The sequence below is a fragment of the Clavibacter sp. CT19 genome (assembly GCF_027858075.1).
GTDB lineage: Bacteria > Actinomycetota > Actinomycetes > Actinomycetales > Microbacteriaceae > Clavibacter > Clavibacter tessellarius_A.
This window is the reverse complement of the sequence record NZ_JAQHYR010000013.1, coordinates 1-54,700: the sequence shown is the minus strand read 5'-3', so window position 1 is coordinate 54,700 and position 54,700 is coordinate 1. Positions and strand designations below refer to the sequence as shown.

55 protein-coding genes, 1 tRNA gene and 1 pseudogene are annotated in these 54,700 nt (G+C 72.5%); 25 read left to right on the top strand and 32 right to left on the bottom strand.

Annotation, left to right across the window (positions count from 1 at the left end; translation table 11 throughout):
• The first annotated feature begins 160 nt into the window (after positions 1-160).
• Positions 161-1,270: a VIT1/CCC1 transporter family protein gene (locus tag PED38_RS15070; RefSeq protein ID WP_063071006.1), complete on the top strand. Its 1,110-nt coding sequence runs from the start codon at positions 161-163 to the stop codon at positions 1,268-1,270.
• A gap of 106 nt (positions 1,271-1,376) precedes the next feature.
• Positions 1,377-2,045 carry a HEAT repeat domain-containing protein gene (locus PED38_RS15065; RefSeq protein ID WP_270981843.1) on the top strand — a complete coding sequence of 223 codons (669 nt, stop codon included), beginning with the start codon at positions 1,377-1,379 and terminating at the stop codon, positions 2,043-2,045.
• Here PED38_RS15065 and PED38_RS15060 read toward each other — a convergent pair.
• Positions 2,042-2,956 (bottom strand): alpha/beta fold hydrolase, encoded by a 915-nt coding sequence (locus PED38_RS15060; protein ID WP_270981842.1) that lies wholly within the window; start codon positions 2,954-2,956, stop codon positions 2,042-2,044. The two genes, PED38_RS15065 and PED38_RS15060, sit on opposite strands and share 4 nt — an antisense overlap.
• Positions 2,957-3,104: 148 nt before the next feature.
• On the opposite strand from PED38_RS15060, the gene ectB reads away from it, so the two are divergent.
• Together ectB and PED38_RS15050 are read left to right on the top strand one after the other, a co-directional pair.
• A complete protein-coding gene (gene ectB, locus PED38_RS15055; protein WP_270981841.1) occupies positions 3,105-4,439 on the top strand; it encodes a diaminobutyrate--2-oxoglutarate transaminase in 1,335 nt (444 codons plus the stop codon).
• Between the two features lie 255 nt (positions 4,440-4,694).
• Positions 4,695-5,114 carry a hypothetical protein gene (locus tag PED38_RS15050; RefSeq protein ID WP_063071003.1) on the top strand — a complete coding sequence of 140 codons (420 nt, stop codon included), beginning with the start codon at positions 4,695-4,697 and terminating at the stop codon, positions 5,112-5,114.
• Between the two features lie 15 nt (positions 5,115-5,129).
• Here PED38_RS15050 and PED38_RS15045 read toward each other — a convergent pair whose 3' ends face one another.
• Positions 5,130-5,795, bottom strand: coding sequence for a response regulator transcription factor (locus PED38_RS15045; protein ID WP_270981839.1), 666 nt, complete (start codon positions 5,793-5,795; stop codon positions 5,130-5,132).
• Complete coding sequence (locus PED38_RS15040) at positions 5,792-7,699, bottom strand: sensor histidine kinase (RefSeq protein ID WP_270981838.1); 1,908 nt, start codon at positions 7,697-7,699, stop codon at positions 5,792-5,794. The genes PED38_RS15045 and PED38_RS15040 overlap by 4 nt, the downstream gene beginning before the upstream one ends.
• Before the next feature lie 159 nt (positions 7,700-7,858).
• Between PED38_RS15040 and PED38_RS15035 the strand changes: the two genes are divergently transcribed.
• The gene (locus PED38_RS15035) at positions 7,859-9,280 is read left to right on the top strand and encodes a CitMHS family transporter (protein WP_254654484.1); all 1,422 of its coding nucleotides are present in this window, start codon (positions 7,859-7,861) and stop codon (positions 9,278-9,280) included.
• A gap of 228 nt (positions 9,281-9,508) precedes the next feature.
• Here the strand turns inward: PED38_RS15035 and PED38_RS15030 are convergent, their stop codons facing one another.
• Both PED38_RS15030 and PED38_RS15025 read right to left on the bottom strand, forming a co-directional pair.
• Positions 9,509-10,969 carry a DUF2079 domain-containing protein gene (locus PED38_RS15030; protein ID WP_063071000.1) on the bottom strand — a complete coding sequence of 487 codons (1,461 nt, stop codon included), beginning with the start codon at positions 10,967-10,969 and terminating at the stop codon, positions 9,509-9,511.
• A gap of 78 nt (positions 10,970-11,047) precedes the next feature.
• The gene (locus PED38_RS15025; RefSeq protein ID WP_270981837.1) at positions 11,048-11,479 is read right to left on the bottom strand and encodes a DUF5997 family protein; all 432 of its coding nucleotides are present in this window, start codon (positions 11,477-11,479) and stop codon (positions 11,048-11,050) included.
• A gap of 102 nt (positions 11,480-11,581) precedes the next feature.
• Here PED38_RS15025 and PED38_RS15020 point away from each other — a divergent pair, with 102 nt between their 5' ends.
• Positions 11,582-12,622, top strand: coding sequence for a LysR family transcriptional regulator (locus tag PED38_RS15020; protein ID WP_270981836.1), 1,041 nt, complete (start codon positions 11,582-11,584; stop codon positions 12,620-12,622).
• Here PED38_RS15020 and PED38_RS15015 read toward each other — a convergent pair.
• On the bottom strand, positions 12,619-13,350 hold the full coding sequence (locus PED38_RS15015) for a hypothetical protein (RefSeq protein ID WP_063070997.1): 732 nt from the start codon (positions 13,348-13,350) through the stop codon (positions 12,619-12,621). The genes PED38_RS15020 and PED38_RS15015 overlap by 4 nt on opposite strands.
• Before the next feature lie 74 nt (positions 13,351-13,424).
• On the opposite strand from PED38_RS15015, the gene PED38_RS15010 reads away from it, so the two are divergent.
• Entirely contained in the window at positions 13,425-13,799 is a 375-nt protein-coding gene (locus PED38_RS15010) for a hypothetical protein (protein WP_270981835.1), read from the top strand.
• A gap of 28 nt (positions 13,800-13,827) precedes the next feature.
• Here the strand turns inward: PED38_RS15010 and PED38_RS15005 are convergent, their stop codons facing one another.
• Genes PED38_RS15005 through PED38_RS14985 form a run of 5 tightly spaced genes read right to left on the bottom strand, consistent with a single transcriptional unit; the run spans position 13,828 to position 19,144 of the window.
• The gene (locus PED38_RS15005; protein WP_063070996.1) at positions 13,828-14,724 is read right to left on the bottom strand and encodes a prenyltransferase; all 897 of its coding nucleotides are present in this window, start codon (positions 14,722-14,724) and stop codon (positions 13,828-13,830) included.
• On the bottom strand, positions 14,717-15,085 hold the full coding sequence (locus PED38_RS15000; RefSeq protein WP_270981833.1) for a lycopene cyclase domain-containing protein: 369 nt from the start codon (positions 15,083-15,085) through the stop codon (positions 14,717-14,719). The genes PED38_RS15005 and PED38_RS15000 overlap by 8 nt, the downstream gene beginning before the upstream one ends.
• Complete coding sequence (locus PED38_RS14995) at positions 15,082-15,426, bottom strand: lycopene cyclase domain-containing protein (RefSeq protein WP_063070994.1); 345 nt, start codon at positions 15,424-15,426, stop codon at positions 15,082-15,084. The genes PED38_RS15000 and PED38_RS14995 overlap by 4 nt, the downstream gene beginning before the upstream one ends.
• Positions 15,426-18,077, bottom strand: a complete 2,652-nt coding sequence (crtI, locus tag PED38_RS14990) for a phytoene desaturase family protein (RefSeq protein WP_270981832.1) — start codon at positions 18,075-18,077, stop codon at positions 15,426-15,428. The genes PED38_RS14995 and crtI overlap by 1 nt, the downstream gene beginning before the upstream one ends.
• Positions 18,074-19,144, bottom strand: coding sequence for a polyprenyl synthetase family protein (locus PED38_RS14985; RefSeq protein WP_270981831.1), 1,071 nt, complete (start codon positions 19,142-19,144; stop codon positions 18,074-18,076). The genes crtI and PED38_RS14985 overlap by 4 nt, the downstream gene beginning before the upstream one ends.
• A 44-nt stretch (positions 19,145-19,188) precedes the next feature.
• Between PED38_RS14985 and idi the strand changes: the two genes are divergently transcribed.
• On the top strand, positions 19,189-19,761 hold the full coding sequence (gene idi / locus PED38_RS14980; protein WP_270981830.1) for an isopentenyl-diphosphate Delta-isomerase: 573 nt from the start codon (positions 19,189-19,191) through the stop codon (positions 19,759-19,761).
• Between the two features lie 78 nt (positions 19,762-19,839).
• Here idi and PED38_RS14975 read toward each other — a convergent pair whose 3' ends face one another.
• The 3 genes from PED38_RS14975 to PED38_RS14965 all read right to left on the bottom strand — a co-directional run bounded on the left by PED38_RS14975 (position 19,840) and on the right by PED38_RS14965 (position 22,258).
• Positions 19,840-20,721 carry a patatin-like phospholipase family protein gene (locus PED38_RS14975; protein ID WP_270981829.1) on the bottom strand — a complete coding sequence of 294 codons (882 nt, stop codon included), beginning with the start codon at positions 20,719-20,721 and terminating at the stop codon, positions 19,840-19,842.
• Positions 20,722-20,834: 113 nt separating this feature from the next.
• Complete coding sequence (locus PED38_RS14970; RefSeq protein ID WP_270981828.1) at positions 20,835-21,605, bottom strand: hypothetical protein; 771 nt, start codon at positions 21,603-21,605, stop codon at positions 20,835-20,837.
• Complete coding sequence (locus PED38_RS14965) at positions 21,602-22,258, bottom strand: hypothetical protein (RefSeq protein ID WP_270981827.1); 657 nt, start codon at positions 22,256-22,258, stop codon at positions 21,602-21,604. The genes PED38_RS14970 and PED38_RS14965 overlap by 4 nt, the downstream gene beginning before the upstream one ends.
• A 502-nt stretch (positions 22,259-22,760) precedes the next feature.
• Here PED38_RS14965 and PED38_RS14960 point away from each other — a divergent pair.
• Positions 22,761-23,267, top strand: coding sequence for a DIP1984 family protein (locus tag PED38_RS14960; RefSeq protein ID WP_270981826.1), 507 nt, complete (start codon positions 22,761-22,763; stop codon positions 23,265-23,267).
• 273 nt (positions 23,268-23,540) lie between these two features.
• On the opposite strand, the gene PED38_RS14955 is transcribed toward PED38_RS14960, so the two are convergent.
• The 3 genes from PED38_RS14955 to ald form a co-directional block, all read right to left on the bottom strand.
• Entirely contained in the window at positions 23,541-24,248 is a 708-nt protein-coding gene (locus tag PED38_RS14955; RefSeq protein ID WP_270981825.1) for a hypothetical protein, read from the bottom strand.
• Between the two features lie 145 nt (positions 24,249-24,393).
• Positions 24,394-25,059, bottom strand: coding sequence for an MmpS family transport accessory protein (locus PED38_RS14950; RefSeq protein WP_270981824.1), 666 nt, complete (start codon positions 25,057-25,059; stop codon positions 24,394-24,396).
• 100 nt (positions 25,060-25,159) lie between these two features.
• Positions 25,160-26,278: an alanine dehydrogenase gene (gene ald / locus PED38_RS14945; RefSeq protein WP_270981823.1), complete on the bottom strand. Its 1,119-nt coding sequence runs from the start codon at positions 26,276-26,278 to the stop codon at positions 25,160-25,162.
• 164 nt (positions 26,279-26,442) lie between these two features.
• Here ald and PED38_RS14940 point away from each other — a divergent pair, with 164 nt between their 5' ends.
• Complete coding sequence (locus PED38_RS14940) at positions 26,443-26,937, top strand: Lrp/AsnC family transcriptional regulator (RefSeq protein WP_081234865.1); 495 nt, start codon at positions 26,443-26,445, stop codon at positions 26,935-26,937.
• A gap of 35 nt (positions 26,938-26,972) precedes the next feature.
• Here PED38_RS14940 and PED38_RS14935 read toward each other — a convergent pair whose 3' ends face one another.
• Positions 26,973-29,969, bottom strand: coding sequence for a DUF5695 domain-containing protein (locus PED38_RS14935; RefSeq protein WP_270981822.1), 2,997 nt, complete (start codon positions 29,967-29,969; stop codon positions 26,973-26,975).
• Between the two features lie 354 nt (positions 29,970-30,323).
• Positions 30,324-30,929 carry a dCTP deaminase gene (gene dcd / locus PED38_RS14930; protein ID WP_043583745.1) on the bottom strand — a complete coding sequence of 202 codons (606 nt, stop codon included), beginning with the start codon at positions 30,927-30,929 and terminating at the stop codon, positions 30,324-30,326.
• Positions 30,930-31,010: 81 nt separating this feature from the next.
• Here dcd and PED38_RS14925 point away from each other — a divergent pair.
• Positions 31,011-31,084 (top strand) — tRNA-Gly (locus tag PED38_RS14925).
• Between the two features lie 171 nt (positions 31,085-31,255).
• Here PED38_RS14925 and PED38_RS14920 read toward each other — a convergent pair.
• The 4 genes and pseudogenes from PED38_RS14920 to PED38_RS14905 all read right to left on the bottom strand — a co-directional run bounded on the left by PED38_RS14920 (position 31,256) and on the right by PED38_RS14905 (position 34,370).
• Positions 31,256-32,122, bottom strand: a complete 867-nt coding sequence (locus PED38_RS14920) for a hypothetical protein (protein ID WP_270981821.1) — start codon at positions 32,120-32,122, stop codon at positions 31,256-31,258.
• The gene (locus PED38_RS14915) at positions 32,115-33,473 is read right to left on the bottom strand and encodes a hypothetical protein (protein ID WP_270981820.1); all 1,359 of its coding nucleotides are present in this window, start codon (positions 33,471-33,473) and stop codon (positions 32,115-32,117) included. Before PED38_RS14915 ends, PED38_RS14920 begins: the two co-directional genes overlap by 8 nt.
• Positions 33,474-33,731: 258 nt before the next feature.
• A pseudogene (locus PED38_RS14910) lies at positions 33,732-34,070 on the bottom strand (FadR/GntR family transcriptional regulator); the annotation flags it as partial.
• 12 nt (positions 34,071-34,082) lie between these two features.
• Positions 34,083-34,370 (bottom strand): hypothetical protein, encoded by a 288-nt coding sequence (locus PED38_RS14905; protein WP_270981819.1) that lies wholly within the window; start codon positions 34,368-34,370, stop codon positions 34,083-34,085.
• A gap of 41 nt (positions 34,371-34,411) precedes the next feature.
• On the opposite strand from PED38_RS14905, the gene PED38_RS14900 reads away from it, so the two are divergent.
• The 3 genes from PED38_RS14900 (at position 34,412) to PED38_RS14890 (ending at position 36,770) form a co-directional block, all read left to right on the top strand.
• Positions 34,412-35,812 carry a GntP family permease gene (locus tag PED38_RS14900; protein ID WP_270981818.1) on the top strand — a complete coding sequence of 467 codons (1,401 nt, stop codon included), beginning with the start codon at positions 34,412-34,414 and terminating at the stop codon, positions 35,810-35,812.
• A gap of 248 nt (positions 35,813-36,060) precedes the next feature.
• Positions 36,061-36,507: a hypothetical protein gene (locus PED38_RS14895; protein WP_270981817.1), complete on the top strand. Its 447-nt coding sequence runs from the start codon at positions 36,061-36,063 to the stop codon at positions 36,505-36,507.
• Positions 36,504-36,770 (top strand): hypothetical protein, encoded by a 267-nt coding sequence (locus PED38_RS14890; RefSeq protein WP_063070984.1) that lies wholly within the window; start codon positions 36,504-36,506, stop codon positions 36,768-36,770. The genes PED38_RS14895 and PED38_RS14890 overlap by 4 nt, the downstream gene beginning before the upstream one ends.
• 65 nt (positions 36,771-36,835) lie before the next feature.
• On the opposite strand, the gene PED38_RS14885 is transcribed toward PED38_RS14890, so the two are convergent.
• A complete protein-coding gene (locus tag PED38_RS14885; protein WP_270981816.1) occupies positions 36,836-37,411 on the bottom strand; it encodes a pyridoxamine 5'-phosphate oxidase family protein in 576 nt (191 codons plus the stop codon).
• A 194-nt stretch (positions 37,412-37,605) separates the two neighbouring features.
• On the opposite strand from PED38_RS14885, the gene PED38_RS14880 reads away from it, so the two are divergent.
• Positions 37,606-38,421, top strand: coding sequence for a hypothetical protein (locus PED38_RS14880; protein WP_270981815.1), 816 nt, complete (start codon positions 37,606-37,608; stop codon positions 38,419-38,421).
• Positions 38,422-38,460: 39 nt separating this feature from the next.
• On the opposite strand, the gene PED38_RS14875 is transcribed toward PED38_RS14880, so the two are convergent.
• The 4 genes from PED38_RS14875 to PED38_RS14860 form a co-directional block, all read right to left on the bottom strand.
• Complete coding sequence (locus PED38_RS14875) at positions 38,461-38,907, bottom strand: DUF488 domain-containing protein (RefSeq protein WP_270981814.1); 447 nt, start codon at positions 38,905-38,907, stop codon at positions 38,461-38,463.
• Positions 38,908-38,980: 73 nt separating this feature from the next.
• Positions 38,981-39,787: a DNA-formamidopyrimidine glycosylase family protein gene (locus tag PED38_RS14870; RefSeq protein ID WP_270981813.1), complete on the bottom strand. Its 807-nt coding sequence runs from the start codon at positions 39,785-39,787 to the stop codon at positions 38,981-38,983.
• A gap of 33 nt (positions 39,788-39,820) precedes the next feature.
• Positions 39,821-40,924 (bottom strand): hypothetical protein, encoded by a 1,104-nt coding sequence (locus tag PED38_RS14865; protein WP_270981812.1) that lies wholly within the window; start codon positions 40,922-40,924, stop codon positions 39,821-39,823.
• A 212-nt stretch (positions 40,925-41,136) separates the two neighbouring features.
• Complete coding sequence (locus PED38_RS14860; protein ID WP_270981810.1) at positions 41,137-42,261, bottom strand: hypothetical protein; 1,125 nt, start codon at positions 42,259-42,261, stop codon at positions 41,137-41,139.
• A 217-nt stretch (positions 42,262-42,478) separates the two neighbouring features.
• Between PED38_RS14860 and PED38_RS14855 the strand changes: the two genes are divergently transcribed.
• The gene (locus PED38_RS14855) at positions 42,479-43,225 is read left to right on the top strand and encodes an SDR family oxidoreductase (RefSeq protein WP_063070977.1); all 747 of its coding nucleotides are present in this window, start codon (positions 42,479-42,481) and stop codon (positions 43,223-43,225) included.
• A gap of 5 nt (positions 43,226-43,230) precedes the next feature.
• On the opposite strand, the gene PED38_RS14850 is transcribed toward PED38_RS14855, so the two are convergent.
• Entirely contained in the window at positions 43,231-44,208 is a 978-nt protein-coding gene (locus tag PED38_RS14850; RefSeq protein WP_270981862.1) for a LacI family DNA-binding transcriptional regulator, read from the bottom strand.
• Between the two features lie 123 nt (positions 44,209-44,331).
• Here PED38_RS14850 and PED38_RS14845 point away from each other — a divergent pair, with 123 nt between their 5' ends.
• Together PED38_RS14845 and PED38_RS14840 are read left to right on the top strand one after the other, a co-directional pair.
• Positions 44,332-45,399 (top strand): Gfo/Idh/MocA family protein, encoded by a 1,068-nt coding sequence (locus PED38_RS14845; protein ID WP_270981809.1) that lies wholly within the window; start codon positions 44,332-44,334, stop codon positions 45,397-45,399.
• Positions 45,400-45,555: 156 nt separating this feature from the next.
• A complete protein-coding gene (locus PED38_RS14840; RefSeq protein ID WP_063070976.1) occupies positions 45,556-46,107 on the top strand; it encodes an NAD(P)H-dependent oxidoreductase in 552 nt (183 codons plus the stop codon).
• Between the two features lie 86 nt (positions 46,108-46,193).
• On the opposite strand, the gene PED38_RS14835 is transcribed toward PED38_RS14840, so the two are convergent.
• The 3 genes from PED38_RS14835 to PED38_RS14825 form a co-directional block, all read right to left on the bottom strand.
• Entirely contained in the window at positions 46,194-47,369 is a 1,176-nt protein-coding gene (locus tag PED38_RS14835) for a zinc-dependent alcohol dehydrogenase (RefSeq protein ID WP_270981808.1), read from the bottom strand.
• Positions 47,370-47,757: 388 nt separating this feature from the next.
• The gene (locus PED38_RS14830; RefSeq protein ID WP_063070974.1) at positions 47,758-48,084 is read right to left on the bottom strand and encodes a hypothetical protein; all 327 of its coding nucleotides are present in this window, start codon (positions 48,082-48,084) and stop codon (positions 47,758-47,760) included.
• A 162-nt stretch (positions 48,085-48,246) separates the two neighbouring features.
• Complete coding sequence (locus PED38_RS14825) at positions 48,247-48,570, bottom strand: DUF7882 family protein (protein ID WP_063070973.1); 324 nt, start codon at positions 48,568-48,570, stop codon at positions 48,247-48,249.
• A 322-nt stretch (positions 48,571-48,892) separates the two neighbouring features.
• Here PED38_RS14825 and PED38_RS14820 point away from each other — a divergent pair, with 322 nt between their 5' ends.
• From PED38_RS14820 to PED38_RS14790, 7 genes are all read left to right on the top strand, one after another.
• Entirely contained in the window at positions 48,893-49,777 is an 885-nt protein-coding gene (locus PED38_RS14820) for a manganese catalase family protein (RefSeq protein ID WP_270981807.1), read from the top strand.
• A 106-nt stretch (positions 49,778-49,883) separates the two neighbouring features.
• Positions 49,884-50,663, top strand: a complete 780-nt coding sequence (locus tag PED38_RS14815) for an MBL fold metallo-hydrolase (protein WP_063070971.1) — start codon at positions 49,884-49,886, stop codon at positions 50,661-50,663.
• Positions 50,660-51,397, top strand: coding sequence for a histidine phosphatase family protein (locus PED38_RS14810; protein WP_270981806.1), 738 nt, complete (start codon positions 50,660-50,662; stop codon positions 51,395-51,397). Before PED38_RS14815 ends, PED38_RS14810 begins: the two co-directional genes overlap by 4 nt.
• A complete protein-coding gene (locus tag PED38_RS14805) occupies positions 51,381-52,280 on the top strand; it encodes an NAD(P)H-hydrate dehydratase (RefSeq protein WP_063070969.1) in 900 nt (299 codons plus the stop codon). Before PED38_RS14810 ends, PED38_RS14805 begins: the two co-directional genes overlap by 17 nt.
• A gap of 92 nt (positions 52,281-52,372) precedes the next feature.
• Entirely contained in the window at positions 52,373-52,576 is a 204-nt protein-coding gene (locus tag PED38_RS14800; protein ID WP_063070968.1) for a hypothetical protein, read from the top strand.
• Positions 52,577-52,647: 71 nt separating this feature from the next.
• Positions 52,648-53,370, top strand: a complete 723-nt coding sequence (gene deoC, locus PED38_RS14795; RefSeq protein ID WP_270981805.1) for a deoxyribose-phosphate aldolase — start codon at positions 52,648-52,650, stop codon at positions 53,368-53,370.
• Positions 53,370-54,665, top strand: a complete 1,296-nt coding sequence (locus PED38_RS14790; protein WP_063070966.1) for a M18 family aminopeptidase — start codon at positions 53,370-53,372, stop codon at positions 54,663-54,665. Before deoC ends, PED38_RS14790 begins: the two co-directional genes overlap by 1 nt.
• Positions 54,666-54,700: the final 35 nt, after the last annotated feature.

Sequence of the window (54,700 nt, the reverse complement as noted above, 5' to 3'; positions counted from 1 at the left end):
GTCGACATGCTGGCCCCCGGGCCCGGTGCATCACCCGCCACCTGCACGTGCACGGCGGGCGGACGAGACCTTCGGCCAGACGAACGACAGGCGCACGCGCGCCGTCGCGTCGGCCGGAGCGCCCCACCCGGGTCCCGGCCGTCGCCCGACCGGAGGACCCATGCCCGCCATGCCCCCTGCCCGCACGCCCGATCCGACGCCCGCGCAGGTGCGCCGCTGGCGGCAGTACCTCGCCGACGAGCGCGCCGAGGCCGCCGTCTACCGCGACCTCGCCGGCCGCCGCACGGGCGAGGAGCGCGAGATCCTGCTCGCCCTCGCCGAGGCCGAGGGCCGGCACGCCGACCACTGGATCGAGCTGCTCGGCGACCGCGTCGGCAAGCCCGTGCGCGGCGACATCCGCACCCGGATCCTGGGCCTGCTCGCCCGCCGCTTCGGATCCGTCTTCGTGCTGGCCCTCGCGCAGCGCGCCGAGAGCCGCTCGCCGTACGCGGACGACGCCGACGCCACCGACGCCATGGCCGCCGACGAGCGCGTGCACGAGGAGGTCGTGCGCGGTCTCGCCACCCGCGGCCGGATGCGCCTCTCCGGCACCTTCCGCGCCGCCGTCTTCGGCGCGAACGACGGCCTCGTGAGCAACCTCGCGCTCGTCCTCGGCATCACGGCCACGGGCGTGCCGAACGCCGTGATCCTCGCGACCGGCCTCGCGGGACTCCTCGCCGGGGCGCTCTCGATGGGCGCGGGCGAGTTCGTGTCCGTGCGCTCCCAGCGCGAGCTGCTCGAGGCGTCCGCCCCGGATCCGGGCACGCGCGACGCCCTCCCCCACCTCGACGTCGACGCCAACGAGCTCGCCCTCGTCTACCGCGCCCGCGGCATGACGGAGGAGGAGGCGCTCGCGCACGCCGACGAGGTCCTCCGCGACCTCGCCGCCGAGACCCGGCCGATCCCGGTCAGCATCGCGGGCGTCACCGCGTCCGACGACGAGCACGAGAGCGTCGGCACAGCCTGGGGCGCGGCGCTGTCGAGCTTCTGCTTCTTCGCATCCGGCGCCGTGATCCCCGTGCTGCCGTACCTCTTCGGCCTCCAGGGGATCGCGGCGCTGGCCCTCGCGTGCGTGCTGGTCGCGATCGCGCTGTCCATCACGGGCGCGGTCACGGGCCTCCTCTCGGGCGGCCCGCCGCTGCGCCGCGCCGGCCGCCAGCTGCTCATCGGCTTCGGCGCGGCCGGGGCCACCTACCTGCTGGGGCTGCTCTTCAACACGCAGGCGGGCTGATCCGCCGTCCCGCCGCCCGCGTCGCCTGCCGCGCGCGTCGCCTCCCGCCCGCGTCGCCTCCCGCGCGCGTCGGGACGGCCCGGCCGCAGCCGATACGGTTGTCCGCATGGCTGACGGAGATGACCCCCGCCGTCGCGAGGACTCCCTCGCGACGCGCATGAGCGACGCGGTGTCGCGCACGAGCGAGCGGGAGGTCGCCCTGCGGGCGATGGGCCTGCTCGACGGCCTGTACGAGGGCGACGACTTCCTGCTGCTGGTCGGCGGACGGCACGCCCGCGGGATCCTCAACGGCGCCCCTCCCCTCTACTGGCCCGAGGCCTGGGGCGCCCGCGCGCTCCTCTACGCGTGGACCCCCGAGGCCGCGAAGGTCGTCGAGAAGAACCTCACGAACCGCGCCTGGCGCGTGCGCGAGGCATGCGCGAAGGTCGTCGCGACCCGGCAGCTGCCGCTCGTGCGCGCGCTGACCGTGCTCGTCACCGACGAGAACGCGCGCGTCCGCGGCGCCGCCCTCCGCGCGCTCGGCGCCGTCGGCTCCCCCGCCGACGAGGACGTCATCCGCCGCGCCCTCACCGATCCCGACACCTCCGTGCGCGTCGCCGCCCACGACGGCCTCGAGGCCCTCGCCGCTCGCCACGACCAGGTGCTGTCCGCCGCGGGGCGCCATGCGGCCGCCGCTGCTGCGGCGAGCACGGCGGTGCCGGATGCGGACGACGAGGACGACGACGAGGACGCGATGGACGACGCCGCGACCGACGCGGACGCCGAGCGCTCCTAGCCCCCCGGCTCGGGCTCCGGCTCCGGCCCCACCGCGGGATCCGCCGGCAGCGACGCGAGGAAGTCCTCCACGAGGCCGGCGAAGAGGTCCGGTCGCTCGATCTGCGGCATGTGCCCGCAGTCGGCGATGAGGCGCGTGCGCGCGTCGGGCAGCTCGCGCGCGACGGCCGTGAGGTGCGCGGGCGGGAGGATCCGGTCGCGGTCGCCCCACACCGCGAGCACCGGCAGGCCCGACGCCCGCACGCTCTCGACCAGCGGCCGCCGCCAGCGCGAGCTCACGCCGCGGACCGTGCCGAGGTCGCGCGCGATGCCGAGCATCGTCGCCGCGTGCACCGGCCGAGCCGAGAGCTCCTGCGCGTGCCGCACGCGCGCATCCGTCGTGAGCGCCGGGTCGTGGAAGATCGTGCGGGTCGAGCGCCGCGAGTTGCCGGGCGTGGGCCGCAGCAGCAGGGTGGCGAGCGGGTCGAAGGCGAGCATCCGGAGGCCGACCGTGACCTGCCGGCCGAAGCCCGCGCTGTCGGCGAGCACGAGCGCCCGCACGCGATCCGGGTGCCGCACCGCGAGCGTCATCGCGACGGCGCCGCCGAGCGAGTTGCCGACCACCGTCACGGGTCCGCGCACGCCCGCCGCGTCGAGGTAGGCGGGCAGGGCGTCGGCCAGCGCCTCGAGCGTCGTGGGGCCAGCGACCGGATCCGACCAGCCGAAGCCCGGCAGATCGAGGCTGTGCAGCGCGTGACCCTCGGAGAGCCGCGCGTGCTGCTCGTCCCAGTCCTCGAGGCTGCGGCCGATGCCGTGCAGGAGGAGCAGCGGATCCCCGGTGCCGGTCACGCGGTGCCGCACCTGCCGGCCGCCCACGTCGAGCATCGCGGTCCCCGGGGCCCGGAGCGGATCGACGTCCCCGGATGCGGCCATGTCGCGACCCTATCGAGATCCTCACGCCGCGGATTCCTGCGATGTCGGAAGGAGGTGCGACGATGGAGGGGCTGCGCATCGCAGCGTCTTCCCCGTCGCCCGGAGCCACGAGCCCCGCCCGACGCGCGGCGGTCCACGCAGGTCGCCGATGAGCATCAAGGAGCGACACGGCATGACGATCTTCGAGCAGATGGAGTCCGAGGTCCGGAGCTACAGCCGCGGCTGGCCGGTCGTGTTCGACCGCGCGGTGGGCAGCGAGATGTTCACGGCCGACGGCGACCGCTACCTCGACTTCTTCGCGGGCGCGGGCGCGCTCAACTACGGGCATAACAACCCGGCGCTCAAGCAGAAGCTGGTCGACTACATCCTCCGCGACGGCGTCACGCACTCCCTGGACATGTTCACGGAGGCCCGCCGCGACTTCCTGCAGACGTTCCAGGACGTCATCCTGCAGCCCCGCGGGCTCGACTACCGCATCATGTTCCCCGGCCCGGGCGGCGCCAACGCGGTCGAGGCCGCCATGAAGCTCGCGCGCAAGGTCACCGGCCGCACCACCATCGTGCACTTCACGAACTCGTTCCACGGCATGACCGAGGGCGCGCTCTCCGTCACCGGCAACGCGCTCAAGCGCGGCGGCGCCGGCCACCCGCTGCACCACGCCATCGCGGTGCCGTTCGACGGCTACCTCGGCGGCGAGACCGACAGCCTCGCGTACTTCGAGAAGCTCCTCGACGACTCGGGCTCGGGCGTCGACACGCCCGCCGGCGTCATCGTCGAGACCGTGCAGGGCGAGGGCGGAATCAACGTCGCTTCGGCCGAGTGGCTGCGGAAGCTGCGCGAGCTGACCACGCGCCACGGCATCGTGCTCATCGTCGACGACGTGCAGATGGGCTGCGGCCGCACGGGCGGGTTCTTCAGCTTCGAGGAGTCGGGCATCGTCCCCGACATCGTCACGCTCTCCAAGTCCATCGGCGGCTACGGCCTGCCCATGGCCCTCACGCTCCTCAAGCCCGAGCTCGACCAGTGGAAGCCGGGCGAGCACAACGGCACGTTCCGCGGCATCGCGCCCGCGTTCCTCACCGGCGCCGAGGCCATCCGCTTGTACTGGGCCGACGGCGAGCTCGAGGCGTCCACGCTCCGCAAGGGCGAGCGGATCCACGAGGTCTTCACCGAGATCGCCGCCTCGGCCGCGCCGGAGATGATGCTCAAGGTGCGCGGCCGCGGCCTCGCGCGGGGCATCGAGTTCCCCTCGGGCGACCTCGCCGGCGCCGTCTGCCGCGCGGCGTTCGAGCGCGGCATGCTCATGGAGACGAGCGGCGCCGGCGGCACGGTCATGAAGGTGCTGCCCGCGCTCACCATCACCGACGACGAGGTCGAGGAGGGGCTCGCCATCATCCGCGCGTCCGTCCGGGAGGTCCTCGGCTCCACGAGCGAGGAGCTCGCCGCCGACGAGGTCCCGCTGCCGGTGGCCGTCGGGAGCTGATCCGCTGAAGCGCAGTGCACCGCGTGTGACCGGTGGACGGCGCCGAGAGGGAGCTCATCGCTGACAGAAGTGTCGCCAATGCTCCTCGTAGCGTCGCTTATGCGCGACAAGTGTCACGAAGAGACGGATTCGGGAGCACATCACGAGCCTCTGTTCAGCCCACTGATTCTCCCCACGCGAGCTGCTGCAGACCGTCTTCTCCACGTATCCGCTCGCGCCTCGCACGACCGCCGGTCGCCACGAGAGGATGACCGCATGGGGATGACGACGATCGTGTTCGGTGCTGCAGACGACGAGGCGGCCGCGGCCGTCCTCGAGCTCGACGGGGAGCCGGAGGGGTACGACTGCTACCTGATGCCCGACGAGGTCTGGGAGCTCGAGGGGCTGATCCGCGGAGTCGCCGGCTCGGAGCTCCCGACGTACACCCAGGAGCCCATCGCGGAGACGGACGACTTCGCCGTCTTCGTGATGCCGCTCAGCTCGGGGCTCGCCGGCCTGCTGCGCGACGCCGTGCCCGCGCGACGCGACGAGCTCGCGGAGCGCTGGCAGGGCGTCTGCCCCCATGTGGGCGACTGGGCCTCGTACGAGGTGGAGGACACCCTCGAGATCCTCGCCCGCACGCTCGTCGAGATCCAGGGCGCGGGCCTCACGCCGTACATGTACGTCTGCCCCTGATCCGTCCCCGCCGCGTCAGCCGCGCGGCCGCAGGATCCGGTAGCGGTGCTCCGGGCGGCCCGTGGATCCGTAGTTGAGCTGCACGTCCACGACGCGGTCGCGCGCGAGGGCGCCGAGGTAGCGCTGCGCGGTGGCGCGGGAGACGCCCACCCGCTCCGCGATCTCCGGGGCGCTGAGCTCCGTGTCGGATGCGGCGAGGGCGTCGAGCACGGCCTGCTCGGTCGCCGGGCGCTCGCGCGCCGAGACCCGGCCGGGCCGCAGGGCGTGGATGGCGCGGTCGATGCCGACCTGGTCGAGCGGGCGGTCGCTCGCGAGCCCGGCAAGGAAGGCCGCGTAGGCCGCCAGGCGCGCGGTGAGCAGCTCCGGCGCGAACGGCTTCACGAGGTAGGAGACGGCGCCGCCGCGGAGGGCGCGGCGGACGGTGGCGGGATCGTCGGCGGCCGTGACGAGGATCACGTCGGGCTCGATGCGCCGCACCAGGTCGATGCCGCTGCCGTCGGGCAGGTACGCGTCGAGGAGCACGAGGTCGGGGCGCGACGTGTCGAGCACGGCGAGCGCCGCCCGCACGCTGCCCGCGGTGCCGACGGACCGGAACCCGGGCGCCTGCTCCACGATGCCCTCGTGCAGGCGGGCGATGCGGAAGTCGTCGTCGACGATGAGGACGGTGAGGTCGTCGGTCATGCGCGGGCTCCGTCGGGGGTGTGGGTGTCGGGGTCGGTGCCGGGGGTGGCGGGGAAGTGGGGATCGTCGGCCGGCGGATCCGCGTCGGGCGGCTCGACCACGCCCGCGAGGCGCGCGCAGAACACCGCGCCGGACTCGGCCTCGGCCTCGGACGGAGGGCCACCCGGGTCCGCGACCCACACGTCGCCGCCGTCGCGCCGGGCGATGTCGCGCACGAGCGGCAGCCCGAAGCCGAGTCCGTGCGCGGGATCCGCTCCGCCGGCCGCCGCGAGCGCCTCCGCGGCCCCGTCCACGTCGTCGGGGCGGCGCCGGAAGATCACCGTGGCGTCCGCCGACCCGAGCCCGTCGCCCGAGTCGGCGACCGCGAGGTGCAGGTCGGCGCCGTCGTCGAGCGCCTCCACCTCCACCCACCGGTCGGCCCGGGATCCGCGCACGGCCGCCTCAACCGCGTTGTCGACGAGGTTGCCGAGGACGGTCGTGACCTCCTCCGGCCGCACCAGGAACCCGCGGACGAGCGTGCCGGGCCCGACCCGCAGCGTCACGCCCCGCTCCTCGGCCTCCATCGCCTTCGCGCCGAGGAACGCCTGCAGGTACGGCTCGTCGACGAGCCCCGCGTCGACCGTCGGGAACGCCACGGGCCCCTGCTCGAGCACGCCCGCGAGGTAGCTGTCGGCCTCGTCCACCCGGCCGGTCGCGACGAGGCCGCGCACGACGTGGAGGCGGTTCGCGAACTCGTGCCGCTGCACCCGGAGCGCCGTGGACATCGCGGTGACGGCGGTGAGGCGGCGGCTCATCGCCTCGACGTCCGTCTCGTCGCGCAGCACCATCACGGTGCCGAGGTCGCGCCCGTCGCGGTCGACGCGGACCACGTCGACGAAGAGGAGCCGGTCGTCGACCACCGCGCGCAGCGACGCGGATCCGGCGTCGGGCGCGCCGGCGGACCCGGCCGTGGATCCCTGACCGGCCCGCGCCGCGGCCACCGCGTCCCGCAGGACCGGCGCGACGCCGAGGTCCGCGAGCGTGCGGCCGACCGGATCCTCGAGGCCGAGCAGCTCCGCGGCCCGCGGGTTGCAGACCGTGACGCGCCCGTCGGGGCCGAGGCCGAGCACGCCCTCGCCGACCCCGGACAGCACGGCCGCCTGGTCCTGCACGAGGCCCGCGAGCTCGGACGGCTGGAGGCCGAGGGTGAGGCGAGCGAGACGGCGGGAGAGGATCCCGCTGGCCACCGCCCCGACGCCGAGCGCGAGCAGGGCGACCACCGCGATGGCCGCGACGTCGACGCCGATGGAGTCGCGCACGGTCGCCGCCGCGAAGCCGACGCTGACCTCGCCGACGACGCGGCCGTCGGCGGCGGACGCACCGGAGGCACCGGACGCACCGGACGCACCGGAGGCACCGCCCGCGGACGCCTCGGCGTCCAGCGCCCGCACCGGCACCTTCGCCCGCGCCGACTCCCCGAGCGTGCCGGTCGCCCAGGTGACCTCCTCGCGTCCCGCGAGCGCGACGGCCGGATCCGTGCTCACGAGCTGCCCGAGCTCGGCCGGGTCGGGGTGCGCGAGCCGCAGTCCGCGGTCGTCGGTCACCACGACGAAGAGCGCGCCCGTCCGCTCGCGCACCGCCTCGGAGCTCCGCTGCACCAGCCCGTCGGCGAGGTCCGCGGCCGAGGGTCGCGCGGGATCCGCGGTCTCGGCGGTGACGGCGGCCCGGAGCGCGGGATCCTCGGCGGTCGTCCGCGCGATCGCGAGTGCCGTCGCCTGCGCCTCCTGGCGGTTCTCCGACGAGCTGAGCAGACCGTAGGCGATGGTCGCGATGCCCACGACGACGAGCACGACGAGCAGCTGGAGGACGAGGGTGCGCCGGGCGAAGTCGAGCCCCGCCCGTCGTCGCCCCGTCGCCCGATCCATCGAGGTGAGCATAATGCGCAGAACGTCGTTTGCGTGCACTATCGCGATGAAGCGGCACAAGCGCGACGAAGCGGGGAAGCCGACCTAGCGTGTGGTGTTCAGCCGGGCGTCCGCCCACCGACGAAGGAGTCACACGTGCTGGTATTCCTGGGCTTCGCCATGGTCCTCACCTTCATGGCGCTCATCATGACCAAGCGGCTGACGCCCATGGTCGCCCTCATCCTCGTGCCGACGATCTTCGGGCTCTTCGCGGGCGCCGGGCTCGGCATCGGCGACATGGTCATCGAGGCGCTCGGCGACCTGGCCCCCACGGCCGCGCTGCTGATGTTCGCCATCATCTACTTCGGCATCATGATCGACGTCGGCCTGTTCGACCCGCTGGTGCGCCTCATCCTCCGCGTCGCGGGCGGCGACCCGGCGAAGATCGTGCTCGGCACGGCCATCCTCGCGGCGGCGGTCTCCCTCGACGGCGACGGATCGACCACCTTCATCGTCACCACGGCGGCCATGCTGCCCATCTACCGCAAGCTCGGGATGAGCCCGGTGGTCCTCACCTGCACGGCCGGGCTCGCGAACGGCACGCTCAACATCGTCCCGTGGGGCGGCCCGACCGTCCGCGCGGCGGCGGCCCTCAAGGTCTCGCCGACCGACATCTTCGTGCCGATGATCCCGTCGCTCCTGGTGGGCCTGGCGCTCGTCTTCATCTTCGCCTGGACCATGGGCGTCCGCGAGCGCAACCGCCTCGCGGCGCTCGGCGAGGCGCGGGCCGAGGGCGGCCTCGACGGCGGCGCGGGTGCCGGCTCCGGCGGATCCACGGGCGGTTCCGGCTGGTGGCGCGCCGGTCGCGGCGCCCCCGCGACCCCGCGCGGCGGCCTCATCACCCTCGCCCCCTCGCTCGTGCGCGCCGAGACGGCCGCGGTCTCCACGGTCGGCTCGACGATGCTCGACCCCGACCGCGAGACGCTCCGTCCGCGCCTCATCTGGTTCAACCTGGGGCTCACCATCGCGGTGCTCGTGCTGCTGATCATGGACCAGCTGCCCCTCGCCTACGTCTTCATGGTCGGCGCCGCCATCGCCCTGATCGTCAACTTCCGGGTGCTGAAGGACCAGGGCGAGCGCATCGCCGCGCACGCGCCCAGCGTGGTCGGCGTCGTCTCGATGGTGCTCGCGGCCGGCGTCCTCATCGGCGTGCTCAACGGCACGGGCATGGTCTCGGCGATGTCGGCGTGGCTCGTCACGATCATCCCGGACGCGCTCGGCCCGGGCCTCGCGGTCATCACGGGCGTGCTCAGCATCCCGATGACCTTCTTCATGAGCAACGACGCCTTCTACTACGGCATGCTCCCGGTGCTCGCGGAGAGCGCGGCGAACTACGGCATCGATCCCGTGGAGATGGCCCGCGCGTCCATCACCGGGCAGCCCGTGCACCTGCAGAGCCCGCTCGTGCCGGCGATCCTGCTGCTCGTGTCGCTGGCCGACGTGAACCTCGGCGACCACCACCGCAAGGTGCTGTGGCGCGCCGTCCTGGTGTCGCTCGTGATGCTCGCGGTGGGCGTGCTCACGGCGGCCATCCCGATCTGATCGGGAGGCGCTCCGCGAGGAGCGCCACCGCTCCGCGAGGAGCGTGCACGCGGAGGCCGGGCGGCTCGGGGGAGCGCCCGGCCTCCTCGCGTGCGCGGGGACGGCGGGCCGGTCGCCGCGATGCGCCGGGCCGCGAACCGCCGACCGGGGCGGGATCCGCCCACCGGGCCGGGATCCGCGAACCCGGGCAGGATCCGCGAACCCGGCCCGGCGGGATCCGCGATCCGCCTAGGAGACCCGCTCCGCGACCTGGTACCCGGCCTCGGAGTAGACGATCCGGTAGGCGGCGCCCGGCTGCGTGGCCGCGCCGTACTGGTCGGCCGAGAGGGCGCCGGCTCCGAGCCCGCCGCCGAGCGTGTCGATGACCACGTACTGCGGCGCCGGGTTGCCCGGGTTGCCGAGCCAGTACACCTCGTGGTCGTCGACGAGGTACGACATGAGGCCGATGTCGCTGAGCACGCTCGCGCCGGCCGGCACGTGGTCGAGCGCGGCCTGCGCCTGCGCGGCCCGCGGCGACGGCTGCCACGCGGCGGGCTTCCCGAGCTCCATCAGGGGCGAGCGGAGGAACAGCAGGACCGCGGCCACGGCGAGCAGGGGCACGGTCGCGCGCGACGCGTTCGCGAGCCATCGCTGCCCGCCGCCACGCGCCCGGACGACGCCGTCGATCGCCGCCGCGAACACGATGGGCATGAGCACCGCGTCGTAGTGGTAGCCGGGCGCCCAGTACGCCTCGGTGGGGGCCAGGAAGCGCCAGGCCAGCGTCGGCACCACGAGGAGGAGGAGCGGCGAGCGCACGGCGATCAGCGCGCCCGCGAGCACGAGGAACGCGACGGTCTCCACCTTGGGTGCCGCGAAGAGCCCCCAGAGCGTGCCGAACGGATCCGCGAGCGCGCCGCCGGCGTCGAGCTTCGACGCGTAGTCCCAGCGGGCCTCGCGGTTGAACGCGGGGAGGATCACGGTGGTCGCCAGCACGAACCACGCCACGCCCCAGCCGGCGAGCGCGATGCCGACGCGGCGATCCATCGTGAGGGCGATGATCGCGCCGAGGACGGCGACCGTGAGGCCGAGGTCCTCCTTCACGAAGACGAGCGGCGCGGCCCAGAGCGCGGCGGCGAGGGCCCGTCGGGCGATCACCGCGTCGAGCGCGAAGGCCAGCAGCGGCAGCGCGAACGCGATCTCGTGGAACTGGAACGCGACCGCGCCCTGGATGCCCCAGCTCAGCCCGTACGCGGCGGCCACCGTGATGGCGCCCCAGCGCCCGGTCACGCGACCGGCGAGGCGCCCTACCCCCACCACCGAGATGCCGATGAGCACCGCCTGCACCACGAGCAGCGCGAAGGCGTGCGGCCACACGGCGTAGACCGGGCCGAGCAGCACGAGGATCGGGTGGAAGTGGTCGCCCATGAGGTTGAAGCCGTCGCCCTTGATGGAGACGAGCGGCGCCTGGAAGCGCGAGTAGTCCTGCGCGAGCTGGGTGAAGATGCCGGTGTCCCACGACTTCACGGTGAAGCGGCGCCACTGGAGCGCGGAGTACAGCACGTACACGGCGGTGACGAGCGCGGCGACGATGACGACGCCGACGGTGCCGGGGACGCGGGACCCGGTGAGGAGCCCCGGGACGTCGGAGGCGGGATCCGGCTCGGCGGCGTCCGCGTCGCGGGGGCGGGACGGGGCGTTCGGACTGGTCACGCGAGCAAGGGTCTCACGCGGGCGCGGGATGAGGGCGTGGCGATCCCCGGCCCATCCGCTCAGCGACGGCGGGTGGCCTCAGCGACGCGAGCCGCCCGCGCCCTCCTGGCGCTCGCGCTCCGCGGCCATGGCGGCGCGGCCGGCGTCGCGGTTCTTCACGCGGATCTGCTCCTCGCGCACCTCGGCCTGCGTCGCGCGCTCCTGCACCAGCCACTGCGGCGGGGCCTGGAGCAGCTCCTTGATCTGGGCGGTGGTGAGCGCCTCGTCGACGCCGCCGCGGGCGAGGCCGGCGATCGAGATGCCGAGCTTGCCGGCGATGACCGGGCGCGGGTGCGGGCCGTCGCGCAGCAGCGTGGCCAGCCACTCCGGCGGGTTCGCGGTCATCTCGGCGAGCTCCGCGCGGGACGGGGTCGACTCCTGGAACTCCACGGGGGTCGCCGGGAGGTGCACGCCCAGCTTCTTCGCCGCGGTCGCGGCCTTCATCGTCTGGCTGGATCCGGGGCTCGTCATGTGCCCAGGGTACCGTCGGGGCCCCGGGCGCCCTGCACTAGCCTGGATCGGACCCGCCGCCGCTCACGCGCCACCACCGAGCGGGCCATCGAGGGGACTCCCGTGGACGCCGACCCGACCGCCCTCCGGCGCTTCGCCGCCGTGGCCGACGAACTGCACTTCGCCCGCGCCGCCAAGGCCCTGAACGTCTCGCGCATCGCCGTGAGCCGCTCGATCCTCGACCTCGAGGCGCTCTGGGGCGTCGAGCTGTTCGTGCGCGACGAGGGGCCCACGCGCCTCACCCCGGACGGCGAGGCGCGCCTCGCCGAGACCCGGGCCGCGATCGACGCGGACGACGCGCGACTCGCCGCCGAGGCCGCCGCCCCGCCGCGCGGGCTGGTCGTCGCCATCGTGCCCGGCGTGACGGTCGCCAAGTGGACCCGCGCGTGGGACGAGCGCGTGCCGGACGTGCCGCTGCGGATCATGCCGCTCGCCGAGCCGGATGCGGCGCCGTCCCTCGTCGATGGATCCGTGGACGTCGCGTTCCTCCGCCTCCCCGTCGACGGCCGCGGCCTCACCGTCGTGCCCCTCTACGGCGAGGTGCAGGTCGCGATCCTGCCCAAGGAGCACGCGCACGCGACCGCGGATGCGATCTCCCTCACCGACCTCGCCGAGGAGCTGCTCCTGCAGCCGGCCGAGCAGGTGCCGGGCTGGCCGGGGCGCACGGCCGGCGCGGATCCGGTGCCGATGCCCGACGACGTGGCGGCGGCCGTCGAGCTGGTCGCCGCGGGCGTGGGCTTCGTGATCGTGCCGCACGCGCTCGGCCGGCTGCACGCGCGCAAGGACGTGGTCGCGGTGCCGGTGCACGACCTGCCGGAGACGCGGATCGCCGTGGCCTGGCGCGAGGGCGACGCCAGCCCGCACATCGAGGAGCTCGTGGGCATCGTCCGCGGGCGGACCGCGGCGAGCTCCCGGTCGGCGCGCGACGACGACGAGCGCGACCGCCGGAAGCCCACGGCCGCGCAGAAGACCGCGCGCAAGGCCGCGGGGAAGCCGGGGGCCGCGGGCGCGAAGGGCGGCGGGAAGCCGACGCCGAAGGGCGGATCCGGCGGCACGGGCGGCGGGCGCACTCCCCCGCCGCGGGGCGGTCGACGCGGCCGCTAGATCCCGCCGCGCGCGGCCTGCAGGTCGGCGACGACCCCGGCCACGTGCTCGCCCCAGCGCCGGTACATGGACGTGTAGCGGAACTCGCCGCCCACGAAGTCGACCGGGCCCGCATCCGGCAGCTTCACCGAGACGGCCTGCGGGAAGCGCGCGCACACCTCGGCCTTGCGCTGGGAGAGGTACGCGGCGTGGTCGCGGAAGAGGCCGCGCACGAACGCGCCGGCCTCCACGTACTGCGACACCTGCGGCACGTCGGACACGAGCACGATCGAGTTGTCGGCGGTCTGCTCCACGAGGTGGTCGAGCAGGTCCTCGAGGCGGTGGACCCAGGGTGTGATGCGCGCGAGCTCGAGCGCGTCGGCGACCCCGGGCATCACGAGCACGACGTCGTAGCGGTGCAGCTCCGTCACCTGCCGCACGGCCTCCTGCGTGGCGGTGAGGTGCTGGTCGGCGAGCGGCACCGTGCGCCACTCCACCCCGCGGCCCGTGAGCGCCGCGAGCGCCTGCGCCGACTGCGCGACGACACCGTCCGCGTGCGTGCGGAGGCCCACGCCGGATCCGCCGATGCCGCCGAGCGCGAGGATCCGGTCGGGGTCGGGACCCGGCACCACGCCGACCGGCGCGTCCGTGGGCACGGTCGCGGTGAGCGGGGTGGGGATGCCGCCGCGCAGGCTCGCCGCCACGAAGGGGCGGACGGCCTGGTGGAGGACGCGGATCGGCGGGGTCATGGGCTCCTGGGGATCGAGGGGCGTCGTTCCATCATGCGCCGAACACCCCCGTGTCGGAGGCCGAGCCTATCGTCGTGCACGAGCACGGCCGGGTGCTCGCGCCCTCGACCCACCACCTGGAGCATCCGATGACCCGCGAGCCCGAGCCCCTCGTCCACCACCCGCACGCCCGCTACCACCAGGGCGCCTGGCGCGTGCAGGTCGCGTCGCAGCCCGTGCTCGGCTACGTCGTGCCCACGGTGCGCGCCGCCGGCGCGGAACCCGTCTACGAGGTCTACGCGGACGCGGTCGACGCGTCCGGCCGCCGCGTGTGGGTCTCCACCGCGGTCACGCTGGAGGCGGCCATCGACTGGATGCGCGAGCACGACATGGAGCTGCTCTCGTTCGCGGGCGAGCACGCCCGGCGTCACCGCGAGCTCGCCATGGGGATGATGCCCACGCACTACTGAGCGCGGGCGCCGTCGCCGATGTCGCGGATCAGGGCGTGGCGAGCCAGTACGCGATGAGCAGCATCGTCACCACGAAGCCGGAGAGGAAGTTGAGGCCGAGGAAGCGCCGCCAACCGCGGTTCGCCGCCTCCGCGTCCTCGTCGCGGATCGACCAGAACGGCGCGGTGCTGAGGATGTACGGGATCACGAGCGCGGCCGCGACGATCCCAGGGAAGCCCGTGAACAGCATCGCCACGCCGGCCGCGGCGTAGGCGAGCACCGCGATCCGCACGGTGGCGGCGCCGCCGAGCACGGTCGCGATGGAGGAGATGCCGCCCTCGCGGTCGGCCACGATGTCCTGCACCGCCCCGAACGCGTGCGAGGCGACGCCCCAGAGGAAGAACGCCGCGAGGATCGCCCACAGCCCGGGCGTGAACGTCCCGCCCGCGAGCACGATGCCGAAGACCGCGGGGGACGTGAAGTGCGTGCTCGAGGTGAGCGAGTCGAGGATGGGCCGCTCCTTGAAGCGGAGGCCCTTCAGCGAGTACGCGATCACCGCGAACACGCTCACGGCGAGCACGGCGAGGCTCGCCGCGGATCCCACCGCCACGAGGTACGCGAGGAACGGCACGTTCGTGACGAGCACCGCGATCAGCACCGGCCGGTGCATCGCGCGCGCCAGCACCGCGCCCTCCACTCCGCCCTTCCGGGGGTTCCGCATGTCGGACTCGTAGTCGAAGACGTCGTTGATGCCGTACATCGCGAGGTTGTACGGGATGAGGAAGTAGAGCGTGCCGAGCACCGCCGTGAGGTCGAGCTCGCGCGTGACCGTGAGGTAGGCGGCCGCGAACGGGAAGGCCGTGTTGACCCAGGAGAGCGGGCGGGACGACAGCGCGATGGTGCGGATCATCTCCGCGGCGCCGGGCCGGGCCCGCACGTCACTCATGCGCTTCGATGCCGGAGACGCTGCGGCGGCGGCGCAGCAGGTACCAGACGGCCGGCAGCAGCACGAGGGCCGCGATCGCGTAGGCGAAGTCCTCGATGGGCGCGTAGCCGAGCACGAGGCCCACGAGCTTGTCGGGGTCGTACCCGACGAGGCCGACCTTGATCATGATGTTGTCGAAGATGAGCGTCATCACGAGCAGGATCGCGACGGGCATCCGCCGGTACCAGTAGTACTCGGGGTAGTCGAAGCGGCTGGATCCGTACGGCACGGCGTTGGCCTCGCGCAGCAGCAGGCGACGGAACAGGAATCCGACGACCGCGACGGGAGCGAGGAACAGCAGGTCGAGCACGAGGTAGCTCATCGGTTCGCGCGCTCCCTCGCCCGGGCGACGTGGTGGTCGGCGAGGCGGCTGAACCCGTTGACGAGGTTCATCGTGAGGTAGCAGAGCAGCGTGAGGAAGAAGACCTCCTCGAGCGGGAGCTCGGGGCCCACGAGGATGCCCGTCATGAACGGCGTCTCGCCGCGGAAGAAGATGCCCTGCGAGATGCCGGCCACGTCCCAGGCGAGGAAGAAGGCGACGCCCACGAGCGTGGTGACGGCCGCGGCGGTGCGGTCGCGCCAGAAGAACAGACGCCAGCGCCGGTCGACGAGCATCATGCAGCCGAGGGTGACGAGGAGGGCCGCGAGGTAGAGGAGGCCCATCAGACCACCGGGCGGCCGACCGTGCGCACGAGCGGCTCGGCGCCGGGGCCGGTCGACGTGTCGCCGCGGAGGCGCTTCACGAGGATCTCCGCGCTGATGAGGCACATGGGCAGGCCGATGCCGGGGATGGTGGATCCGCCGGCGTAGTGCAGCCCGTCGACCCGCTTGCTCGTGTTGCCGGCACGGAACATGGCCGACTGCGAGAGCGTGTGCGCGGGCCCGAGGATGGTGCCCTTCCACGAGTGCAGGTCGGCGGCGAAGTCGCCGGGGCCCGAGGTGCGGCGGAGCACGATGCGCTCGGCCAGGTCGGGGATGCCGGCCCAGTCGCTGATCTGCTGGATGGCGCGGTCGGCGATCTCCTCGACGCGCGCGTCCCCGGCGCCGTCGATGCCGCCGCGGCCGATGGTCGGGTCGGCGGGGATCGGCACGAGGATGAAGACGTTCTCGTGGCCCGCGGGCGCGACCGAGCCGTCGGTGGCGCTGGGCTTGCAGACGTAGATGCTGGCGGGATCCGGTACCGAGGTCGCGCCGCCCTTCGGCGGGAAGATGCGGGAGAAGTTCTCGTCCCAGTCCTCGGTGAACAGCAGCGTGTGGTGGTGCAGCTCGGGCAGCTCGCCCTTCACGCCGAGGTAGACGAGCACGGCGCCGGGGCCCGCGGTGGCCTTGTCCCAGTACGCCTGCGGGTAGGTGCGGAACGCCTCGGGGAGCAGCTCGGTCTCGGTGTGGTGCAGGTCGGCGGTGGAGACGACCACGTCGGCGTCGAGCGTCTCGGTGCCGGCGTCGGTGGTGATCTGCACGCCGCGCGCCCGCGCCTTGCCGGCCTTCGTCGGCTCGGTGAGGATGCGCGAGACGGGCGCGCCCGTGCGGATCTCGACGCCCTCGGCGCGCGCGACCCGCTCGATGGCGTCGATGACGGTGATGAGGCCGCCCTGCGGGTAGAGCACGCCGTCCTCGAGGTCGAGGTGGCTCATCAGGTGGTACATGCTCGGCGCCAGCTTCGGGGAGGAGCCGAGGAAGACGGCGGGGTAGCCGAGGATCTGGCGGAGGCGCCGGTCCTTCACGTAGCGCGCCACATGCGTCTCGAGCGGCGTGAGGAGCAGCTTCCCGAGCGTGCCCGTGCGGGTGACGACGTCGCGCTTCAGCAGCGGCCGGTAGTCGGCGAAGGTCGTGTAGAGGAAGCGCTTCTTCGCCATCTCGTAGACCTCCTTCGCGGAGTCGAGGTAGCGGGCCATCGCGGGGCGGGATCCGGGCTCGACGCTCTCGAACAGGTCGAGGTTGGCCTCGCGGGAGTCGCGGATGTCGATGGGATCCGGGTCGCCCTCGAAGAGCACGCGGTAGCCGGGGAGGCGCACCAGGTCGAGCTGCTCGGCCGCGCTCGTGCCCATCAGCTTGAAGAAGTGGTCGAACACCTCGGGCATGAGGTACCAGCTGGGGCCGAGGTCGAAGCGGAAGCCGTCGCGCTCCCAGGAGCCGGCGCGGCCGCCGACCTCGTCGCGGCCCTCGACGAGGGTGACGCGGTAGCCGTCGCGGGCGAGGAGCGCGGCGGAGGCGAGGCCGGCGATCCCGCCGCCGATCACGATGGCGGTGGGTGCGGTCATGGCGCTCTCCTGCTGCTCGGGGTCGGACGGGGCGGGGCGGTGGTCGTGGTCGTCGTGGTCGTCGGTCTCCGCGCGGGACGCGGGCGTGGAGCGCGCGCCGTGGACGCGGGGGGCGCGCGAGCGGCGGACGAGGCGGCCGTCGACGCCCGAGGGCTCGGCGCCCGTGGCGGCGGCGAGCGCGATGCGGGCCTTCACGGGATCCGGCACCCGCACGCGCGTGCGCGCCAGCTCGGCCGCCGGGGTGTCGCGGAGCCGCACGGCGAGCTCGGCGAACAGGCCCTGCGCGAGCGCGACGGCGCGGCGGCTGGAGGCGGGGAGGTCGGGGATCACGGCGCCGGACATGCGGAGGTCGTGGTCGATGTCGTCGAGGATGCGCTCCTTGTCGGCCTCCGAGAAGGACGCGACGTCGACGCCCGGGAAGTAGCTGCGGCCGAGCGCGTCGTGGTCGGCGGCGAGGTCGCGCAGGAAGTTGACCTTCTGGAACGCGGCGCCCAGGCGCTTCGCGCCCTCCTCGAACCGGATCCGCTCGGGCCGCGTGGTGGCGTGGCCCATGAGGAACGCGCGGAGGCACATGAGGCCGACGACCTCCGCGGATCCGTAGACGTACTCCGTGAAGGAGGCGGGCGTGTGCTCCATGCGCCGCAGGTCCATGCGCATGGAGGCGAAGAACGGCGCCGTGAGCTCGGCGCCGAAGCCGGCGCGGCGGGCCGTGATGGCGAACGCGTGCACGACGAGGTTGGTGCTGTAGCCGCGCAGCATCGCGTCCTCGGTCTCCTGCTCGAGGGCGTCGAGCAGGTCCTCGACGTGCGCGGGATCCACGCCGGCACCGGCCGCGGCGCCGTCGACGATCTCGTCGGCGATGCGCACGAGCGCGTACACGTTCTCGATGTGCTGGCGCACGTCCGCGCCGAGGAGGCGCGAGGCGAGGCCGAAGGAGGTGGAGTAGCGGCGGATCACGACGGAGGCCGTGTCCTGCGCCACCCGGTCGTACTTGTCGAGGCCCGTGGGCGCCTCGGGGGCGGCGGGCCGGCGGCCGGGCAGGCGACGCGTCATCGGATGCGCCCGAGCACGGACTCGGCGACGGGCGCGAGCTCCCGGCGGAGCGCCTCCGGCACGACCGGGTCCTCGAGGCGCGCGCACGCGGCCGTCGCGAGGTCGCGCGCCACGCCCTCGGCGAACGCGCGGGCGCCGGAGCTCTCCAGCACCGAGCGCACGAGGGCCGCCTCGCCGCGGGAGAGGTCGTCCTTGCCGATGAGCGCGCTGATCTCCCGCCACTCCGAGGAGCGGACGGCGTGGGCGATGAGCACGGTGCGCTTGCCCTCGCGGAGGTCGCCGAGGTTCGTCTTGCCGGTCTCCTCCTCATCGCCGAAGACGCCGAGCACGTCGTCGACCACCTGGTAGGCGATGCCGATGTCCCGGCCGAAGTCGCCGAGCGCGGCCACGACCTCGGGGCGCGCGCCCGCGAGCACGGCGCCGGCCTGCAGCGGCGCCTCGAACGAGTAGACGGCGGTCTTGAGGCGCTCCATGCGGAGGATCTCCTCGACGCTCGGCACGTCCGCCGTGAGCGAGAACTCGACGTCGATGAGCTCGCCCGCGGCCGATGCGAACACGGCGTCGTCGAGGATCTCGAGCAGGTGCGACCGGGTGAGGTCGCGCACGCCGCTCGCGTCGATGAGGCGGTACGCGTTGACGAGCGCGAGGTCGCCCGCGATGACGGCGGCCGACATGCCGCGGTGCTCGGCGAGCGGCTGGGGCAGGCCCTGCGCGGTGGCGATGTCGCGGTAGGCACCGGAGACGTTGGGGCCGCCGCGCCGGGTGAAGTCGCGGTCGATGACGTCGTCGTGCACGATGAGCGCGGTGTGGAGCATCTCGAACGCGGCGCCGACGTGGGCCGCGGCCTGCACGTCCTGGCCGCCGAGGCCGTCGTACGCGGCCATGACCATGCGGGGACGGAAGCGCTTGCCGCCGGCCGTGTTGGACTCCAGCGTGCGCCACAGCTTCACGTACTCGTCGCCCATGGCCTCGGCGCGGACGAGGGAGCGGGCGAAGAACGCATCCAGCACGCCGTTCACGTGGGCCTGCCTCGATGTGGAGACGGCAGCGAGGTTGGTGGCGTCCACGGATGAAACCTAACATCGAGGCGGTAACGGAAAGCAGGGAGCGCATGTCACAGCACACCGAGCTCGTCGTCCTCCTGGACGACGACGGCGAGACCATCGGGACGGCGCCGAAGGCGACGGTCCACACCCGCGACACCGCGCTGCACCTCGCGTTCTCGTGCCACGTGTTCGATGCGGAGGGCAGGATCCTCGTCACGCGCCGCGCCATCGGCAAGCTCACCTGGCCCGGCGTCTGGACGAACTCGTTCTGCGGGCACCCCGCCCCGGGCGAGGACATGCTCGAGGCCGTGCACCGCCGCGCCGAGCAGGAGCTCGGGCTCACCCTCGCCTCGGTCGAGCTCGTGCTTCCCGACTTCCGCTACCGCGCGACCGACGCCGCGGGCATCGTCGAGAACGAGATCTGCCCGGTGTTCCGCGCCGTGGCGGCCACGCCGGTGGATCCGCGACCCGAGGAGGTCGGCGAGTACCGGTGGGCGGATCCCGAGGAGCTGATCCCCGCGGTCGCCCACACGCCGTGGGCCTTCAGCCCGTGGCTCACGCTGCAGCTGCCGCTGCTGTACCCGGAGCACCCGGCGCACGCCGGCTCGCCGGATGCGGCGGCCGTGCCCACGGTCTGATCCGACGCTCCACCGGCGAGGGGCCCGGCCGCTTCGCGCGGCCGGGCCCCTCGTCGCGCACCCGTCGGGCGGGCGGGATCACCCCCAGAACGCGCGGACCTCGTCGGCGACGCGCTCGGCCTGGCGGCGGCCCGCCTCGGCGGAGACCTTGCGGGTCGAGAGCAGGAGCGAGTTCTCGCCGAACGCGGCCGTGCTCTCCGCGTCGGCCTGGATCACGAGCACCTCGGCCCGGCCGCGCAGCTGCTGCACGACGGTGGAGAGCGTCGGGCCCATGCCGGAGGCGGGCGCCTCGGGGCCGCACGCGATGACGAGGATCCGCTCGTGCTCGGCGACGACGTCGGCGTTCGTGCCGGAGCGCATGCCGCCGTCCATGTAGGGGCGGCCGTCGATGGTGACGGGCGGGAACACGCCGGGGACGGCGCAGCTCGCGGCGGACGCGCGCACGAGGTCGGCGCCGGAGTCCTTGTCGAAGACGGTGAAGCGGCCGGTGCCGGCGTCGACCGCGGTGATGCGGAGGTCCTTCTCGGGCCAGTCGTGGATCGGCAGCAGCTGGCCGATGCGCTCGACGCTCGCGGCGTCGTCCACCTCGGGGTCGTACTCCTCGAGGGCGAACTCGCCGATCCTCTGGCGCGTCGGGATCTCGCCCGCGGTGCTCACGACGCCCTCGCCGATGACTTCGATCGTGCGGGAGAGGTCGCGGCTGCCGGTGGGCTCCGCCATGCCCGCCACGTCGACGAAGTGCTCGTCGTAGGCGGCGTCGATGGCGCCCGCGCGCAGGTTGATCGCGACGACGGATCCGGCCGACGTGCCGACGACGGCGTCCGCCGCGTCGAGGTCGATGCCCGCGGCGATCAGGCCCGACAGCAGCCCGGTCTCCCACGCGATGCCGGCGACGCCGCCGCCGCCGAGGACCAGTCCCCGCGTCGTGCCCTGCTCGTCCGATGCCTGCGCTCTGCTCACGGTCGCTCCTGTCCCGGCCCGCCCGGTGCGGGTCCCCGACCATCATCCACGAGCGCGGCGACCGCGAGGCGGACGGCAGCTGGACGCGGGCTCCAGCACGCCGGCGACCATCCTCACGGATGCGCGACGTGCCGTCGGATGAGGACGGCCAGTCGACGCGGATCGACCGCGAGCTGGCGAGCCGAACGGCCCGCGAGGCGGTCCGCGAGGGCGTGAAGGTGCTGCGCGGCGTCTCCGCGGGCCCCGGTGAGCCCCGGCTGCCCGAGCGTCCATGGACCCGCGTCGTCACCATGCCGTTCGCGGACGTGGAGGAGGTTCGACAGGTCGGTGACGTCCTTCACCGTCTGCCCGCCACGGCCGCGCCACGCATACGCCTTGAGCACCACGGCCGCCTCCAGTCCGGGGACGACCACCGACGTCGACAGCTCCGTCCCGTCCTGGAGCAGCAGCGACGCGTCGAGACGCAACGGCGACGCCACCGCGAGATGGAGGCCGGGCATCGCGTCGAGCCGGCGTCCGCCGTGGAGCGCATCGGAGAACCGACCGGTCAGGGTGGGGACGAGGAGATCGACGGTCGGCATGGGCTCCGCCTCTCCACGGACGTACCTGTTCCCCGAGACATCCCGATAGCCGGCGGCGATGAGCGCCGCGTGCACGGAGCCGTCGTCCGCGAGCTCGACCGGGATGCCCGCATCCGCATCGCCTGTCCTCCGCTCGACGAAGCCGGGGCTCGGGAAGGCGGCGGTGATGAGCCCCACCATGTGCCCGCCGATCACGCGCGCGTCGGGATGCGCCTGCAGCACCTGCGCGAGGTCGTGGAGCGCGACGAAGGCCGCGTCGTCCTCCGGGCCGCTGGCGACGAGGTGGGCGGTCGGCACGCTCACGCGTCCCCGTCGCGACCGACGCCACCGGGGTGCCACGCCCCTCGGAGGATGAGGGCGCGGATCCGCTCCGCCGCCTCCTGCTGGTCGCCCGTGCTGCCGGTGCGCTCGACGTCGTGGGCGGTGATGACGGGATCGGCGAACCCCGGCTCGACGCCGAAGGCGCGCGCTGTCGCGAAGAGGGTCCTGTCCGCGGGGACGGTGACGGAGAGCGTGTGGTCGGCGGCGTCCGCGAGGGCGAAGCCGAGTCTCGCCGCGTCGAGGCCGGTCGGGGCGTACGCGGTGACCCGCTCGGGCTTCCTCCATGCGCTGATGCGTCGCGCGGCCAGATCACCGGACAGCACGACGCCGTCCTGCGCCTGCACCATCCGCGCCTGCGTCTCGAGGTCGCCGTCGTGCCACCAGTGGGTCGTGATGCCCCCCGCTCCCGGGTACTCCTCGTCAGCGAGCCGGAGGAGCAGCGCCCGGTCCCCCGCCTCGAAGCCCATCGCTGCCCGGACGACGCCGTCACCCAGCCGCGTGAGCGCCTGGGACACAGCGGATTGAGTGAGTCCGAGCAGCTCCGCGAGGTCCTGCTGCCGCCGGAAGTGGCCCCCGAGGAGGAGCGCGCGAGCCACGGCGAGCTGCCCGAACGGGCGGCGGCCGCGCTTCGTCACCGAACGGCGATCGGGTCGATCCGCGTGCGACGCACGCGCGTCCATCCACGCAGCGCCGGTCGAGAGGTCCAGGAAGATGAGCCTCGGCTCTCGCATCGCGGCCGCCCGGAGCGACGGTGTCAGGCGATCGACGACGTACAGGACACGCTCGTCGGGATGCAGCTGCTCGAGGTCGTCGCGGATGTCGGACGGGGTCGGGACGCGTCGATTCGTTCCCCGGAGGACTCGGCGCCCGTCTGCCGAGCGGAAGGCGATCGCGCTCTCCGGCACGAGGGACAACCCCGCTGCTTCCAGCTCACCCAGTGCTGTGCTCACGTCCATCTCGTCCTCCGGCATCAGTTTATGCAGATTCGGCGCATTTTCTTATATGAGGCCGACGCGACTCAGCGCGGATCACCGTGGGCGCCGCGGGTGTCGGGGTGGAAGCGCGTGCTCGGCGGACGAGGGGCCGCGGATCATGTCTCCCTTCCGGGTGCGACCGGAGCCGTGAGACGGTGGAGGCATGAGACTCGCCGAGGCGCTGATGGAACGGTCCGACCTGCAGAGGCGCGTCGAGTCGCTGCGGAGCAGGATCCAGGCGACCGCGCGCTACCAGGAGGGCGAGGATCCCGCGGAGGACGCGGCCGCGCTGCTCGCGGAGGCAGTCGAGGCGGTCGACCTGCTGGCGGCGCTCGTGACCCGGATCAACGTCACCAACACGGCCGCCCACCTCGACGACGGCACGCCCCTCACGGCGGCGCTCGCCCGGCGCGACGCGCTGCGGACGCGGCACGGGATCCTCACCTCGGCCGCCGACGCCGCCTCCGGCCGTGCGGGCGGGGGCATGGCCGCCGGCTACGCGCCGCGGCAGATGCGGAGCGAGCTGCGGCAGATCGCGGCGCTGCCGATCCGCGAGGTGCGCGACCGGGCCGACGACACCGCGCGCGAGCTCCGGGAGATGGACGCCAGGATCCAGCGCGCGAACTGGGAGGTGGAGCTGGTCGAGGAGGCAGGCGGGACGGAAGGCTAGGGGCGAGTCGGTAGTCGTCCGGAGCGGGCACACCCCGGCGGATCAGCGGGAATCCTGATCCTCTGTGGCGCGGAGGGCAGCGCACCCGGCGAGAGCCGAGCACACGTCAGCCCCGCACCTCGCACCGGGAACGGTGCACGGGAACAGCTCACCACCACGTGCCGGTCGGACGACGAGGGAGGGATCGGGGACCTCGCCCCTCAGATGCGGGCCCGGTGCGTCGCGCGCCGGGCCCGTCGTCGCGCGCACCGGTCGGGTGCGTGCGCTCCCGCCTCAGCCGGCGGCCGCGCGGATCCCGTCCGCGTCGGCGAGGCAGACGACCGACGCCTGCGGCCCCGACGCCGTCCGCTCGTCGACGACCACGCCGCCCACGCGGATGCGGCACGTCAGGTCGCCGTCGGCCGCGTCGGCCATCCCGCTCAGGGTCAGGCCGCCGTCCCGGGGCGTGACGTCGTCGGGCAGCACCGTGCCGCGCGTGAACGGCAGGCCCTGCGCGGTGGCGGACTCGTAGTCGATGTCGTCCGCGGTCACGCTGCTCCAGGTGGCCAGCGCGGTGGGCACGGTGCCCGTCAGCTCGTACTCCACCGCGATCCCGTCCGTCGCGCCGGGAGCCGGGCTCGTGGGGACGGCGGGCTCGGCCGTGCGCGCCCGCTCCCGCGCATCCTCGACCGCGCCGCCGACGAGCGTGGCGATGCCCACCGTGTAGACGATCGCGAGCACGATCGAGAGGATCACGGCGATGACGCTCACGATCAGCCCGATCACCGCCGTGCCCTTCGGCCGGTCGCGGAGCAGCAGGCCGATGATGCCGAGCACGACGCCCACGGACGCGAGGAACCCCGACCCGTAGTTGAGCAGCGGGATGACCGAGCCGATCAGCGACAGCACGCCCACGATGAGCGCGGCGACGCCGACGCCGTTCGACGTCCTCCGCTCCCGGGGCTCGGTCGGCTCGGGCTCGGGGGCGTAGCGGAAGGTCATGCATCGACCCTGCCAGGGCCGGAGGCGGATGCGGTCGCCGCGGCATCACGATCCTGCGACTGTCGGCCCTCGGCTCGGGACGCCGCTGGGGCCGAAGCCGAAGGGCCCCACCGCGATGCGGCAGGGCCCTCTCGGCGGCGACGGATCACTCGCCGCGCAGGTCCTCCGAGCTGGCCGAGCAGAACGCGGACGCGTACGCGCCGGTGGCGGTCTGCTCCGCCACCGGAGCACCGTCGACGAGGATGCGACACGTCACGTCGCCGCCCTCGGTCCCGGACGTGCCGCTCAGGGTGAAGCTCGAGAAGTCGAACGTCCCGCCCACCTTGGCGACGATCTCCTTCGAGAAGGGCAGCGCCTGCTCGGTCGCCTGCTCGGATCCGGAGTTGCCGTCCGTGAAGGTGGAGTAGGTGGCGGAGACGGAGGTCGCCGAGCCCGTGAGCTCGTAGGTCACGGTGACCTCCCGCTCGGCCGCCGCGGAGGCCTCCGCCTGCGAGGTCTCGATGGCGTCCGAGACCCCGGACGCGAAGCCCGCGGTGTAGGTGACCGCGAGGACGACGGAGAGGATCAGCGCGACGACGCTGATGATCGTGCCGGCGATCGCGGCGCCCTTGCGGCGGTTCTTGAGGAACAGGGCGATCACGCCGAGGACGAGCCCGACGAAGGCGACGAAGCCGGTGACGTAGTTGAGAAACGGGATGACGGAGCCGACGAGGGCGACGATCCCGACGATGAGGGCGGCGAGGCCGAGGCCGTTGCCGTTGGTGCGAGGCGCTTCGGGTGCGGATGCAGGAGGTGGGGCGTACTGGGTCATGCTCCGAGGCTGACAGGCGATGGACAGGGGACCGACCAGATCCTGGCACCAGTTCGGGGCTCCTCCGCCTCCACTTCGGGTCACATGACCCGCGAGCCCGTCAACCCGCGAGCGCCTCCGCGACCGGCGTCAGCGGCATCTCGAGCGCCGCCGCGACGTGCGAGTTCGTGACGTGGCCGTCGTGCACGTTGAGGCCGAGGGCGAGCGCCGGATCCTCCGCGAGGGCCCGCTTCCACCCCTTCTCCGCGAGGGCGATCACGTACGGCAGCGTCGCGTTCGTGAGCGCGCGCGTGGAGGTCTCCGGCACCGCGCCCGGCATGTTGGCGACGCAGTAGTAGACGCTGTCGTGCACCGCGAAGGTCGGGTCGTCGTGCGTGGTGGGGCGGGATCCCTCGAAGCAGCCGCCCTGGTCGATGGCGATGTCGACGAGCACGGATCCCTTCTTCATGGTCGCGACCATCGCGTCGGTCACGAGCTTCGGCGCCTGCGCGCCGGGGATGAGGACGGAGCCGATCACGAGATCCGCGTCCTTCAGCTGCGCCGCGATCTCGTACGCGGAGGAGACGCGCGTCTGCACCTGCCCGCCGAAGCGGTTCTCGAGCTCGCGGAGGCGCGGGATGGAGAGGTCGATGATCGTGACGTCGGCGCCCATGCCGAGCGCGTTCGCCGCCGCGTGCTCGCCCGCGACGCCGCCGCCGATCACGACGACGCGCGCCTTCGGGGTGCCGGGCACGCCGCCGAGGAGGATGCCGCGGCCGCCGGCCGCGCGCATCAGGTGGTACGCGCCGACCTGCGTGGAGAGCCGGCCGGCGACCTCGCTCATCGGCTGGAGGAGCGGCAGCTGGCGGTTCGGCAGCTGCACGGTCTCGTAGGCGATGGCCGTGGTGCCGGAGGCGACGAGCGCATCCGTGCAGGGCCGCGACGCCGCGAGGTGCAGGTAGGTGAAGAGGGTCTGGCCGGCGCGCATGCGGGGGTACTCCTCCGCGATCGGCTCCTTGACCTTGAGCAGCAGATCCGCCGCGCCCCACACCTCGTCGGCCGTGGCGACGATGGTCGCGCCCGCCTCGACGTAGTCGGCGTCGGTGATGCTGGATCCGAGCCCCGCGCCCTCCTGCACGAGCACCTCGTGGCCGCGGCGCACGAGCTCGTGCACGCCCGCGGGGGTCGCGGCGACCCGGTTCTCGTTGTTCTTGATCTCGGTGGGGATCCCGACCTTCATGCGTGCTCCGTCTCGTCTCCCCGCGAGGTGCGGCCGGCGGCGGCGATGCGGGAGGGCGAGACTCATGGTGCCCATTGTGCGTTTCGAGCGCGTGAAATCCGTAGGATCGTCGGCGGCAGACGTACATCTGGTGCGATCCTGCGGAGCGGGAGGGCGAGCGGATCATGCGGACGAAGGAACTGCGGGCCCCCGAGCCGCTGGATGCGGTCGACCGGAAGCTCGTCGCCCTGCTCCGCGCCGACGCGCGCACCCCGAACAGCCGCCTCGCGGAGCAGGCGGGCATCGCGCCGTCGACGTGCGTGACCCGCGTGCGCGGCCTCGTCGAGCGCGGCGTGATCACGGGCTTCACCGCCACCATCGACGCGGATGCGGTGGGCGTGGGCCTGCAGGCGCTCATCAGCATCGCGATCCGTGCGGGCGCCCGGCACGAGATGGCCGCGTTCGCCGACGAGATGCGCGAGCTGGCGGATGTGGTGCAGCTCTTCTTCCTCGGCGGATCCGAGGACTTCATCCTCCACATCGCCGTCCGCGACAGCGACCACCTCCGCGACTTCGTGCTGAAGCACCTGTCGGCGCACCCGGCGGTGGCGTCGACCCGCACCAGCGTCGTGTTCGACCACCACCACTCGGGGCCGGCGGTGGGGGATCCGGGCGCCTAGCTGTACTCGGCAGCGCGCCGGATCCCCCACCGGGTTCAGCTGCCCGTGCGCACCACGTGCACGTCGAACGTGGCGCCGGCCGGGGCGTCGAACGCGATCCGCGTGGGCTGCGCGATCGGATCCGTCACCGCCGCCGGACGCTGCACCGTGACGGTGCGCTGCGTCACCCCGCCCACGACCACCGCGTAGGTGCCGGATGCGAGACCGGTGACCTCGGCCGCGCCGGAGTGCGCGGCGCCACCGCGGTTGAGCATCGCGAGGCGCAGGTCGGTGCTGTCCGAGCTCACCGTGGCGCGGGCGTACGCGTCGTCCTTCAGGTCCACCGAGAGCTGCTGCGTGACGAGGTGCAGGCGTCGCTGGAGGCCGTCCTCCGGGACGACGGTCTGCGATCCGCCGGCGGACGAGACGTCGGCGCCGTACGCGACGGTGCCGAAGATCGGGTCGTCGGTCACCACGTCGGCGCTCAGGGTCTGCATCGCACCCCAGAGCCCGAGGTCGCTCTCGCCGGTCATGCCGCGCCAGCCGTTGAGGAGCGGCACGTCGGATCCGCCGCCCACGCCCGTGGTGCCGAGGTTGCCGCGCTCGGACTGGTAGGTCCACGCGGAGGCGCCGATGTTCTCCGGGGCGGAGCTGATCTGCCCCGCGTTCACCGTGGCGAGCTCGGCCACCTTCCCGGCGTAGTTGAGCCGCTGCAATTCGGCCCGGCGGGCGGGCGAGACGGCCTGGGCGCCGGTCTCGAGGGCCGCCGTGTGGTTGATGTAGTCGTCCATCGTGTAGCCGGCGAGCGCCGCCGTGTACTGGAACTGCCAGGTGTTCTCGCCCGTGATGGTGGTGGGCACGGAGTTCCAGTACCAGACGGGCATGCGGCCGCGGTCGGCCTCGGTCTTCGACACGATGTCGCGCATGATCTTGAGCGCCTTCGTGCGATCCGCGTCGACGTTGGTGCGCGCGAGCATGTACACGGCCTCCTCGCCCGTGTTGTCGTAGGTGTACTCGGATCCGTACGGGTACTTCGCCGCGGAGACGTTGGCGTACTTCGTCGCCATCTTCTTCACGATGTCGTCGGCCTGCGCGCCCATGCCCTCGGCCCGGAGGTCGTCGATGAGGCGGGGCGTCGACTGCTCGCCCATGAGCCCGGTCGAGTAGTTGTAGAACACGTCCTTGTTGTCGTACAGCTCCTTGAAGACGCCATACGCCGCCTGGAGGTACCACTCGGCGGGGTGCTGGTACGCGACCGCCGACGGGTTCTTCTTCACGACCTCGTACATCGAGAGGAACGTGTTGTAGATGTGCGGGTACGCGTAGCCGCGCCCGATGGGGGTGTCGTTCTGGGCGCCCGGCTTCCCCTGCTCGAAGAAGTCGTGGATCACGTAGCTGGGCGCCGCGGTGGCCGAGGTGTTGCCCATGAGGTGCTCCCAGACCGCCTTCTGGAGGTACATGTCGAGCGCCTCGATCTGGTGCGCGTCGGGCCGGACGACCTGCTTCTCGGCGAGGAACTCCGCGTGCGGATATCCCCAGTCGTCGCCGAGGCCCCAATAGCCGTCGTAGACGTTCCGGCGGCCCTCCGCGGGATTGGACGGGGTGGGGACGCTGCCGTCCTTCGCGTTCATCATCCAGTCGTCGAACGTGTAGTTCCGGATGTCGGAGGCGGCGATGCCGTCCTTCGGCGTCCACTGCATCTTGTCGACCATGAACTGCGCGTGCGTGTCGAGCAGGTGCGCGATGTCGTCGATCACCGAGAACTGGAGCACCGAGGTGCGCGCAGCTCCCGTCTGGTCGGTGTACGCCACCGTCACGTCGTCCGCGCCGAGCTGCGTGCGGTCGAACGCCATGTCGTAGATGCGGTAGTCGCCGTTGCCGCGTGAGAACGTGACCGTCGGATCCGTGGGCGTGGCGCCGTGCAGGTCGTTGCGGTTGTGCGCCGTGACGGACGTGATGGTGCCCTTCACGCGGAACGCCATCTCGGCCTTCCGGTCGACCGGCACGATGTAGCCGGGCACGACCGCGGTGTCGAGCAGCCCCTGGTCGTACATCGACTGCTTCAGCGCGTGATCGTCGGCGACGGAGCCGAGGTGGTACGTGTAGCTCTGCGTCGCGCCGGGGGCGAGGGCGAGGCTGGTGGAGCCGAGGTAGCCGCGGTTCGTCTTCTGGATCGCCATGGAGTGCGCGTAGTAGACGTTGAGGCCCTTCACCATCGAGCCCTCCTTGTCCTCGTTCCAGGCCCACGGGGTGTCGCCCACCTCCTGGGTGCGCCAGCGGTCCTGGTACTCGAGGCCGGATCCGGTGGCGGTGTCGGGGGTCAGCGCGACGAACGGGCCCTGGCCGCTGGGGCGCTCGAGGGTGATGTAGGAGCCGTTCTTGCCGACGTAGGAGTGGGTGAGGACGCGGCGTTCGTAGATCCGGTCGCCGCCCTTCCAGAGCTCGTTGCCGGGGACGGGCATGCCCCAGTCGCCGATGACGAGGCGCTGGCTGCCCGAGTTGGTGACGTCCTGCTTCCAGGTGAGGGAGCCGTCGGCCGCGATCGAGTACGTCTCGCGCACGGTGAAGCCGGAGATGCCGCGCGGGTCCTTCGAGTCGGCGTAGGTGACGGTGACGCTCGTGGGCGTGGCGGTGACCGTGCGGGCGTCTTGCGACCGGGTGGTCCAGGCCGTCTTCCACGCGGTGGATCCGACGCCGTCCTTCGTGATGGCGCCGTCACCCGTGGCGTAGGAGAACATCAGGTTGCCGAGCCACTGGCGGTTTCCGACGTCCGGATCGGCGGCCTGGTCGGGCGCGGTCGTGGGGTTCATGAGGTACTCGGTGTCGTGGATGTCGCCCGGGATCTTGAGCGACTGGAGCGAGCCGTCGGCGGCGAAGCCGGCCCGGATCTTGCTCGACTTCAGCGTGTACGGGTACACGGTCGCGGCTTCGGCCTCCTCCGCGTTGGCGGAATGCGTGACCGCGACGGAACCGGTGGCGAGGACGGTGCCGACGACGAGCGCCGCCACCCACCTCCTCCTGCTGCCTCTGCTGCTGCGTGGACGTGACGACATGGCCTTCTCCTTCGTGGGACGGGGCCGGGCGACGGAGGTCGGCCCGGCGGCGTGCGGACGAAGCGCCCCAGGTGGATCGCTGGCTGGTGCGTGGTGCGTGGCTGTCGTGCGTGGTGGGTCGTGCGGAGGGGCGCCCCTGGCGGTATCACGACGAGGGGAATCGGAACCGGTGGCTGAGGATGGCACGCGGCGGAGGTGGGGTCGGCGGGTTCTCCACGGTGGGTACGGGGGTGCGGGGGTGCGGGGGTGCGGGGGTGCGGGGGTGCGCGGGTGCGCGGGTGCGCGGGTGCGCGGGTGCGCGGGCGCGACGGGTGCTCGGTGAGGCCCGGGCGTCACCGTGCGGCGAGCGGAGGGCTACTCCCCCGACTGCCCCGCGTCCGTCACCGTCACGTCGGTGTGCACGAAGTTGAGGTGCGAGCGGGAGGCGGTGGGGCCGCGCTGGCCCTGGTAGCGGGAGGCGTACTCGCCGGATCCGTAGGGCTTCTCGGCGGGCGACGACAGGCGGAAGAAGCAGAGCTGGCCGATCTTCATCCCGGGCCAGAGCTTGATGGGCAGCGTGGCGACGTTCGACAGCTCGAGCGTGACGTGGCCGGAGAACCCGGGGTCGATGAAGCCGGCGGTGGAGTGCGTGAGGAGGCCGAGGCGGCCGAGCGAGCTCTTGCCCTCGAGGCGCGCGGCGACGTCGTCGGGCAGCGTAACCAGCTCGAACGTGGATCCGAGGACGAACTCGCCCGGGTGCAGGATGAACGGCTCCCCCGGCTTCGACTCGATGAGGCGCGTGAGCTCGGGCTGGTCCTCGGCGGGGTCGATGTAGGGGTACTTGTGGTTGTCGAACAGCCGGAAGAAGCGGTCGATGCGCACGTCGATGCTCGCGGGCTGCAGCATCCCGGGGTCGTAGGGATCGAGGGCCACTCGTCCGGCGTCGAGCTCGGCGGTGATGTCACGGTCGGAGAGGAGCACGGCAGGAGCCTACCGGCGCGGGGTGGCGCCCGGCCGGACTCTTGCTAGGCTGTGGTCTCGACCCGGCTCCTGGCCGGTCGCGCGAGTGTAGTTCAATGGTAGAACTTCAGCTTCCCAAGCTGATAGCGCGGGTTCGATTCCCGTCACTCGCTCCACATCTGTCCCGATCCTTGACCAGAAGCACCCAATCGTCTAGTTTGACAAAGCGGCTGCATGAGATGCCCGAAGCTTCGAAGGCTTCAGTCGCACAAAAACAGTGGAGACCTAGGTTCAAGTCCTAGCCCGGCGTGCCGGAGTAGCTCAATAGGAAGAGCCCCCGTGTTTCTTTATGACCATGTCTCGGCAATGGTCCACATTTCCAAATCTCGTGCTGCCTTCTCCAATTCATCCCGCGTCAAGGCCAGCCGCTCGCGGTAGTTGTAACGAGAAAAGCCTACAAATGCTCTTCGCCAGTTTGTACTATTTCGGGGATAGCTACTTTCAGCATCATAGTCTTCCGCCGCCATTAATGCCCACGTTGCCCTTGAAACATGTATGCTCAGCGCTTCGTTTATTCTGCGTGCCACCTCCTTCGTAATTGCAAAGGACGCGACAAGGTGGCCAATATGAAATTGGATTCGGGGGCCAGTGAATTGGTCTGCGAGCGGCATCATCGTGAGCTGCTCCCAACGCGAGCGCTCGCCCTCTTGTAAGGCCTCCAGCGCGGTGCGCAACTCATCCGTTACCAGCCCGCCACGATGAATTTGGGCGTTGCGCATACACCTCAAGACGTGGAAGAGCCGCGTCACTTCCATAGGTTCTATTGCGTTCGCTCCTACGTAGAAGGTCGCATGCATCCGCCCAGCGGACCTGGAGCCCCGGCTCTCATCAATGTTATGCCCATCTCGCTTCAAAATTGCTATAGCATCTATCACGAATGCTTCATAAACCGCCAGGGCGTAAGGAATGGCGACAGCCGAGAGATGCTCGTCAGCATTATCGAGCAACTGTGTTGCCATGTCTGGAGAAAGATTAAAGCGTTCAATATCACGGACCCGGGGAAACAAGCCACTTAAATAGTGAGGTGAACCCGCGTGTAGCTGCATCGAATGCGAAGCCAGTCGCGAACCAGCAAGTAGAGCAATCATGGAGTTGTTGGCCGCCACCCTGGCATCGACAAATTCTCGATATCTGCGAAAAGCCACTTCATGCATCGTCGTCCTCCCGAAGAGTCGAGCTTTCGTACGCCGGAAGGAAGACAGTAGCAACACACACGCTTACGGTCTTACCCTCCACTAAGTAAGTCAAAATGGGCCACTCTTCGACTGCTGATTTTGATCGGCACTGAAAACCGGCCACGCTCTCTAGAGCCGCTAGGTAAGTGAGCGCAGCTTTTTGCGAGTCTTTCTGCTTGAACAAAAGCAGCAGCACGGCCGCTGTATCATGTGCCGACAAGTAACTAAAGAGCTGTGGATCCAAAGCCTTTTGAACAATGGAGACGCTCCGAGCCCATTTTGACTCCGCAATAAAAACCTTTTCCGGCCCAGAGCCTTTCTGGAGTATATCAGCTTGAATAAATATGTCGCTCTTTCCGGTGCGAGTGTATACTTCGCGGTTGGCGCCCGGCATAGTCGCGTTTAAGGTGGCTGCGAGGAGATCGCTTAACTGATCTTCGCTGAGTTTCGAGAACGCCCGCGGATATCGCTCAATGGCATCTGTCCATCGGCGAATAACTTGTTGTAAATCTACAAACGACTTAGCCGCCAGATGGGGAGTGGGTTGGAGCGAGATTTCTGCATGCGTTAAATCGACGACGGGCCCATCCCCGTGCGGGCTCTCTTTATCCTCAAGTATCAGAGGAGGCATCTTCCATTCACTAGGAAACACAAGACTTTGCGACACCGACTCTCTGGCTTGCAACTCGAGCAACTTTTCATGCAGCAGGTTATCTAGCCATTCTGGATACTCGTTCATGGCAAAGTTTTTCGCTTGACTCAAGAGCTCGGCAATTATTGGCTCAACATATTCATGTCGCCGTCTGAAAATACGGTTGACGTCTAACTTGCTGTTTTGTATAAGTTGCTCTCCATGCGGGGTTAGGTAAATTGACGTATACAAACCCCAAGTATGCTTGCCGTTCGACTCGTCATAACGGGCAATCTCCCAGATTTCACGGCGAAGTTCCACAGTCAGTCCGGCTCTGGGGCCATCGTGGTCATCGACAGGGAGAATAGGCGAATCTAATGTCGGCCAGTAACAGAGCAGGTGCGGCTCCCCAATAATTTCGGTTGCAATATAGTGACGTGCCACTTTGTGCGTGGAATTGTCTTCAGCCCTCTTCCACTCCGGCTCATCCACCCGTGCCGGTCTCGAACCGCCAAGCTCCGGAACGATATCTTTTACGTCTGCTTTGAGTCGGGGAACCTCCTCTTCAGCAAATTGCCTTAGTTCCAATGTCGAACCTATCGATTGAAGCTTATTTGCGGCGTCACGTCTTAGAACGTCGAAAAACTCGCCTACTGGACGCAAGTCACGGGTAGTAGTTGCAAAGGGTTCGTAAGTCATGCGCACTGACTCAGTATGACGATCTCGTAAAAGACTGTCTAGAGGAACCACTGAGGTTCTGCGTAGGTCGCGATGAACGCTTTAGGCCTCATGCGAGACTTCCCGCCAACTCCACGGCACCCCTCGCCATTACCATTGCCGCCTTAGCGGCACGCCTAGACTCGACCGCATACAAGTGATGGACCCGCCGAATACCGCCGCCTTGTACTTTGTCTAGGCCGAACACGCACGATACGAGTACAGGCACACGGCGATTGCTTAGCCAACCGCACTGCTGACCTCCGCCAGCAACGACGCCATCCCCGCCTCCGCCGTCGCCGCATCGCCATCGCGGATCGCATGCGCCACCTGCTCATGGGTGTCGAGCGCATGCGGCCGCGGCGTCCGCGGCATCAGCCCCTGGTGCGCGCGACCGCTGAGGACCTCCGTGATCACCTCGCGGAGGGCGCAGAACATGTCGTTGCCGCTGGCCTCGAGGATCAGGTGGTGGAACTCGATGTCGGCGGCGAGGAAGCCGACGAGGGCGCTGGCCTCGCCGAGGCGCCGGAGATCCACCGCGAGCTCGGCGATGCGCGTGCGCTGAGCAGCAGTGGCGTTGCACGCAGCGAGTTACGCGGCGAGCGGCTCGACCGCGCGACGCAGCTGGGTGACGGAGCGGAACTGATCCGAGCGGCCGGGCCCGCTGAGGCGCCAGCGGATGATGCGCGGGTCGTAGACGTTCCAGCGATCCGCACCCTGCACCACGAGGCCCACGCGGCGCTTCGGCTCCAGGAGCGCCATCGCCTCGAGGACGCGGACGCGGCTACGGGTGTTGTGTAGACGGAACGCGAGCGGCCCCACCGCCGCCCGCCCCACGCAGGCGACGACGCCCACCTCCCCGGCCGGGCGCCGACGCACGCGACACGATCCACGGATCCGCCCAGCCGAACGGAGCCCCCATGACCATCGAAGACTGGACGCAGACCCTCACCGCCGGGCCGCTCCTCCTGATCGCGGCGGGCGCCATCGCCGTCCTGCTGATCCTGATCATCGCGCTGCGCGTCCACGCGTTCGTCGCGCTGATCCTCGTGAGCCTCGTCACCGCGTTCGCCACCGGGATCCCGACCTCGCAGATCGTGACCGTGCTCGTCGGCAGCTTCGGATCCACCCTCGGCGCCGTCGCGCTGCTCGTGGGGCTCGGGGCGATGCTCGGCCGCCTGGTCGAGACCAGCGGCGGGGCGAAGGCGCTGGCCGACACCCTGATCCGCGTCTTCGGCGAGAAGCGCGCCCCGTTCGCGCTCGGGGTCGCGTCGCTGCTCTTCGGCTTCCCGATCTTCTTCGACGCCGGCCTCGTCGTGATGCTGCCCATCGTCTTCTCGGTCGCCCGTCGCCTCGGCGGCGGCGTGCTCCGCTACGGCCTCCCCGCGGCCGGCGCCTTCTCGGTGATGCACGTCTTCGTGCCGCCGCACCCCGGCCCCGTCGCGGCCAGCGAGTTCTTCGGCGCGAACGTCGGCATCGTGATCCTCGTGGGCCTCCTCGCCGCGATCCCCACCTGGTACGTCACCGCGTACCTGTTCGGCCTGTGGGTGGGGAAGAGGTTCGTGCTGCCGATCCCGACGCTGCTCGGCGAGGCCGACGAGCACGCCGAGTCGAACCCGCCGCGGTTCGGCACCGTGATCGCCGTGCTGCTGCTGCCGCTCCTCCTGATCTTCCTCAACACCGGCCTCAACGCCGCATCCACCGGCGGGATCCTCCCCGAGGGCGCGAGCGACCAGGCCTGGTACCAGGTGCTCCGCACGCTCGGCGAGACGCCCGTCGCGCTCCTCATCTCGTTGCTCGTCGCGGCGTTCGTGCTCGGTCGGCGCCGCGGGATCGACAAGAGCGCGCTCGAGAAGACCCTCGAGTCGGCGCTCGGACCGGTCTGCTCGGTGATCCTCATCACCGGCGCCGGCGGCATGTTCGGCGGCGTCCTCCGCACCAGCGGCATCGGCGACGCCCTCGCCGACGTGCTCGGCGACCTCGGCATCCCGATCATCCTCGCGGGCTTCCTCATCGCCGCGATCCTGCGCATCGCGCAAGGGTCGGCGACGGTCGCGCTCACCACGGCCGCGGGCCTCATCTCCCCGGCGATCCTCGCGGGCGACTTCAACGCGTTCCAGGTCGCGGCGCTCGTGGTGGCTGTGGCGGGCGGATCCGTGGTCGCGAGCCACGTGAACGACTCCGGCTTCTGGCTCGTCGGCCGCTTCTTCGAGATGGACGTGAAGACGACCCTCAAGACGTGGACGGTGATGGAGACGGCCATCGGCGCGATGGGCTTCGCGATCGCGGCGGCGGTGTTCGGGGTGGCGTCGGTCGTGTAGGGCGTCGACCCCGCCTCGCAGCAGGAGGCCGACCGCGTACCACGGCGATCCGCCCTTCGCTGGGTATGCCGTCAAAGCCTGTGGAGAAGGAGCCGCCTGGTCGGTACCGTGTTGAGCGCTGATCAGCTCGACCGTCCGACTCCGATCCGAGAGGACCCAGGAAGATGAAGCGCACGAATCAGATCTCGGCTCTCCTGCTCAGCGGTGCCGTGGGAGTGGCCGTCGCATTCGGCGGGGCGAGTCCCGCCGTGGCAGCCACCTCATCGGCTCCCCCCGCATCCACCGGCCAAAGCGCGCCATCGGAGGCCCAGCTGCGGGACTTCGAGCAGGGCCTGGCCCTCGTGGAGCAGATCCCCGATGACGTCCTCGTCCAGGGCGACGCTGCAACGCAGCAGTGGCTGGCCGCGAACGCGCCCGCGAACACCGCACCGGAGGGCATGGTGAGCACGCAGGCCAGCGTCCTCGGCTGCGGCGCGGCGATCGCGACCGTGATCGCGTCCACGGCCTTCCCCGCCGCCAAGATCCTCAAGGTCAAGGCCCTGATCAAGTCGCTCGGGGGAGTCACAGAGGCCGCGAAGATCATGTGGGGCGCGAGCTTCTCCTACGAGAAGGTGCAGGCCCTCGGGGGTGCTGCGGCCGCCCTCGCCGGTGAGCTCATCGGCGTCACCCAGATCAAGGAGCAGTGCTTCTCATGAACCGCTGGCTCCGGGCCCTCGCGCCGATCCTCCTGACCCTCCTCGCGGTCGTGACCTTCCTCACGATCGATCACGTCCTCGGGATGCTCCTCATCGTGGTCGCCCTGGCCGTCGCGTTCCTCTCCGGCCGGGCCGTGCTCGGGCGGGTGCCGGCGCGGCCGGCTGGTGACATCGACGCCCGAGCGGTGCGCGCGTACCGCGAGGACCACCCCGGCACCTCCATCGGGGATGCGGTGACCGCGGTGGGCCGAGACCGCCGCTGACGTCGCGCGGCGCGGGCGGGCGTGGCGCCTCCCGCCCGCGCCGGGTCGCCCCGGGACTGGTCCGGCTAGGTGCGGCCCTCGCCGCCGGCGCCGCTCCGGGTCCATTCGTCGCCGACGCGGTCGAACAGGATCCGCGTGTGCCGCCGGTCGGGCGAGCCCTGCCAGAACTCCACGTGCACGGGGCGGATGCGCCACAGCACCCAGTCGCCCGGATCCACGTCCGCGCGGGCCGCGGCCGAGCGCGCGGCCAGGTCGGCGGCGCTCTCCTCGGCGGTGGCCTCCGCGACGGATCCGCGCACCCGCACCGCCCGCACGATCGGCTGCCACCAGAACGCGAGCGCCGCGGCTGGGGCTGCCGCCAGCTGCGCGCCCTTGGCGGAGGAGCGCGTGCCCGCGAACGCCCAGCCGCGTGGGCCGACGTCCTTGAGGATCAGCGTGCGCGCGTCGGGCAGGCCGTCCGCATCGACCGTCGCGAGCGTCGCGGCGTGCGGCTCGGGGACGCCCGCGTCGGCGGCCTCGGTGATCCACGTGCGGAACAGGTCGTCGGGGTCTTGCGGCAGGGCGGTCGTGTCGAGGGCTGGTGCGGATCCGGTGAGCGAGGGCTGCGCGCGCAGCCAGCGGGCGAAGTCGTCGGAGGGCATGGGTCCATCCTCGCGGGCGGGGTGCGGAGGGCGGAAGCCGAGCGACCCGCCCGATGTCGCGTGCGTCGCCGCATCACGCCTCCTCGAGTCCCTCCCCGGTGCAGCGAAGCAGCCCGGCTCACATTCCTTCATCGATCGGGGCGGGACGCTCCCTTCCGTGCCTACTCTCCGAGCAATCGAGGAGAGGGGCGGCGATGCTGGCCGAACGCATGCGGGTGCTCATCACCGTGAAAGCGGCTCCCGAGCCGTCGAAGAAGTACATCGACACGGTCTGCGTCGCCGGTGTGCGCCTCGACCTGCCGGAGCCCTACTGGATCCGCCTCTATCCGGTGCCCTTCCGCCATCTGTCCGGCGAGCAGAAGTACGCCAAGTACCAGATCATCGACATCGATGTGAATCCCGCGAAGAGCGACGATCGTCACGAGAGCAGACGCCCGGTGTGGGATTCCGTGGAGCTGGTGGGCAAGCCCGCCACCAGCCTCGCGCGCGTCCCCGCTCTCCTGCCCCTCACCGGGCCCACCATGTGCGAGCTGCAAGCCGGAGTCGCCGCTGATCTCCGGGCGCAGTCCCTGGGGTTGGTCCGGGTGCGCGCTCTCACGTCGGTGGCGATCGAGCCCCATCCCGGCTGGACTCCCGCGCAGATCCAGGCGATGACGGCGCACCTGGAGCAACCGGAGCTCCTCGGGGATGTCGACGAGGTCCCTCCGCTGGTGGCGCCGCGCCTCGTCGTCCGCTACGCGTACACGTGCATGACGCCCGAGTGCGCCGGCCACCGGCAGCGCATCCTCGATTGGGAGCTCGCGGCGCTGCAGCATCGCTTCCGGCACGTCACGGTGGATGCGCTGGAGGCGGTCATCCGCGAGAAGTTCGAGGCCGGGAAGTTCTCCGAACCTGTCCTGACGTACTTGTTCGTCGGCAACTTCGCCCACCCGGCGAAGCGGAGGAACTTCGCGGTGCTCGGGGTGTGGACGACACCCCGGGCCACCGAGACACGCGTGACGCTCTTTTGATCACCGAGCCCGTGCGCCGGACTCCCGGCATCGGAACCCTCAGGGTGCGACGGGCTCGAGCGCTCGCAGCCGATCGAGGATCTGCTCGCGGTGACAGTGCGCCTCATCCGCCTCGAAGCACAGGAGAGCGACCTGCCGCGCCTCCCCCGCCGCCCGGATGCGGTCCAACGCCGCGCGCGCCTCATCCGTCTCGAGCCGAGCCCGGAAGGCGCTCCGAGCCTGCTCCGCAGGCTCGCCGTGCAGATCCGCATAACCGTCGCGGTTGTCCCGCGGATTGCCGAGGGCCGGCTCGTGCCGGTACTCGATGCCCTCGCGCACCAGGCGCTCCGAGAGCGCCTTCTTGGAGAGGCCGCGCTTGCGGGAGAGCGGGTTGAGCCGCACGTCCACCAGGACCTCGACGCCGCGCGATCCGAGGACAGCCAGCAGCCCGTCCACATCGCGCCCTTCGTACCCGACACCGATGGGCTCGAAGCCGCGCGCAACCATTCGGCAAGTCAAGCAGGTCTCCGCCTCGGTTCGAGGACGCCGCACGGGACCGGGAACGGGGCTGGACCGATCGTCAGCGTGGAGGAGCCGGCTGACACCTGGGGCACCACCACGCCCGCCGCCCGCGCTCGCTCGTGCCGCCCGGATCGTCCACGCCGACCACCGTCGTGCCGCAGCGCAGGCACGGCCGGCCCGCGCGGCCGGCCACCCAGTGCGTGCGGCCGCGGCGGGGATCACCCGTCGTGATCTGGTACGCCGCCGGCACCGTCGCCGAGTGGCGCAGCGAGCGAGCGGCGAGGTCGACGAGTGGCGGCAGGTCGACGTCGCGGACGCGCGTCGCGGGGTGCACGCCGCGCAGGAAGCCGACCTCGTTGACCCAGAGGTTGCCGAGGCCGGCCATCGGGCGCTGGTCGAGGAGGGCCGCGCGGATCGCGTCGTCGGGCCGGGCGGCGAGGCGGGCGACGGCGAGCGCCGGATCCCAGTCGTCACGCAGCGGGTCCGGCCCGAGATGGCCGATGGCCGCGCGCTCGTCGCGGGTGGGGATCAGCTCGACCACGGGCAGGTCGATGCCCCAGAGGGTGCGGCCGTCGTCGAGGCGGAGGCGCACGCGCACCTGGTGCTGGATCCGCTCGGGGACGCCCTTGCCCGGCCCGGTGACCGTCCACGAGCCCTGCATGCGCAGGTGCGTGTGCAGGGTGGACGCGTCGTCCAGCCGCATGAGCAGGTGCTTGCCGTGCGTGTCGAACCCGGTGATGCGCCGCCCGCCGAGCCGCGCTCCCGCCCGTGCGCCGGACCGCAGCTCCCCGTCCGCGACGAGCGCGCCCTCGACCTGCGCGCGGAGGCGCGCGGCGAGGACGAAGACGGAGTCACCCTCGGGCATGGGTCGACGGTAGCGGGGGCCGCCGACACGGGATCAGGCGGGCTGGGCAGGCGGGTCGGACGAGACGGGCGCGTCCGCACGCGGGAGGTCGCCGACGTTCGCGGCGTACCGCGACATGCGGCGGTGCTGCACGATCGCGAACGGCAGCGTGCCGGCGAACACGACGAGGCTGATGAGGAAGAGGACGAACAACCAGCCGTCGATGTCGCCGCGGATGAGGGTGGGGACGAAGATCCCGACTAGCAGCATGAGCGACTGCGCCAGCTGGAACGGCTGCAGCGTGCGGCTGAAGACGGCGAGCCGCGCGGCGCGCCACTCGAGCTCGGGCTCGAGCTCCTCGCCCTTGCCCAGGGCACGCTGCGCCACCGCCTTCCGGTGCTCCTTCGCCAGGCCCCCGGTGATGGCGGATCCCGAGAGCTGCGCGCCGACGGACACGAACAGGCACGTGAGCGCCGGCGCGAGCAGCGAGAACTGGAGCACGAGCGCGATGACCGTGGCCGCATCCTGCCGCTCGAACCGGCCGAGCAGGAGCGTGCCGCCGACGGTCACGACGAGCGCGACCACGAACACCAGGCGGATGAGGCGCCACTTGCGTCGCGCCGTGTCGGCGGTCCAGTCGAGGTCGATCGAGAGGGTCGGGCTGTCGTCGGCGAGGCGCTCGCCCAGCCGGCGGACGGCGGCGGCCTGCGCGCGGAGCACGAGGATCCAGCTGGCGGCGGCCGTCGCGACGGCGGCCACGACGAACCCGATGACGACGAGCGGGGAGACGCCGCCGACCAGCGACGCGACCGCGTGCACGACCACGGCGAGCGCGGTGATGCCGACCCACACGATCACCCGCACCGGGCGCCGGCGCGTCCCGGCGGTGCGGTCCGGGTCCCGCCACGACTGCAGCTCCAGCAGGCCGAGGGCCGGGGCGAACGCGAGCGCGAGCAGGCCCGCGGTGACCTGCGGGAGGATCGCGGCCGCATCCGCGTCGGCGACGACGGCCACCTGGTACAGCCCGAAGCCGTAGAGCGTGCCGAGGCCGAGGATCAGCGCGACCAGGACGATCAGGAGGGCGATGCGGGAGCCGAGGCCGCCGGCGTGCGCCGTGTCGGTCGGGGTGGATCCGGGGGCCGTGCCGCGCGAGCTCATGCGCCGACCGTATCGGTCGCCGACGCTCGCTCCGATCCCTTCAGCTCGCGCGTGGACGCGGCGTAGCGGCTGCGGCGCCGGTGCGGTCCGGCCGGTGTCGAGGGGTGGTCGGATCCGTGCCGCGTGCGCTCCCCGATCGACGCCATGGACCCACGGGCGCTCCGACGGCTCCCCGGCACGGGGCAGACCGACCGCGGACGCCGCCTGCCGGATCAGCCGAGCGGCACGCCCGTCGGCGCCGACCAGCGGTCGGCCTCCACCGCTCCCGGCCGCGGGGATGCGGCCAGCGCGATCACGGCATCGCCCGCCGAGTGCACCAGCACGCTGCCGTAGGCGACCCCGAGGACGGCCGCGAGGAGCGCGCCGACGAACGCGAGGGCGATGGCGACGGACGTCAGCACGGAGGTGGCACCGGGCGGCGTCATGGACGCCGCGCCGAGCACGCAAGCGGACGCGCCCATCACGATGAGCACGAGGCCCGCGGCGCTGAACGCCTCGCCGATGCGGCAGGCCCGGGCGATGCGCGCGGCCCGCCACTCGTGGTCCGGCGCGAGCGCCGCGCCCGCGCCGCGGGCACGTCGGAGGACGGCCGTCCGCGTCGGCCTGTCGAGGTCGAGGAGGAGGGGACGCAGGGCCCGTCCGGCCGGACGCACCACGAGCATGCTCGCTATGCCGGCGACGATGCCCGCCGCGCCGATGCTCAGCGCCATGACGCCGTCGGCCAGCGGCGACGACGGGTCGACGGGCGGCGCCTGCACGGCGGCCCCGACCACCATCGTGAGGAACGCCAGCCCGCCGATCCCGGCGACGCGCAGGAGCACGGCGCGGCGGTCCCACGGCACGTCGGCCGGGAACGGGACACCGTCGCGGAGGCCGTCGCGGAACTCGGCCGCGTCGGCCCCCGCCCGTCCGCCGAGGATCCGGCTGGCGGCACCGACCCCGACCGCGCCCGCCAGCGCGCCCGCGACGTGCACGAGGGGCAGGCCGATCTCGAGCGACTCGACCACCGCCGGGATCGCCGCGAGACCCGCGAGGCCCGCGACCAGCGCCGGGGCGCGGAGGCCGAGGACGGTGGTCGCGGGAGGGGCGCCGAGGGCGCGCCGGATGGCGTCCCCGCGCGCCGCGCGGCCGACCAGGGCCGGGAGCAGCACGAGCGCCGCCGACGCCGCGATCCAGGCCGGGGCGTCGTGCGCGGCGGACGGGTCCGCGAGGACGACCACGAGTCCGCGCACGAAGAGCACGACGGTGCCGAGGAGCAGGGTCCAGAAGGCGGTCGCCGCCACGGCGGTCCCGGACCTCCCGGTCGACGCGGGCGGGGCGGGGAGGGGCGAGGGCACCCACTGAAGGTAGCGGTCGCGCGCATCGCCGCGAGCGGAGCCTCCCGGGCCCGCCCCTCCCCACGTGAACGCCCGCTGGATCCTCCCCCGCTCCCCCGCGCGCCCACCCCCGCGGCGCCCGCGACGGGCCACACTCGATCCACGCAGCCGCGCCCCACGCGCGGCGCACGCACCGATCCCGACCCCGCCAGCCGCGCATCCGCCGCGAAGGAGCACCATGAAGATCACCGGCCGCACCGTCCTCATCACCGGAAGCACCTCGGGCATCGGCCTCGGGCTCGCCGAGCGCCTCCACGCCGCGGGCAACCGCGTGGTCGTCGCGGGGCGGCGCGCGGAGCTGCTCGACGAGATCACCGCCCGGCACGAGGGCATGGCGTCGGTCGTGCTCGACGTGGCCGACCCCGCGTCCATCACCGCCGCCCGCGACGAGCTCGCGCGCAGCCACCCCGACCTCGACGTGGTGATCACCATGGCCGGCATCATGCAGCCGGAGGACCTCCGCGACCCCGCGCACCAGGCCACCGCCGAGGCCATCGTCACCACGAACCTCCTCGGCACCATCCGCACGGTCGACGCGTTCCTGCCGGGCCTCCTCGCCAGCGACGAGGCCACGCTCATGACCGTCTCCTCCGGCCTCGCGTTCGTGCCCCTGGCCGTCACACCCACCTACAGCGCCACGAAGGCGGCGGTGCACTCGTACACGCAGAGCCTGCGCGCGCAGCTGGCCGGATCATCGGTCGAGGTCGTCGAGCTCGTGCCGCCCAAGGTGCAGACCGCGCTCATGCCCGGGCAGGCGGAGGCGGCCGACGCGATGCCGCTCGAGGACTTCCTCGACGAGGTCATGGGCATCCTGCAGGCCCGCCCGGAGGACGAGGAGATCCTCGTGCAGGACGTGCACGGCCTCCGCTTCGCCGAGCGCGACGGCCGTCACGACGAGATGCTCGCGCTGCTCAGCGGACGGTAGGCGCCTCAGCTGCTCTGCCGCACCACCAGGGTCGTCGGCACGAGGGTCAGCGGATCCACGTCCTCGCCCGCCACCAGCCGCACCAGCACCTCGGCCATGGTCCGCCCGAACTCCTGGCTGGGCTGGCGCACGGTGGTGAGCGGCGGCACGGCCGACTCCGCGAGGTAGTCGTCGTCGAAGCCCACGACGCCCACGTCCTCCGGCACCCGCAGGCCGTGCTCCCGCAGGGCCGTGTAGACGCCTGCGGCCATGCGGTCGCTCGCGGCGAACACCCCGTCGATCGGCTCGCCGCGCGCGAGCAGCGCGCGCATCGCGTCGGCACCGGACGCGGGCGAGAAGTCGCCGACCTCGACGAGCGTCGGATCCAGGCCCGCCGCCGCCATCGCCTGCCGGAAGCCGCGCAGCCGGTCGATGCCCGCGGGCATGTCCTGCCGGCCGGCCACCGTGGCGATCCGCGTGCGGCCGCGCGCGATCAGGTGCTCGGTCGCGACGCGCGCCGCCCCCACGTTGTCGACGTCGACGGTGGGCGCGTCGCGGTCGTCCTCACGCAGCGGGCGGCCGGCGAACACCACCGGCAGCCGGTCGCGCAGGCCGCTGAAGGTCGCGTCCCCGGAGTGGTGCGAGACGACGAGCACCCCGTCGACGTTGCCGCCGAGCAGGAAGCGCCGCGTCTTCTCCGCCTGCGCGGGCGAGGAGATGAGGAGCGTGAGGGTGTGCTCGGTGGCGGCGAGGTGGGTCATGGCGCCCTGGATCAGGGATGCGAAGAACGGATCCGCGAACACGCGCGCGGTCTGCTCCGGCATCACGAGCGCGAGGGCGTTCGTGCGGCGTCCCGCGAGCGAGCGCGCCGCCCGGTTGGGCACGTAGTCGAGCTGCGCGATGGCGGCCTGGACGGCGGCGACGGCACCGGGCGCGACCTTGCCCGATCCGTTCACCACCCGCGAGACCGTGGCCCGGCTGACCCCGGCGAGCGCGCCGACCATCTCGAGCGTGGGCTGCTGCTGCTCGTCGTCGGCGGCCACGGTCCCCCTCAGGTGCTGCTCGGATCAGGCGCGGCGTGGATCAGGTCGAGTGTACGGCCGCGGTCCCCGGCCTAGGCTCGTCGCATGTCGACGTCGATGCCGCCCTCGCCAGCGCCCTCCCCCGACGGCGACGGCGACGGCGACCGCGACCGCACCGGCACCGGCACCGGCACCGGCCACGACGCCGCCCGCCCCACCCGCTGGGCCGTCGTCGGTGCCGCCGGCATCGCCCGCTCGGTCGTGCCCGACATGCTGCTCGTGCCCGGGATCGAGGTCGTCGTCGTGCACTCGCGCACCCGCGCGAGCGCCGAGGAGCTGGCGGCGGCGTGCGGCATCGCGCGGATCCACGACACCCTCGAGGCGCTCCTCGCCGACCCCGAGGTGGACGCCGTCTACGTCGCCACCCCGCACACCCTCCACCGGTCGCAGGCCGAGGCTGCGCTCCGCGCCGGCAAGCACGTCGTCTGCGAGAAGCCCCTCACCACGACGGCCGCCGACACCCGCGCGCTCGTCGACCTCGCGCGCGCCGAGGGCCGGCTCCTCCTCGAGGCGCTGTGGATGGCGTTCTCCCCCGGCTACCTCGCCGTGCGCGCGGCGCTGGACGCGGGCCGCATCGGCGATCCCCGCGCCATCGCCGTGTCCTTCGGCTTCGTCACCGAGGAGGGCGCGGGCCGCCTCTGGGATCCCGGGGTCGGCGGCGGCACGCTGCTCGACATGGGCGTGTACCCGCTCGCCTTCGCGCACGGCCTGTTCGGCGCGCCCTCCTCGGTGTCCGCGATCGGCACCGTGCTCCCGCGCGGCGTCGACACCGAGGTCGCGATCCTGCTCGGCTGGCCCGACGGCCGCCAGGCCACGCTCGCCTGCTCGCTCGTCGCGGCACTGCCCCTGGGCGCGACCGTCAGCGGCACGGCCGGCCGCATCGAGGTGGATCCGCTCTTCCTCGCCTCCTCGGGCCTCGTGATCGTGCCCGCCGACGGCGACGCCGAGCGGCAGGAGCACGACATCGAGGGCCGCGGCTACGTGCCCATGTTCCGCGCCGCGCAGGAGGCGATCCGCGCGGGCAGCGTCGAGTGCGCCGAGATGCCGCACGCCGAGTCGGTGGCCCTCGCCGAGCTGACGGACCGGATCCTCGCGGACATCGGCGCGCGCTGACGGCACCGGGTCCACCGGCGGCGACCATCCGCGCAGGCACCCGTCCGAGGAGACGCCCGAGGAGGCCGGTTAGGGTCCCGGGAGAGGCACGCGCCTCTCACCCCGCGGCACGTCGACGGAGACGACCCGACCCGAACGACCCCGAAGGAGAACACCATGACGCACGTCCTCGTGCTCGTCGGGAGCCTGCGCACCGGCTCCACCAACCAGCAGATCGCCGAGGCGGCCCAGCGTCACGCCCCCGACGACGTCACGCTCGACATCCACACCGGCCTCGACCGGCTCCCCTTCTACAACGAGGACGTCGACGTCGAGGGATCCGTCCCCGACGAGGCCGTCCGCTTCCGCGACGCGATCGCCGCCGCGGACGCGCTCCTCGTGGTCACGCCCGAGTACAACGGCACGATGCCCGCGGTGCTCAAGAACGCGATCGACTGGGCCTCGCGCCCGTTCGGCGCCTCCGCCCTCGCGGGGAAGCCGACCGCGGTCATCGGCAGCGCGTTCGGCCAGTTCGGCGGCGTCTGGGCGCAGGACGAGGCCCGCAAGGCGCTCGGCATCGCCGGCGCGCGCGTGCTCGAGGACGTCCGGATGGCCGTCCCCGAGTCGGTGATCCGGTTCGCCGAGCGCCACCCGGCGGACGACGCCGAGGTCGTGGAGCAGCTCCGCGAGGTGCTCGACGCCGTGCGCTCCTCGGCGACCGCCGCCTGACACCACCGCGACGGGGCCGAACGCCCCGCGCACGACGACGGCCGCGCCCCTCGGGGACGCGGCCGTCGTCGTCGAAGCGCCGGAGGCTACGGCTTGAGCACCACCTTGATGCAGCCGTCCTCCTTCTTCTGGAAGATCTCGTACATGTTCGCGGCCTCGCTCAGCGGCACGGAGTGCGTGACGAGGTCCATGACGCCGAGCGGGTCGGACGGATCCTCGACGAGGGGCAGCAGGTCCTCGATCCAGTACTGGACGTTGCACTGGCCCATGCGGATCGCGATCTGCTTGTCGAAGAGCGACTTCATGGGCAGCGGGTCGGCCTCGCCGCCGTAGACGCCCGAGATGGAGACGGTGCCGCCGCGGCGCACCGCGTCGAACGCCGTGTGCAGGGCCGCGAGGCGGTCGACGCTCGCGACGTCCATGACCTTCTTCGCGATGCCGTCGGGCAGGAGGCCGGCGGCCTTCTGGGCGAAGGACGCGGCGGGGCTGCCGTGCGCCTCCATGCCGACGGCCTCGACCATCGCGTCGGGCCCGCGGCCGTCCACCATCTCGCGCAGCTTGTCGGCCACGTCGTCGGTGAGGTCGAGGGTCTCGACGCCGTGGCGCTCGGCCATGGCGCGGCGCTCGGGGACGGGATCCACCGCGATCACGCGGTAGCCGAGGTGCTTGCCGATGCGCGCCGCGAACTGGCCGACCGGGCCGAGGCCCATGATGCCGAGCGTGCCGCCCTCGGGCACGTTCGCGTACTGCACGCCCTGCCAGGCGGTGGGGAGGATGTCGCTGAGGAAGAGGTAGCGCTCGTCCGGGAGCTCGCTGTTCACGACGATGGCGTTGGCGTCGGCGAGCGGCATGCGGAGACGCTCGGCCTGGCCGCCGGGGATGGATCCGTACATCTCGCTGAAGCCGTACAGCGCGGCGCCGCTGCCCTGGGCCTTCACCTGCGTGGTCTCGCACTGCGTGAAGAGGCCGCGGTCGCACATGAAGCAGTCGTGGCACGCGATGACGAACGGGACGACGACGCGGTCGCCGACCTTGAGCTTCGTGACGGCGCTGCCGACCTGCTCGACGACGCCCATGTTCTCGTGCCCGAGCACGTCGTCCTTGTCGAGGAACGGGCCGAAGACCTCGTAGAGGTGGAGGTCGGATCCGCAGATCGCGGTCGACGTGATGCGGATCACCGCGTCGGTGTCCTGCTCGATCACGGGGTCGGCGACGTCCTTGACCTCGACGTCGTGGATGCCCTGCCAGGTGAGTGCCTTCATCGTGCTCCTTCGTGCTCGGGCGCTGGACCCTCGTGGGGCGGCGCTCATCCACACAACGCCCTCCGGCGCCGAGCGCCAAGGGACAGCCAGGCCGCGTCCAGGCAACCGCGACGTCCGGGCGCGGCGCGAAGGCGACGGCGGGCGGCAGCGCGCGGCGGGCGGCGCACGGCGCGCAGCGATCCGCCCCGGCCGTCGGTCGTCCACGACACGACCGCTCCGGGGCGGACCCGGAGACCATCGATCGACGGTCCGGACTGCATAGGAGGACTCTCGACAACCCTCAAGCGCCCGAGCCCGTCAGGCCTCGTGCTGAGAGTGTGCTCCGCAGGTGGGGAAATTCACAGGGGGTTGACTCCGTTCCCGGCGGATGCACGGGAGAGCGGTCGGGTCAGACGTCCCAGCCGTGCGCGCGCTGCACCGCGCGGAGGGCGTCGGCGGCGTCGTCCTCGCCGAAGGGCAGGCGATCCCAGCGGATGCCGTCCGGCGCGATCCAGCCGAGCTCGCCGAGGGCGGCGGCGAGGTCCTCGATGTAGAGCGCGACCGCGTCGTCGGCGCCGCGGATCGTGTCGCCCGTGATGGACCAGCCGAAGTACCCGGCGACGAAGCGCGCCTGCTCGGTGGAGCTGCGGATCGGCCCGCGGGGGCGGGAGGGGAGGGCCTCGCTCGCGGAGGACTGGACCAGATCGCCCATGTCGTCGGCGCTCGTGTCCTGCATGCGTCCCTCTCCCGGGCGACGCGCCCGCGTGACCCGACACCACGATGCCAGGCGGCACGCGCGGACCCCAATGCCCCGCCGGGGGGTTGACACGGGACGGGTGCGCGGACTACCTCCCGATCGGGAGGGTCTTCGCGGGGACCCGGGCGGGCGCGGAGGGGGTCAGCGCGTCTCGTCCCGGGGCTCGTCCTCCGGGGGCTCGCGCATGATGAGGAGGCCGCCCGGGCTGTTGGCCGTGGTCATGAGCGCGTCCACCCACTTGCGGTTGATGGGCGGCACCCGGCTGCCGTGGTACTTGAAGACCAGGGGCAGCGAGTTGTGCATCCAGATGGTGGTGCGCCCGTCCCCGACCTCCACGTCGTCGCGCCAGGAGAAGTAGAAGTTCTCCCCGCGGCGCAGCTTCGCGCCGATGACGAGCTGGAGGTGAGCGAGCAGGCGGTCGTCGAACTCCGCCGTGAGCGTCGAGTCGTACTTGAAGGTGCCCATGATCGATCCCGTTGTCCCCCTCGTGAGCTCTCGTGCCCCGCGCCGACGATAGAGGGGGCCAGAGTGCGGCGCTGAGCTTCGGCCGTGCCCACCCACTATGCCAGCCCTGCCGTCGCGTGAGGCATCGTCCAGGAGGACGATCCGCGTGTGGTAATGAGCCGATCCTGGGGAGGGGACGCGGAGCGCGGATCCGGCGCGCCCGGACCGACCGGCCGACGACCTGTCAAGGGGGTAGGCGGTCCCTGCCGCGGCGGCGAACGCTCGTGGGGAGAAGAGCCGCGGCCGGAACCGGCGCGGTGCCGTCCACCAGGAGAGGTCGTCCATGTTCTTCCACAAGCAGGAGCTGCAGCACAGCGCCACCCCCGACAAGCCCGACCCCATCTACGCGCGCCACCTCCAGGAGGTGCTGGGCGGCCAGTACGGCGAGATCTCCGTCGCCATGCAGTACGGCTTCCAGTCCTGGAACTCGAAGCTCCCCGGCAAGTACCGCGACATGCTCTACGGCATCGGCGCGGAGGAGTTCGGCCACGTCGAGATGCTCGCCATCATGATCGCGAAGCTGCTCGAGACCGCACCGGTCGAGGCGACCGAGGACGCGATGAAGGACCCGACGCTCGCCGCGGTCATCGGCGGCGGCGACATCCAGCACGCCATCGTCGCGGGCGCCGGCGCGCGCCCCGTCGACAGCAACGGCAACCCGTGGCAGGGGTCGTTCATCACCGCGAGCGGCAACCTGCTCGCCGACTTCCACGCCAACGCGAACGCCGAGATGCAGGGCCGCCTCCAGGTGGCGCGGCTCTTCCACATGACCGACGACCACGGTGTGAAGGACCTCCTGTCCTTCCTGCTGGCCCGGGACACCATGCACCAGAACCAGTGGGTCGCGGCGATCGCCGAGCTCCAGGCCGAGGGCACCGAGAACCTGCCCGTGCCGAGCGACTTCCCCATCGAGCTCGAGGACCGGGACGTCTCGTACCAGTACCTCAACTTCTCGGACGGTCCCGCGGCCTCCGAGGGCTCGTGGGCGTCCGGCCCCGCGCCCGACGGCAAGGGCACCTTCACGTACCACGACGGCCCCACGTCGTCGGTGCCGATGCCCCCGCCGCCCGTCGGCAACCCGCTCCTCCACGGCACCATCCCGCCGAAGGACCCGGGTCTGCTGAAGAAGGCGGCGAGCGCCGTGAAGGACGCCGTCACCCCCGAGTGATGAGCGACGCGCGCCCGTGCGGCCGATCCCGCGAGGGGTCGGCCGCACGGTCGCGTGCCTGGGCCCGCGTCCACCCGGACGCGGGCCGACCCCGCGAGAGGACCGCATGATCCGCACCGGCACGCCGCCGCACCCCGCCTCCCCCGTGCTCGCGCGCGACGTGGCGCCGGGCGTCCACCTGCTCTCCCACGCGCACGTGAACCTGTGCCTGATCGAGGACGACGACGGCGTCACCCTCGTCGACACGGCGTTCCCGGACACCTGGCCGCACCTGCTCCGCGCCCTCCGCGCGATCGGCCGGACGCCCGACGACGTGCGGGCCGTGGTGCTCACGCACGGGCACTTCGACCACGTCGGATCCGCCGCGCGGGCCGCCCGCGAGCTCGGCGTGCCGGTGCACGTGCACCCGGGCGACGCGCGCATCGCCCGGCACCCGTACTCCTACCGACGTGAGCGCACGCCGTTCGCCTACCCGCTCCGGTACGGCCGGGCGATCCCCGTGGTCGCCGCCATGGCCGCCGCGGGCGCGCTGCGCGTCGAGGGCGTGGACGCCGTGGCCGACCTCGCGGCCGGCCCGCTCGACGTGCCCGGCCGTCCCGTCGTGATCCCGACCCCGGGCCACACCGACGGCCACGTCGCGCTGCACCTGCCCGACCGGGACGCGCTGATCACGGGCGACGCGCTCGTGACGCTCGACCCGTACACGGGACGCACCGGCTGCCGCATCGTCGCGGGCGCCGCCACGGCGGACAGCGGGCGGGCGCTCCGGTCGCTCGCGGCGCTCGAGGAGACGGGCGCGCGCATCGTGCTGCCGGGGCACGGCGCGCCCTGGCGGAACGGGATCCGCGCCGCCGTCTCGGCCGCGCGCTCGGCGGGGCCGGCGTGACGGGCCTCACCGAGCTCTGGCTCGTGCGCCACGGCGAGAGCACGGCCAACGTCGCCGCGAGCCGGGCCGACCGGGACGGCGCCGAGGTCATCCACGTCGACCACCGGGATCCGGACGTCCCCCTCTCGGACACCGGGAAGGCGCAGGCGCGCGCGCTCGGGCGCTGGTTCGCGAGCCGCTCGGACGTGCCGACGGCCGTCTGGTCGTCGCACTACCTGCGGGCCCGGACGACCGCGGCGGTCGCGCTGGCCGAGGCGGGGATCGCCGCGGAGGTGCGCGCGGACGAGCGTCTGCGCGACCGGGAGCTCGGCATCCTCGACCTCCTCACCTCCCGCGGCGTCGCCGCCCGCCATCCCGGCGAGGACGCCCGACGGCGCTGGCTGGGCAAGCTCTCCTACCGGCCGCCGGGCGGCGAGTCGTGGGCGGACGTCGCGCTCCGCGTGCGCTCGTTCCTGCAGGATCCCGAGGTCGAGGCCGCCGACGGCCGCGCCCTGATCACGACGCACGACGCCGTGGTGATGCTCTTCCTCTACGTCGGCCTCGGCCTCTCCGAGGCCGAGCTGCTCGCCTTCCAGTCGCAGCACACCGTGGCGAACGCGTCCGTCACGGTGCTCGAGCGGTCCGCCCCGCGCGGCTCGTGGACACTCCGGACCTTCTCGGCCACGGAGCACCTCGACGGGCAGGGCGCCCCCGTCACCCAGCACGGAGGGGAACCCGATGTCCGAGGACGATGACGCCGACGCCCGCGCCGACGCGCCCGCGGAGGTGGTGACGCCGGCGGCGCTGCGCGACTGGGCGCTGCCCGCGGCGACCGGATCCAAGTACGGGCGCGGTCAGGTCGTGGTCGTCGGCGGCGCCCTCCGCTCCCCCGGCGCGGCCATGATCGCCGGGCTCGCGGCCCTGCGCGTCGGCGCCGGTCGGCTCACGCTCGCGGTGGGCGCGTCCGTGGCGACCGAGGTCGCCGTCGCGGTGCCGGAGAGCGGCGTCGTGCCGCTCGAGGAGACGGACGCCGGGCACGTGCGGGGCGCGGGGATCCGCGCGGCCGAGGACGACGTCGCGTCCGCCGACGCCGTGCTGCTCGGCCCCGGACTCGACGACGCGGACGAGGCCGAGCGGATGGTGCGCCTCCTCGCGACGCTCGTGCCCGACGACGCCGTCGTGGTGCTCGACGCCTACGCGCTCGGCGTGCTGCCCGCGTGCCGCGAGTCGGCCGCGCGCCTCGCCGGGCGTCTCGTGCTCACGCCCAACTCCTCCGAGGCCGAGCGGCTGCTCGGGCGCGACGCGGGCGACGACGCCGTGGCGGACGCGCGGGAGATCGCCCGGGAGTACGGCGCGGTCGTGTCGATGGGTGGCGTGGTCGCGGCGTCGGACGGACGGGCGTGGACGGTCGGCGCGGGCGGCAGCGGGCTCGGCACGTCCGGATCCGGCGACGTGCTCGGCGGCGCGGTCGCGGGCCTCTGCGCCCGGGGCGCGGACCCCGCCCAGGCCGCGGTCTGGGCGACCCACGCGCACGCCGCGGCGGGCGACCGGCTGGCCGTGCAGGTCGGCCCCCTCGGCTACCTCGCGAGCGAGCTGCTCCTCGAGCTGCCGCGCGTGCTCGTGGAGCTGGAGGCCTGAGCCGGCCCCTCCCCAGGCGGACGCGGGCGGGCGTCGCCTGGGGATCCCCGCCGGGCCCGGTCGCCGCGCGCGGACGGTCGTAGGGTCGGAGCATGACTGATTCCACGTACACCGCACAGCTGGTCGGCCCCGAGGGCACGGAGGAGACCGAGGTCGAGTTCCTCAACGGCGAGCCCGTCAAGAGCTTCACGCGCGCCACCTCGCTCAGCGAGGAGGAGGTCGTCTGGGAGCTCGACAGCGATGAGGACGGCTACGTCTACCGGCCCGCGGGCATCCCGGGCGCCGACTACTCCTGAGCCGCCGCGCGGGCCGTCACGCGCGACCCCGGCCGTAGGATCGAGGTCCCGCACGACGTGAGGAAACCCGCATGAGCACCAGCCCGTCCACGCCCCAGGCCGACACCGCCGCGATCGCCCGCATCATCGACCACACGCTCCTGAAGCCCGAGGCCACGCGCGACGAGGTCGCCGCCCTCGTCGCCGAGGCCGTGGAGCTCGGCACCTACTCGGTGTGCGTCTCCCCGTCGATGCTGCCGCTCGCGCTGCCCGCGGGATCCGACCTGAAGGTCGCCGTGGTCTGCGGCTTCCCGAGCGGCACGCACCACAGCGAGGTCAAGGCCGCCGAGGCCGCGCTCTCCGTCCGCCAGGGGGCCGACGAGGTCGACATGGTCATCGACGTGGGCGCCGCCCGCGAGGGCCGCTTCGCCGACGTCGAGGCCGACATCCGCGCCGTCCGCGAGGCCGTGCCCGCGCCGGCCGTGCTCAAGGTCATCATCGAGTCCGCCGCCCTCGACGACGACCAGATCGTCGCCGTCTGCCGGGCAGCCGTGGCCGCCGGAGCCGACTTCGTCAAGACCTCCACGGGCTTCCACCCCACCGGCGGCGCCACCGTGCACGCGGTCGAGCTCATGAGCCGCACCGTCGACGGCGAGGCCGGCGTGAAGGCGTCCGGCGGCATCCGCACGTACGAGACCGCCGTGCAGATGATCGAGGCCGGCGCGACCCGCCTGGGCGTCTCCGGCAGCGCCGTCGTGCTGGCGGGCCCGGTGCAGACGCCCGAGAACGGCGCGCTCGGATCGAGCGGCTACTGATGCCCGCGGACCGCCGCGCGCACCTGGCCGACCTCGGCCGCTACATCCAGGCCTCCCCCTCCTCCTTCCACGCGGTCGCGGAGGCCGCCCGCCGCCTCGACGCCGCGGGCTTCACAGCACTCGACGAGCGCGACGCGTGGCCCACCGGCCCCGGTCGCCGCTACATCGTCCGCGACGGCGCGCTCCTCGCCTGGATCCAGCCCGCGGGCGCGCACGCCACCACGCCCTTCCGCGTGCTCGGCGCGCACACCGACTCCCCCGGCTTCGCGCTCAAGCCGAAGCCCACCGTCGGATCGGACGGCTGGGTGCAGGCGGGCGTCGAGGTCTACGGCGGCCCGCTCCTCAACTCCTGGCTCGACCGCGACCTCGAGCTGGCCGGTCGTCTCGTCGCACGCGACGGCCGCCAGCACCTCGTCCGCACCGGCCCGCTGCTGCGCTTCCCGCAGCTCGCCGTGCACCTCGACCGCGGCGTGAACACCGAGGGGCTCCGACTGGATCCGCAGCGCCACATGACGCCGATCCTCGGCACGGGCTCCCCCGCCGACGCCGACGTGCTCGGCCACCTCGCGCGGCTCGCGGGGGTCGCCGCCGACGACGTGCTCGGCTACGACGTGCGCGTCGCCGACACGCAGGCGCCCGGATCCCTCGGCCTCGACGGCGAGCTGTTCGCCGCGGGCCGCATGGACAACCTCAGCTCGGTGCACGCCGGCCTCGCCGCCCTGCTCGAGCTCGCGGCCACGGTCGACGACGACGCGGAGGCGCCCATCGCGGTGCTCGCCGCCTTCGACCACGAGGAGGTCGGATCCGCGACCCCGTCGGGCGCCGCCGGCCCGATCCTCGAGGACGTGCTCGGTCGCATCTCGGCCGGCCTCGGCGCCGCATCGGAGGAGCGCCGCCGCGCGTTCGCCGCGTCCTGGTGCCTCTCGGCCGACGCCGGCCACGCCGTGCACCCCAACTACCCCGACCGCCACGACCCGGCCAACCGGCCGGTGCCGAACGGCGGCCCGCTGCTGAAGATCAACGCGAACCAGCGCTACGCGACCGACGGCGTCGGGGCCCGCGAGTGGGCGCTGGCCTGCGAGCGCGCGGGCGTGCCCACCCAGGAGTTCGTCTCCAGCAACGCGGTGCCGTGCGGCTCCACCATCGGGCCCATCACGGCGACGCGCCTCGGCATCCGCACGGTCGACGTCGGCATCCCCCTGCTCTCGATGCACTCGGCCCGCGAGCTGTGCGGCGCCGACGACCCGGGGCACCTCGCCGCCGCGGCCGCCGCGTTCCTCCGCCCGGCTGGCTGACCGGCAGGACCGGCAGGCGCCCGGCAGCCGACCGG

Coding starts and splice junctions, on each gene's coding strand:
- PED38_RS15070 (WP_063071006.1), top strand. CDS start 161: ATGCCCGCCATGCCCCCTGCCCGCACGCCCGATCCGACGCCCGCGCAG.
- PED38_RS15065 (WP_270981843.1), top strand. CDS start 1,377: ATGGCTGACGGAGATGACCCCCGCCGTCGCGAGGACTCCCTCGCGACG.
- PED38_RS15060 (WP_270981842.1), bottom strand. CDS start 2,956: ATGGCCGCATCCGGGGACGTCGATCCGCTCCGGGCCCCGGGGACCGCG.
- ectB (WP_270981841.1), top strand. CDS start 3,105: ATGAGCATCAAGGAGCGACACGGCATGACGATCTTCGAGCAGATGGAG.
- PED38_RS15050 (WP_063071003.1), top strand. CDS start 4,695: ATGGGGATGACGACGATCGTGTTCGGTGCTGCAGACGACGAGGCGGCC.
- PED38_RS15045 (WP_270981839.1), bottom strand. CDS start 5,795: ATGACCGACGACCTCACCGTCCTCATCGTCGACGACGACTTCCGCATC.
- PED38_RS15040 (WP_270981838.1), bottom strand. CDS start 7,699: ATGGATCGGGCGACGGGGCGACGACGGGCGGGGCTCGACTTCGCCCGG.
- PED38_RS15035 (WP_254654484.1), top strand. CDS start 7,859: ATGGTCCTCACCTTCATGGCGCTCATCATGACCAAGCGGCTGACGCCC.
- PED38_RS15025 (WP_270981837.1), bottom strand. CDS start 11,479: ATGACGAGCCCCGGATCCAGCCAGACGATGAAGGCCGCGACCGCGGCG.
- PED38_RS15015 (WP_063070997.1), bottom strand. CDS start 13,350: ATGACCCCGCCGATCCGCGTCCTCCACCAGGCCGTCCGCCCCTTCGTG.
- PED38_RS15005 (WP_063070996.1), bottom strand. CDS start 14,724: ATGAGTGACGTGCGGGCCCGGCCCGGCGCCGCGGAGATGATCCGCACC.
- PED38_RS15000 (WP_270981833.1), bottom strand. CDS start 15,085: ATGAGCTACCTCGTGCTCGACCTGCTGTTCCTCGCTCCCGTCGCGGTC.
- PED38_RS14995 (WP_063070994.1), bottom strand. CDS start 15,426: ATGGGCCTCCTCTACCTCGCGGCCCTCCTCGTCACCCTCGGCTGCATG.
- crtI (WP_270981832.1), bottom strand. CDS start 18,077: ATGACGCGTCGCCTGCCCGGCCGCCGGCCCGCCGCCCCCGAGGCGCCC.
- idi (WP_270981830.1), top strand. CDS start 19,189: ATGTCACAGCACACCGAGCTCGTCGTCCTCCTGGACGACGACGGCGAG.
- PED38_RS14960 (WP_270981826.1), top strand. CDS start 22,761: ATGAGACTCGCCGAGGCGCTGATGGAACGGTCCGACCTGCAGAGGCGC.
- PED38_RS14955 (WP_270981825.1), bottom strand. CDS start 24,248: ATGACCTTCCGCTACGCCCCCGAGCCCGAGCCGACCGAGCCCCGGGAG.
- PED38_RS14950 (WP_270981824.1), bottom strand. CDS start 25,059: ATGACCCAGTACGCCCCACCTCCTGCATCCGCACCCGAAGCGCCTCGC.
- ald (WP_270981823.1), bottom strand. CDS start 26,278: ATGAAGGTCGGGATCCCCACCGAGATCAAGAACAACGAGAACCGGGTC.
- PED38_RS14940 (WP_081234865.1), top strand. CDS start 26,443: ATGCGGACGAAGGAACTGCGGGCCCCCGAGCCGCTGGATGCGGTCGAC.
- PED38_RS14935 (WP_270981822.1), bottom strand. CDS start 29,969: ATGTCGTCACGTCCACGCAGCAGCAGAGGCAGCAGGAGGAGGTGGGTG.
- PED38_RS14920 (WP_270981821.1), bottom strand. CDS start 32,122: ATGCATGAAGTGGCTTTTCGCAGATATCGAGAATTTGTCGATGCCAGG.
- PED38_RS14915 (WP_270981820.1), bottom strand. CDS start 33,473: ATGACTTACGAACCCTTTGCAACTACTACCCGTGACTTGCGTCCAGTA.
- PED38_RS14900 (WP_270981818.1), top strand. CDS start 34,412: ATGACCATCGAAGACTGGACGCAGACCCTCACCGCCGGGCCGCTCCTC.
- PED38_RS14890 (WP_063070984.1), top strand. CDS start 36,504: ATGAACCGCTGGCTCCGGGCCCTCGCGCCGATCCTCCTGACCCTCCTC.
- PED38_RS14885 (WP_270981816.1), bottom strand. CDS start 37,411: ATGCCCTCCGACGACTTCGCCCGCTGGCTGCGCGCGCAGCCCTCGCTC.
- PED38_RS14880 (WP_270981815.1), top strand. CDS start 37,606: ATGCTGGCCGAACGCATGCGGGTGCTCATCACCGTGAAAGCGGCTCCC.
- PED38_RS14875 (WP_270981814.1), bottom strand. CDS start 38,907: ATGGTTGCGCGCGGCTTCGAGCCCATCGGTGTCGGGTACGAAGGGCGC.
- PED38_RS14870 (WP_270981813.1), bottom strand. CDS start 39,787: ATGCCCGAGGGTGACTCCGTCTTCGTCCTCGCCGCGCGCCTCCGCGCG.
- PED38_RS14865 (WP_270981812.1), bottom strand. CDS start 40,924: ATGAGCTCGCGCGGCACGGCCCCCGGATCCACCCCGACCGACACGGCG.
- PED38_RS14855 (WP_063070977.1), top strand. CDS start 42,479: ATGAAGATCACCGGCCGCACCGTCCTCATCACCGGAAGCACCTCGGGC.
- PED38_RS14850 (WP_270981862.1), bottom strand. CDS start 44,208: ATGGTCGGCGCGCTCGCCGGGGTCAGCCGGGCCACGGTCTCGCGGGTG.
- PED38_RS14845 (WP_270981809.1), top strand. CDS start 44,332: ATGTCGACGTCGATGCCGCCCTCGCCAGCGCCCTCCCCCGACGGCGAC.
- PED38_RS14840 (WP_063070976.1), top strand. CDS start 45,556: ATGACGCACGTCCTCGTGCTCGTCGGGAGCCTGCGCACCGGCTCCACC.
- PED38_RS14835 (WP_270981808.1), bottom strand. CDS start 47,369: ATGAAGGCACTCACCTGGCAGGGCATCCACGACGTCGAGGTCAAGGAC.
- PED38_RS14830 (WP_063070974.1), bottom strand. CDS start 48,084: ATGCAGGACACGAGCGCCGACGACATGGGCGATCTGGTCCAGTCCTCC.
- PED38_RS14825 (WP_063070973.1), bottom strand. CDS start 48,570: ATGGGCACCTTCAAGTACGACTCGACGCTCACGGCGGAGTTCGACGAC.
- PED38_RS14820 (WP_270981807.1), top strand. CDS start 48,893: ATGTTCTTCCACAAGCAGGAGCTGCAGCACAGCGCCACCCCCGACAAG.
- PED38_RS14815 (WP_063070971.1), top strand. CDS start 49,884: ATGATCCGCACCGGCACGCCGCCGCACCCCGCCTCCCCCGTGCTCGCG.
- PED38_RS14805 (WP_063070969.1), top strand. CDS start 51,381: ATGTCCGAGGACGATGACGCCGACGCCCGCGCCGACGCGCCCGCGGAG.
- PED38_RS14800 (WP_063070968.1), top strand. CDS start 52,373: ATGACTGATTCCACGTACACCGCACAGCTGGTCGGCCCCGAGGGCACG.
- deoC (WP_270981805.1), top strand. CDS start 52,648: ATGAGCACCAGCCCGTCCACGCCCCAGGCCGACACCGCCGCGATCGCC.
- PED38_RS14790 (WP_063070966.1), top strand. CDS start 53,370: ATGCCCGCGGACCGCCGCGCGCACCTGGCCGACCTCGGCCGCTACATC.